A 56,959-nucleotide genomic window follows, 5' to 3' on the forward strand; every position below is an offset into this window, starting at 1 on the left:
CCTCCCCCTGTCGCATGCCCTCATCCTGAAGGCCGCGCTGCTGACGATCGGCTATATTGAGGAGAACGGCCCGATCGGCCTTACGTCCAACAAGGCGCTCAAGCGCTATTTTGTCGCGTGGGCCGCCGAGGCATTTGACTGGCCAGCCTATACGGTCGAAGACCTCTACGCCGTCAACAAAGTCCTGAATGAGTATGATTTCCCGCCGCTGGTGATCCTGCATGAGGTTCTGCTCAGCGCGAAGCTCGCACGGCATTTCAAGGGCACCCTGCGGCTGACCGACCTGGCGAGACAACTCAAATCAGAGCCTGCCCGGCTCTGGATGCTGTTGACGACCCACCTCCTGTTTGTCGTCGACCACAGTCCTTACACCCGAAGCGATGAGCCACTGTTCGGCAACTGGGATATCTTTCTCAACGTCATCAATATCGAGGCCCAGGTTGCCGTCACCGAAGAGCGGTTATGTTCGGTTCTCTACGGGGGCGAGGAAGAGGATATCCGTCGCCGGGATTTCAAGCTGACCGCCAGTCTTTACGTCCATGTCCTGCGTCCGCTGTGCTGGGCAGGACTGCTCAACGAGCGCCGAACAGGCACCGGCTTCAGTAGACGGGATTTCTATACCAAAACACCCTTATGGACAGCCGCCCTCAGGCTCGAAACGGATCGACACCTGCAGCCAGTGACCCGTCATTGACCACCGTCGACAGCCTTTCGGGCGCGATATCGTTCCCATATAAAAGGCGACTTCCGGAGACCGGAAGCCGCCAATACCATTCAATGGACAGATGTTACTCAGCCGCAACCGCGTCGGGGCTGTCGGACATGTCGGTCAGCCCTTCATCCCCCTCGCTCTGCCCCGACACATCCCTCGTGCGCAGTGCCTCGGGCAACCAGCCCGAACCGTCCAGAAGCCGCTCGGCAGCCTGTGCCATGTCGGCCTTCTTCAGATGTGCGATGCGGTCGGCGGCCTCGTCGCCCCGCGCCTCACGCACGGCTTCGAGGATACGCGCCTTGGTGACGCGACCGAGATAGTTCTCCACCGTCGGCTGCCAGCCCGCTTCGGCTAGATCGAGCCTCAGCGCGGTGGCAAGCCGGTCGGCGCGGGCCAGCCGCTCCCTGACGCTACGCGCCAGAGACGGACCATGGGACGACTCATATAGCGCGTTGACCCCGAAGGACAGGCAATGCGCCAGCAGGGCCAGGCGACTGGTATCATCTAACCCGTCGAGCCACTGCCAGAGTGCGTCCTCGTCTTCCGGCAGATCGTGCTTCCAGCCCTCGTTGCGCTGGCGCAGCGCGTGGGCGGGAAGGCTGCCGGGCATGTCGGGGGAATGGACCTGCAGCGGGATTTCCCGGACATAGGCTTCCAGGCAGTCCGCGCCCGAGACCTGCCAGTAAAGATCGCGCACCAGCGTGTGGAGCAGTTCGGTCAGGCCGACATGCGGATTGCCAGCAAACGCATCTCGCAAGGCCAGCGTGCGCCAGGCCGTCAGTTCCGTCAGCAGGCGTTCGGACAACGGCTTCAGCCCGTCTTCCTCCTCGGGCTCGGTGTCGGGTGCGCCTTCCCTCCTGTCCCCTTCGCCGTCGTCGCCCGCGCTGTGACAGACGACCGCGTCATCATCACCCTTGGGTGCATCGTGGCGGTTCTCGGACTCCGCCAGCACATCTTCCGGGCGGACGAAGCCCCGTTCGACCAGCAGCGTGCCGTCCGTATCCAGGCTCACGAAGACACCGGCCCGGACCACGTCCGCCGGATCGAAAGATACTGGGCGTTCTTCCAGCGCCTCAATGGCCTGCTCAATCTCGCCCAAACGGCTATCGATTTCCTCCGGGAACTCATCGGCCTGCGCGTATTCCGCCTCGATGGTTTCCTGCTCGCTGTGCAGAGCGGTCAGACGCACGACTTCTTCCTCCGAAAGCGCAACAGGCGTGCCCTCGATCTCCACGAAGTCCCGCGTGTGTCCCCACGGGAAAGACAGCGCCGTTTCGACCCATTTCCAGCCCTCGGCACGGATATCCTCTGCGGCTGACGACAGCTTTTCCATGACCAACCGGTCGAGCAGGGTCGGATCCTGCAGCCAGCCGCCATCGTCTGCTTCGAACAGGTCACGCATGACGGGACCGCCGGCAGCAAGATAGGCGTCCAGCCCGACGAAGCGCACGCGACGATCCGATGCGCGCACGGTTTTTTCCGTCAACATGCGGCGGATCAGATAGGGCTCGCGGTTATGGCTCTGGGCAATAATCTCCCAGACCTGTTCCTGACGGGCATGATCGTCGCTGATCGAAAAGGCCATGAGCTGTTCCAGCTTCATGCCATCCTGCTCGTAGATCTCAAGCAGCTTGTCGGAGACTGTCATCAGCCGCAGACGCTGCTTCACCACGGCCGGCACAACGAAAAACGCGGCGGCGATCTCTTCTTCGGACATGCCCTTCTCCAGCATGTCGCGAAAAGCACGAAACTGGTCCAGTGGATGCAGCGCTACGCGCTGGACGTTTTCGGCCAGGGAATCATCCTCGGCGAGAATGGCCGATCCGGCCTCGCGCACGACGCAGGGCACCGGGGCGGTCTTCGCCAGTTTCTTCTGCTTCACCAGCAGTTCAAGGGCGCGGAAGCGGCGGCCACCGGCCGGCACTTCATAAGCGCCGGTTTCTGCCCCCTCCCCGTTCAGGACAGGGCGCACGTTCAGGCTCTGGAGCAACCCGCGACGTTCGATGTCGCGGGCCAGTTCCTCGATCGACAGGCCGGCCTTCACACGCCGCACGTTGGACTGCGACAGCACCAGCCTGTTGAAAGGGATATCACGGGACGCATTGAGGACGATTTTCTGGATGGCGCTCGCCATGGCGGGACACTCCGTGACGGACGGGCGGAAGCCTCTCTCCCACCCCTGAATCCGTCACGAAAACCCCACGTCCCTCTTCCTCTCTTCCGGCCCCACCAGACACCGGATCGCATCCACGGAACCGCGTAGAGACGGCTTTAAGGAATGCAGGTCCGTGCCAGCCAACCCGCGAGTCGATGCACACCGCGACAAATTACGACTATTATAGTCGCGCGTTCACCATCTTGTGATAGTGCCGACAGCGATAGCCGCGCGTGTTCGCGACTATCCGAAAGCCCTCTCCGCACGGAACATCTCCTTGTTCCCATGTATTTTTCTGTTCACGCCCATCCCGTCCGACACCCAGAGTGCCGTCAGAACTCACCAAAGGTCCATGCAGAAAGGACGGGAAGATGGCACGCCAACGCGATACGATAGCGGACAGGGTGCGGCTCGTTCTCGACGCCCCGGACGCCAACGTGACACCCTTACGCAGTGGAGCCGATCCGCGGCTGGTCAGTCTGGTCCGGCTTCTGGCCCGTCAGGCCGCACGTGATTTCGTCAACGCTGAAGTGGAGGCCGCGAGGCGACGCGATCTCCAGGATTAGGGAGATGGGATTGTGAAGGTCGCGCTTTATGCCCGCTATTCGTCCGAAAACCAGCGTGATGCCTCGATCGAGGATCAGTTGCGCCTCTGCCGGCTTCACGCGGAAAAGCAGGGCTGGACGATCGTCGACAGTTACACGGACCGGGCGATCTCGGGTGCCTCCCTGCTCCGCCCCGGCATTCAGGAACTGATCCAGGACGCCACGCGCGGCCGCTTCACGATCGTGCTGGCCGAAGCCATGGACCGACTGTCACGCGACCAGGAGGATATCGCCGGTCTGTTCAAACGGATGACCTTCTCCGGCGTGCGGATCATCACCTTGTCCGAGGGCGACGTTACACACCTGCATATCGGCCTCAAGGGTACGATGAACGCCCTGTTCCTCAAGGATCTGGCCGAGAAGGTCCGGCGTGGCCTGCGCGGACGCGTCGAGGACGGCAAGTCCGGCGGTGGTAATTCCTATGGCTATGACGTGGTACGACAGTTTGACGCGAAGGGTGAGCGCATTCGCGGCGACCGGACCATCAACGAGGACGAGGCCCGCACAGTCAGGCGGATCTTCACCGATTACACGCGGGGCAAGTCGTCGCGCACGATCGCCATGGAACTGAACCGTGACGGCGTTCCGGGGCCACAGGGCCGTGAGTGGGGGCCGTCCACCATTCATGGCAATCGGGAACGCGGCACCGGTATCCTCAACAACGAAATGTATGTCGGGCGTCTGGTCTGGAACCGGCTGCGCTATCTGAAGGATCCCGATACCGGCAAGCGCGTCTCACGCCTGAATTCTGAATCCGAGTGGGTGATCCAGAAGGTGCCTGAGTTGCGGATTGTCGCGCAGGACCTGTGGGATGCCGTGAAGACGCGCCAAGCCGAAACAACCTTCAGCCAGCCGGAACGGGGCAACGAAGCGCTCAGTGAGCGGCGCCGTCCGCGCCATCTCTTTGCCGGGCTCATCCGCTGCGGCTGCTGTGGCGGTGGCTACAGCATGATCTCGAAAGACCTGCTCGGCTGCTCGACGGCGCGCAACAAGGGCACGTGTGACAACCGCCTGAACATCCGTCGCGACGCGCTGGAAGCATCGGTCCTAAGCGGACTGCGGACGCATCTGATGGAACCGGAGTTGTTCAAGGAGTTCTGCAACGAGTTCACCCGCGAGGTGAACCGACTGCGCATGGAGCACGGCGCCGATTTGGTGGCCATGAGAGCAGAATTACCTCGTATTGATCGGGAACTGGCAAAACTTCTAACGGCGCTCAAGGCTGGCGGACCAATCCAGGCAATCGTCGACGACATGAAGCGGTTGGAAGCACGCAAGGCCGAATTCACAGAGCGTCTGGCCAACAGGGAGGAGCCGCCTCCCCTTCTCCATCCGAACATGGCGGAGATCTACCAGCAGCGGATCGCGTCTCTCTATGAGAGCCTTCAGGCCGAAGACACGAAGACCGAGGCGGCCGAACGCCTGCGCACCTTGGTCTCGCAGATCACGCTCCAGCCGGCCGACGGCGAACTGGCGATCGTCCTGCGCGGTGACCTGGCGGCGATCCTGCAGTTTGCGGCACACAAGAAAAACGCCACGGTCCATCCGGACAGTGGCGTTCTCGATGCGTTCGTATCGCAAGTATCGTTGGTTGCGGGGAACCGCACACTACGATCCCGGCGAAATGTGGCGAATGGTCATTCGCAAGCGTCGTTGGTTGCGGGGGCAGGATTGCTTCTCAAGTTGCGACAATCGCAAGGTGAGAATAAAGCGGGATTAACTGTATGTCAGGCTGGACTTTTTTCTACCACCGCCTAATTGGACTTGGAGTGGTTGATTTCTGGAGCACGGGTTATCTGTTAAGCGGCGCTCACGATACCAGAGGATTTTTCCACTGGAATGCGGAATGAAACCTCTGATTTTAGAAGCGTTCGCGTTATCGTAGACGGGGCTGATCTCATTTTATAAGCCTGATCTTTCGATCTGGTAGCGCAACCACAGAACGCCGTTTTGACGTTTTTCGACATGTTCCAGACGCAACGCCTGCCCTTGGGCGGGCTCTTCATCTTTTGCGCCGACCCTGTCGAAGCTACCGGCGACACCGGACACCCCGTCGATGCCGGGATAGATCATCAGGCTGATTTCATCAATGATGCCCGCCTTCAGAGACGCGCCATTAATCCGACCACCGCCCACCAGAAGAACTTTGCGTCGACCGAAAGTGCTTCCCAGAATATCAAAGACTTTCAGGATATCATGTCCATCGGCACCAGCAACGCAGTAGGATACCCCTTGGCCCTGCAGCATCTGCAGATAATCATCGGAAACGCCTTCCCCCAGCACGGCAACAACAGCATCCCCCTCAATATCGGAGCGCTCGTATTGCAGCTTGCCATGCGGGTCCATGATGATGGCCAGCCGCCCAACCGGAGGGTGCGCCACGTAAGCCTCACGCGGGAACCGATTTATTGAGCCCTTGTGTGGCTCGGCTGCCTTAAGGAAATGCTCCGATGCCGTTGCGCGCCCAATAATTCAGCCATCGGCATCATAGTGTTTTTCGATATCGAAATACTGATTGACGAGCGCGTCCCGCTCCCGGCCATCAACAGGATTCGTTCAGCGGTCGGTCACAATACGACCGTCGATCGAACTGATTATGTGACAGATAATAACGGGACGCGTCATGATTAAAGTACCTGTGCTGTCGGACGGAACAGGATTTCGTTGATATCAACGTCTTCCGGCTGACTCATGGCGAAGACAACTGCCCGGGCAAAGGAATCTGCCGGGATGGCATATTGCTCGTAAAATTCCTTAATGGCTTTCGCCGTGTCGGTATCCTTCACACTCTCCGGAAGCTCCGTGGCGACAGCGCCGGGGGAGATAACCGTCGTGCGGATATTGTAGGGCTTGACTTCCTGACGCAGCCCTTCGGAAATTACGCGCACTGCTGTCTTCGTTGCGGAATAGACGGCGCTTCCCGGTCCCACCTTGTGCCCGGCCACAGAGGATACGTTAATAATCTGCCCACTCTTCTGCGCTTTCATATGCGGCAGTGCCGCGGCGATACCGTAGAGTGTACCCTTGAGATTAACGTCGATCATCCGGTTCCAGTCATCAACCCGGAGCTTCTCCAGCAGAGACTGAGGCATCAGGCCGGCATTGTTGATGATGACGTCAATGCGGCCATGCAACTTCACTGCCTGATCGACAAGTGCCTGTACCTGCTCCGGTTGCGTGACGTCCGTCCTGACAGCGGCACCATCGCCAAGCGAAAGCGCGCTGGCCAGAGCTTCCAGTTTCTCCAGACGACGTGCCCCAATAACGATTTTCGCACCGTCCGCTGCAAGACGGCGGACCGTAGCCTCACCAAGGCCACTGCTGGCACCCGTAACGACGACAACCTTGCCGGCGATATTCTGTGACATGGAACTCAGTCCTTCTTCTCGTCAAAAACATCCGCGCGCCGCGCTCACGGTGTTCGAGCTATGGGGCGTCCGCAGGAACATATCGAAATCAACATCGGCCAGCCCCATTCAGGCTCCCTTACCCGATCAACGCCCGACCATTGCCTGAAGCTGGGCTGGATACCGATCACCTTCGATGTGGATCGCCGCGGCTGTCGCCTCAATACTGGTAACGTCGCTTTCCGTGAGAACGACATCGGCAGCCCCGAGATTCTCCTTGAGGCGATCCAGCCTCGTCGTGCCTGGGATTGGTACGATCCATGGCTTCTTTGCCAACAACCAGGCCAACGCGATCTGGGCAGGTGTCGCGCCTTTCTCAATGCCGATCTGCTTCAGCAGATCGACCAGCGCCTGATTGTGCGCCATTGCCTCCGGCGTGAAGCGTGGCAGCATCGCTCGAAAATCGCCCTCGCCAAGCTTTGTATCCTTGCTCATCGCGCCAGTGAGAAAGCCCTTGCCGAGCGGGCTGTAGGGCACGAGACCGATGCCGAGTTCCTCGCACAGCGCAAGAATACCGTTCGTCTCGACACCGCGTGTCCACAGTGAATATTCGTTCTGAAGAGCCGCAATCGGCTGGATGGCATGCGCGCGCCGTGCCGTGGCGGCACTTGGCTCAGACATGCCGAAATGCCTGACCTTACCTGCGGCGATCAATTCCCTGACCGCACCCGCCACCTCTTCAATCGGCACATCAGGATCCACGCGATGCTGATAGAACAGATCGATCTGCTCGATACCCAGCCGTTTCAACGACGCGTCGGCGACCTGCTTGATATGCTCAGGGCGACTATTCAGACCGGCCATCTTGCCGTCAGCGATATTAAAGCCGAATTTGGTCGCAATCACGACATGCTCGCGGACCGGCCGCAAAGCTTCACCGACCATTTCCTCATTGGTGAAGGGGCCATAGACCTCGGCTGTGTCGAAGAAGGTAACGCCGAGATCCACTGCCTGTCGGATCAGCGTGATGCCGTCCGTCTTACTCAGTTTGTGGCCGTAGCTGAAATCCAGGCCCATGCAACCATAACCGAGGGCGGACACTTCAAGCCCGTTCTTTCCCAAAATGCGCGTTTTCATCTTAAAACTCCCTGCCATTAGCGCCGATAGCACCAAAGGGTTACGTGAAGTAGGTCGGCAGCCTCGGCATATAGGGCTCTTCCAGAGCAGCGGCCTCCCTATCGGTCAGCTTGAGATCAAGGGCAGCGACGGCATCGGCCAGATGCGTCTCCTTCGTGGCGCCGATAATTGGCGATGTAACGCGGGGATTACGCAGCACCCAGGCCATTGCAACCGTCGCCATCGAAACACCACGCTCCCCGGCGATCTTCTGGACCGCATCGACGATCGCCTTGTCGCTTTCAAGAAAAAGTGGCCGGCCGGAAAAATCCTTCTCCGGGTTATCCTTGGCCCTTGTCGTGCTCTTGTCGCCCCAGGGCCGGGTGACGAGACCGGCGGCGAGCGGACTCCACGGCATCGATCCCACACCCTGATCAGCGATCAGACCGAACATCTCGCGCTCTTCTTCGCGTTGAACCAGACTATACTGATGCTGCATCGAGGTGAAGCGCGTCCAGCCATTAAGACTGGCAGCATACTGCATCTTCGAGAATTGCCAGGCCCACATCGACGAAGCGCCAATATAGCGTACCTTACCAGCCTTCACGATATCATGCAGCGCCTCCATCGTCTCCTCAACCGGGGTATTCGGGTCGAAACGATGGATCTGATAGAGATCGATGTAGTCGGTACCAAGCCGCCTGAGGGAAGCGTCAATCTGTTCCATCACCGCCTTGCGTGACAGACCAGCGCCGCCAGGACCGTCACTCATCGGGCCGAAGAGTTTGGTCGCGAGAACGATATCATCGCGCCGGGCAAGCTTTGCAATCGCCCGCCCCGTGATCTCCTCGGATGTGCCTTTGCCATAGACGTTGGCTGTGTCCCAGAAATTGATGCCGAGCTCCAGAGCCTGCCGAAAGATCGGTTCCGCGTCTGCCTCACTGAGTGACCAGCCGCCAGAAAAGCCGCCAGTTCCGAAGCTCATGCAGCCAAGGGTGAGCCGACTGACTTTGAGACCGGAGTCACCGAGCCGTATGCTGTCCATCTTGCATCTCCCGTTTTTCAACGTTCAGGTGGCATGGGCATCACGTCTGACTTGTCCACGCTATCTGTCGTTACCTCTTCACCGCGCAATTTTCGGCGAAAAATCTATGTTACGTGATGTTGGCGTAGCTGATTATCAGCTTAATCCCGTATGACGTTATACTCTCCATTCATGAATTCATGTGACTGAACACAACCGTGGTCCGGATTGTAGGAGAGAATTTTGCGGGCTGGGGCAAACACCCGGATCCGACACGCCAATCAGGCGGCCACAACCATTGATGAATTTAAGATATAGCTACAATCTGATTACTTAGCATTGTGCGGATGCCGCCAGAAGATTAGCAACCGTTATGTCATGCCAGTGGCGCAGATATAGAAAACCGCTGCCTGATCACGCCATCCGTTGTTGTCACCGTCCGCACGTATCAGGAATAATCAGGTATCCCGAATTCGATGCAGAGTATTTCGATGACTAATTCCGTCATACCCTCAGTTCCAGTCCATCGTCCTGCAAACCTGCCGGACGGGTCTCCTGCGCTGTTTATAGCGGCGCTCTCTTCGCAAGCCACGATATCCTGGGTGGCTGCCAACAAACCTGGCCCCGTCTCACCTTGAACAAGACCGCTCCCACAAAGAATATTCCTGTTGCCATGCCGGAGAGCACAGGCGGCCGCTGGTGGACCTTAGGTGTTCTAAGCCTCCTGATGGGCTTCGCTTCCATCTCCACGGACATCTATCTTCCGGCCATGCCGGCAATGAGCAATGCACTGGCCGCAGATCCCGGAATGGTCGAGTGGACTGTATCTGGCTATCTGGTCGGATTCAGCCTTGGGCAACTTTTTTGGGGCCCTGTGAGTGACCGGCATGGACGACGCCTGCCAGTAGCGGCGGGGATGATGATTTTCATTGTCGGTTCTGTCTTATGCGCCTGTTCACAGACGATTGGCAGCCTGATTATCGGGCGGATTGTGCAGGCTCTTGGCGCTTCGGCTGGTGTCGTGCTGTCCCGCGCGATGGTGCGCGATCTTTACGAGGGCCATCACGCAGTCCGGATGCTCTCGACGCTGATCACCGTCATGGCAATTGCCCCCCTGCTGGGACCAATCGTGGGTGCTCAGATCCTGGTGGTAAGCGGATGGCGAGCCATTTTCGTTGTCCTGAGTATCGTCGGGATCGCCACACTGGCGGCGGTTATCTCCCTTCCCGAGACGCTACCTTCCGACAGACGCCATCGCGAACCGCTATCGCGCGCCTTCCTGCGTTACGGTGAGCTTTTCGCGACGCCGCGCCTCATGGCATATACGGGGGCTGGAGCATTCTTCTATGGCGGCATGTTTGCCTATGTCGCGGGAACGCCCTTCGCCTACATCTCATATTACCATGTGCCACCGCGCTATTACGGTCTGCTGTTCGGAGCGGGCATCATCGGCATCATGGCTACGAACATGCTGAATGCCCGTTTGGCGCATAGGATTGGTAGCACTCGTATGCTGCAGTTCGGCACGCTCCTGGCGGCCAGCGCTGGCACGCTGACCGCATTCGCTGCATGGACTGGCTATGGAGGTCTGTGGGGACTGGTTGTGCCGCTTTTTGTCTTCGCCTCGGCGACCGGCTTTATCGTCGCCAATTCAATCGTTGGCGCACTCAACACCTCTCCGGAACGGTCGGGCTCTGTGTCAGCGTTCGTAGGAGCCGCCCAGTATGGCAGCGGAATCGTCGGTTCAGGCCTCATAGGTATGTTTGCTGATGGTACGCCATGGCCCATGGGGTGGGTCGTCGCATTGTCGGGTATTGGCAGCTTAGTGTCCGCCTTGGTGCTATCGCTTCACCTTTTCGGAAGCCGGAACGTGGAAATATAAAACAAGGATTTCGTGTAAAGCAGGAAGAACTTACCTGAAATTCTTCCTGCTTTACCAAAACTCTTGAACAGATCCGGATTAGAGTGCAACGCCTTTTAGAATGACCGGTTCGATCGCGGTAAAATTCTTGACATCGTCCATTACTACAGGAGTGTCAGGAGAGTCTAATGCCGCCTTAAGCGCACTCTCTCCCGTGAAAACACATTCACAAATCGCAAGGTTCCCATTATCCGTCGGGCTGGGGAAAAACGCGGTTGCAGATATAAGCCCCAGCGGTCCCCAAATTCTGTTCACCAGTGGAATATGATGCGCCGTGTAATAATCACGATCGAATTTCGCATCAGAGCTTGCTGGATAGGTCACAAACATCTTTGTCATTTCCATTTTACCTTTCTGGAATCTAAGGAAAATCATTCTACGCGCAACAATGTCTTAATGGCCCGACGTTTGTCCATCGGAACAGCATGATCTTATATTCAGACATCAGACGGAATCGCCGGAAAAACTCAATTGATCATGACTGCGCTAAAGAATGTGTTCCGCCAGTGGTGAAGACCGTGTCGGTGGCTTCTCCCCCCATCCACCGCCCAGAGCCTTGTAAAGCGTGATACAGTTGGACATCGCCTGTAGCTGTGTCGTGATTGCCCCGAGTTGTGCAGAATAAAGAGTTCTCTGAGCCACCAATGTTTCCAGGTAAGGATCGTAGCCGCCCTGATATCGCGCCAGAGCCAGTTTGTACTGACGATCGCTGGCGGAGACGAGCGCGTTCTGCGCAGTCAGCTGGTTCAGATAGGTCTCTCGCCCAGCCAGAGCGTCTGCCACCTCCCGGAACGCCCGTTGCACGGTTTGCTCGTATCGGGCGACCTCTTCGCGCTTGCGCGCATGCGCCTGCTTCAGCTGTGCCGTCAGACGTCCGGCGTCGAACAAGGGCAATGTGATCTGTGGCGCGACGTTCCAGGCGCCCATACCGCTCTGGAACAAACGGGTAATATTGTTGCTGGCGGTACCGTTGGCGGCCGTGATCTGAATCTTGGGGAAAAATTCCGCCCGTGCCGCGCCAATATCGTCATTGGCTGCGCGCAACACATCTTCAGACGACAGAATATCCGGGCGGCGGGCGATCATGTCCGATGGCAACCCCTCAGGCACAGCCGGAAAGCCTGCAACATCGGCCAGGCTCGTCTTCCTCTCAAGCGCCTGCATCGTTGGCACAGCAATGGGCTCGCCGACCAGAAGCGTCAGCTCATCCAATGCCTGCGCGCGCTGCCGGGTGTAGATTTGCAGATTAGTCTCTGCGTCATGCAACGCTGCCTCGGCTTCGGCCACATCAAGCTGCGTGCCAGTGCCGACGTCTGCCGTCTGCTTGACGAGGGCATAGGCGCGATGACGGTTTTCCATCACATTCTGCGTAACGAGAACGGCCTGATTGTTCGCAACCCAGTTCAGCATCGCGGTCGCGACACTCGAGACGACACTCAGCCGCATGCTCTCCTGGCTGAGTGCACTGGCGAGATAGCGGTCGAATGATGCCCGGGACGCGCTGCGGATGCGTCCCCACAGATCGACTTCATACGCCGAAACCCCGAAGCCAACCGCATACTGGCGCGTATAGAAGGCGCCATCCCGCTGCGCCAGGCTGTAGACGCGCGAGTTCACCTTCTGCACGTTGGCCCCGGCGGTCCCGTCGAGCGTGGGGAACAACGCCGCATTCTCGATATCGAACTGCGCGCTGGCCGCCAGCATTTGCTGGCGGGCGATCCGCAGGTCGCGATTGTTCTCCAGAGCGCGTCCGATCAGATCCTGCATGAGGGGATCGCGATAGAAGGATTTCCAATCGGCCAGCATCGCCGCGGCGACCTCGCCCTGTCGTCCGGCGCCGGACGGCCACGCCGCGCTGACCGGCGGCGTGGGGCGATGGTATTCCGGGATCATGGTGCAGCCAGCGAGCAAGCCCAGCGCGGCGACAAGGGCGCTCCGTGCGAAGGGAATGGAACGCACCGTCACGCTCCCTTGCTCTCGACGTCGGAGACGGCGACGACGCGATCGCCGTTACGCAGGGCCGACAGGGGATGAACGATCAGGCGGCTACCGTCCGGCAGGCCCTCCAGGATCTCGACGACGTCCCCATCATCGCGACCGACCTTGACCTTGTGGATCGTCACCGTGCTGTCGGTGCCAACGGTCTCGACGGATAACCCGTCGGCTTCGTAGCAAAGAGCTTCCGCAGGGATGATCACGGTCGACGAAGCCGGCCGGGGAAGTGAGAAATGCACGGTTGCATAGAGACCCGACGCGAGTTCGCCCTTCTGGTTGTCCAGTTCGATCTCCACCGGCAGCATGCGGCTGGTCTGCTCCAAGGCGTCGCCTGTACGCGTGACAGTGCCGGCAAAACGCTGTGCCGGCCGCTCCGGAACGGAGACCGTGGCCGGGTCGCCGACGCGGACCGACATCGCCTCGTCCTGCGGGACATGGACCCTGACCCGCAGGCGGTCGCTGCGTGTCACGACGAACAGGGGCAAGCCCTGTGCGCTATCAGCGCTGACCAGATCCCCGACCTCGACATTACGTGCGGTCACGACGCCGTCGAACGGGGCGGTGATCGTCGTATAGGCCTGGCGCTGCGTCGTTTCGGCCAGAACGGCATCCGCCGCCTTCTGCTCGGCCTGACGCGCCTGCTGCGTCAGGCGGTCGACGTCATAGTTCTGCTTACTGACCGCGCCGCCGCCGACCAAGCCGCCGGTCCGACGGGCTGTGATGCCGGCAAGATCCATATTGGCGCGCGCCTGAACCAGAGCGGCCTGAGCTTGAGCAACCCGATGATCCAGCTCCGGCGCACGGATCACGGCCAGAACCTGACCCGCCTTGACCGGCGTGCCGATATCGACCAGCCGTTTCTCGATGTAGCCGGATGCGCGCGCGCCGATGGCCGATGTCTCGAGCCCGACTGTCTCGCCCGGCAGGTCCAGCGCCACCGGACTCGTGGCGTCATGCACCGTGATAGTGCGGACATCCGGCACCTGAGCCTCGCGCTCTGCCGCCAGTGCCCGAATGCCGGCGCCGCGCTCGATATGCGCGTAAATTCCATAGCCAAGGACGACGACCACACCCAGACCGACCGTCAGTCCAAGGCGCCCCTTGCTGCCTTCCGTGTGGGGCATTGCAGGTTCAGACATTCTCATATTCCTCAAGCATGCGGCTTTCGTGGCGGCGCAGGCGGCTGTACAGCCAAGGCACCACGAACAGCGTGGCGCAAGTTCCGATCATCAATCCGCCAATCACGGCGCGGCCCAGCGGGGCGTTCTGTTCCCCGCCGTCGCCCAGGCCGAGCGACATCGGCAGCATGCCGATCACCATAGCCAGCGACGTCATCAGGATCGGCCGCAGCCGCGCCCGCCCGGCGGCCATCGCCGCCTCGACCGCATTCAGCCCGTCCGCGCGGCTTTCCTTGGCGAAAGTCACCAGCAAGATGGAGTTCGCGCTGGCGACGCCGACGCTCATGATCGCCCCCATCAGCGATGGCACGGAGAAAGTGGTGCCGGTCACGAACAGCATGAAGACGATGCCGCACATCGCCCCCGGCAGCCCCATCACCACCACGAACGGGTCCATCCAGGACTGGAAGTTGACCACCATCAGCAGATAGACGGCGATGGCGGCCACCAGCAGGCCGATTTCCAGCCGCGAGAACGCCGCGTTCATACTGTCGATCTGGCCGAGGATCTCGATCGTATTGCCCGCCGTCAGTTCGCCACGATGCCTGTCGATGACCCGATTGACCGCGCGGGCAATGGTTCCCAGATCCTGGCCCTCCACGCTGGCATCGATGTCCAGGGTTGGTGCGATATTGCTGTGTGAGATCACGTTCTGACGCACACCACGGGTAATGGTGGCCACATTGTCGAGCAGCGTGGGCGCACCATTCGTCAGCGCCGAGCGCGACGAGACGACCGTATTCCGGAGATCGTTCAGGTTACCGATGTCATATTGCGGCGTCTGCACTGCCACCGGATATTGCACTCCATTAGGGCCGACCCAGAAATTAGGGGTGACCGTGTTTGATGAGGCGAGCGAAATCATCACGTTACGCGCCACGTCATTCAGCGTCAGGCCGAGATCCTGCGCCCGCGTCCGATCGATCGTCAGCGCCAGTTCCGGCGCCATGATCTGCTGGTGCAGATGCACGTCCACCAGGCCGGGGATGTGACGCACTTCATCACGGATTTCCTGCATTACCTTGCGGTTGGTGGCCTGGTCGAACCCGGTGATGCGGATATCGACCTGCGCCGGGATGCCGAAATTGAGGATCTGCGTCACGATGTCGGCCGGCTGGAAATAGAACACGCATTCAGGGAACTTCTTCGCCAGGATCGTACGCAGCTTGCTGACGTAAGCTGGCGTCGGATGATGGTGCTCCTTGAGCGCGACCATGATCTGGCCGTCGTTCGGCGCGACGGTCGTGCCGTCGTCGAAGGGCATCGAATAGCGGAATGGCAGACCGATATTGTCCAGGACCAGTTCGCGTTCGCTGGCCGGCACAACCTGACGGATCGTGTCCTCGACGGCGTCGAACAGTTTTTCCGTGGTCTCGATGCGCGTCCCCTCTGGCGCGCGGACATGCAGCTTGAACTCGCCGGCGTCGATGCTCGGGAAGAAATCCTGCCCGACCTGCGTCGCCAGGATGACGGCGGCCAGCAGCGCGACGCCGCCCATCGCCGGGACCTTCCAGGAACTGGCAAGAAGGCTGCCCAGGATGGTCGAATACCGATCGCGGAACCGCTCGAAATGTCCGTCGAACCAGCGGCCGAAGCGTTCCAGCGGCGTCGGCGGAAGATTGGCCGAACGACGCTTCCCGATCGCACGCTCCTCTGCCCGGAGGAGGAGTGCCGCGAAGATCGGCACCAATGTCCGGCTGATCGCGTACGAAGCGAGCATGGCGTAGACGACCGCCAGCGCCATCGGGGTGAAGAGGTAACGCGACGGACCGGTCAGGAACTCGACAGAGACGAACACACAGGAGATGGCCAGCGTCGAGACCAGGGTCGGCAGCGCAATGCCGGCGGCACCGTCAAGGACCGCGACACGCAACTCCGCTCCGTCATGCCGGATGCGATGGATGTTCTCGATGGTCACCGTCGCGTCATCGACCAGAATACCGACGGCCAGCGCAAGGCCGCCCAGGGTCATCAGGTTGAGCGTCTGGCCTGTCGCCGACAAGATGGCGATGGAAGAAAGGATGGCGAGCGGGATGGATACCGCGACGATCAATGTCGAGCGCCAGCTTGCGAGGAAGGCGAGGATCATCGCCGCGGTCAGCAGGCCGGCAATCACCGCCTCCGACGCCACCCCGTTGATCGCCCCCTTCACGAAAAGCGACTGGTCGAACAGTTCGTCGATCTTCATGCCCGGCGGCGCTGCCGCGCGCGTCAGCGGCAGCACACGATTGCGGATGGTATTCACCACATCGAGCGTCGAAGCGTTTCCGGCCTTCATAATCGACAGAAGCACCGAGCGCCGCCCCTCACGGCGCACCACGTTGTGTTGCACTTCCGTACCCATACGGACCTGAGCCACATCGCGGATACGGGTGATGGCGCCCGTCAGGTTGTCCTTGCGCAGCGGGATATTATTCAGCTCGGCAGCAAGGTCCGGAATCCCGTTCATCCGGACATCATACTGGGTCGGCCCGAATTTCACGGTACCACCTGGGAGGGTCAGATTCTGCACATTGATCGCGTTCGAGATATCAAGCGGCGTCAGGCCCAGACCGTTCAGTTTGGTCGTGTTGATATCGATCATGACCTGGCGGGTCGCGCCACCATAGGGCGGCGGCAACAACGTGCCCGGAATCGGCGCAAGCTGCTGGCGGACCCGGTAGAGCCCATAATCGTACAGATCGCTTTCCGTGAGCTTGTCCGACGACAACGAAAGCTGAAGAACAGGAACCGAAGACGCGCTGTACTGCATGATGATCGGCGGCTGCATGCCCGGCGGCAGGAAGGCGCGCACGGAATTCGTCGCCGAAACGGTCTGCGCCACGGCAAGGTCCACATTCACGCCCGGCTGGAAATACAGCTTCTGCAAAACAAGACCTGGCGTCGTCTGGCTTTCGATCGTCCGAAGATTGTTGATGAAAAAGCTTTCGGAAAACTCTGTATACGTACTGATGCGCTTCTCCGCTTCTGCCGCATCAAGCCCTTCATAATACCAGACGACCGTGACTACCGGGATGTCGATCTCGGGGAAGACGTCTGTTGGTGTACGAAAGATCGCCGCAATGCCGAGAAGGAGAATGAGTACACCGCCGACTAGAAACGTATACGGACGCCGAAGCGCAAATCCAACTATACCCATCAAACCGCCACTTCTGATACCTGACACCAAAGATTGGTCAGGAGCGGAGCGAGCTCACGCTTCCCTCATCCGATGACGAGGAAGCGTGAGCGCGTCTGCGAATATTGAAAAACACCTCATCGGGAAAAAGGGACCGATGAGGCGTCCTTTATTCTCATAGAACCAGCTAGCGGATGACTAGATATTCATTTCGGAATAAGGTTATATCTCTGGTTCATAAATCGATGGCCGTTTTATATTGACTTCCCATCGGCCGACCAAGATCGATGCTCATAAATATGGCCACACCTGATGTGCGTGCTTATATTCTGGCCGAGTTGCACAGCATGCGACCTGGCAGGCAAGGAACAGGACTCCCGGTTTACGACCCTACAGACAAACATCGACTTTCACCGGAAAATAAAAACTTCTTTATAGAGCGTGCCACCAAAATATGACCGATCTTTTTGATACCGGAACACCGATGGGCCAATTGCCACTCGCCGCCCGGCTTCGGCCCACAACATTGGATGATGTCATCGGTCAGTCTGCCGTGGTGGCACCCGGTTCGATCCTGCGACGACGTATTGCCGCAGGCACTTTGGGAAGTGTCATTCTCTATGGGCCTCCGGGGATCGGCAAAACCTCAATCGCGCGCGCTGTCGGCACCATGCTTGGCAAGAATTTCCGACCTCTTAATGCGACACGCGCGGGCGTATCGGACATCCGCAAACTGGCTGATGAAGCACGCATGGTGCCTCTGTTGATCTTTGTTGATGAAGTTCAGCGTTTTTCAGCGACCCAGACCGATGACCTTCTCGCTATCTGTGAAGAAGGTACAGCCGACTTTATCGGTGCGACAACCGGCAACCCCTACCATGTTCTTACCCCTGCCCTCGTCTCGCGCTCTACAATTCTAAAGCTGGAACCTCTGAGCATTGAGGAGATGGAACAGGTTGTCCGCCGTGGCGTGACACATCTGCAAAACAACGGTGTCCATATTGCACTCACCGCCCCTCAGATCAGAGTGATCGCGGGTCGCTCCGGTGGCGATGCCCGACGCGCCCTTACAGCGCTTGAAAGTCTGGCTGTGGGACATGAGCGAGGGACAGTTACTGTCACGGATGCCATGCTGGAGGAACTCTATGCCGCAGCCCCCGTCAACCATGATCGCTCGGGAGATGCGCATTATGATGTGGTCTCGGCGTTCGTTAAATCCATGCGGGGTTCGGATCCGGATGCAACGCTTTACTGGCTGGCACGCCTGATCCACGGGGGCGAAGACCCACGCTATATTGCACGACGGATCATGATCCACGCCTCCGAAGATGTGGGACTTGCCGATAACACCGCTCTCCAGACCGCAGTTGCTGCGGCACAGGCCGTGGAGAAAATCGGTTACCCAGAGGCGCAGATCGTTCTGGCCCATGCGGCATTACATATCGCACGGGCCCCAAAATCGATGTCAGCATGTCGCGGAATTTCAGCCGCACTACACTATGTCGCAACCCAGCCCGCTGCATCCGTGCCCCAGCATTTACGCGACGCCCACTACAAGGGAGCCGAAGCCTTAGGTCACATCGGATACCGCCTGCCCCATGATGACCCCAGAGGCTGGGTAGAGCAGGTGTATTCTCCAATTCCTAAAGGAACATTCTACCAAAGCGACGCGCGCAATGCCGCGACGTTTGAAAAGCGGGCCGATGATTACTGGCAACACGTGACAGGTCATGCCCATCCCCCTGCAAAGAAATATTGAAAATATCGCAATTATAGAGGTGCGAATTCATAGAATAATGAAATGCCTCTTGCGGACAAAACGATTAATGAATTCAGCCTATAGCCTCATGCGAAATCAACGATCAATTGACGCTGAACTCCACCTTGCCGCAGGTGTTACTGTAAAGGTCAGGGGTCCCGTGCGAGCGTCCTTCCCGCCCATGCTGTGACCTGAACCCGCACTCATTTAGCAAGGACGTTCACCATGCCTCCCCGTATGACACCGATTTTTTCCCGTCGTGCGGTGCTGGCAGGTAGCGCCGCAGTCGTCGCTTTCCGTGAGCCCCCACTGGCTGCCGCCCGCACGGAGGACCGAACCTCACAGAACCTGGATGTCACATTCGAAGTCAACGGACACGCTCACAGCCTTCACCTGGATCCAAGAACCACGCTTCTGGATGCCCTGCGTGAGCACCTGCTTCTGACCGGCACCAAAAAGGGATGCGATCATGGGCAATGCGGGGCCTGCACGGTTATTGTGGACGGTCGGCGCATCAATTCCTGCCTGAGCCTTGCCGTCATGCACGAGGGAGACACAATTACAACCATCGAAGGGCTGGGAAATCCGGATCATCTTCACTCGATGCAGGCCGCTTTCATTCGGCATGATGGTTATCAGTGCGGATACTGCACGCCCGGCCAGATCTGCTCCGCCGTTGCGGTTCTCGATGAAATCAGAAGCGGCATTCCCAGCCATGTGACGAAGGATCTGCTCGCGCCGATCGATCATAGTGGCCTGGAAATGCGGGAGAGGATGAGTGGCAATCTCTGTCGTTGTGGTGCGTATTCGAACATCGCGGAAGCCATGGCCGAAGTCGCAGGAGCGCAACCATGAAAGCATTTACTTATGAGCGTGCCGGGACACCCCACGAAGCGGTCACCGCCCTCGCCCAGATACCAGGAGCGCGTTTCATTGCGGGAGGAACGAACCTCCTTGATCTGATGAAACTCCAGATCGAAACACCGGAACACCTGATCGATATCGGCCGGATTGGTCTGGACACTATTGATGACACCTCAGACGGAGGGCTCCGTATTGGTGCGCTTGTCCGGAATACGGATCTTGCAACGGATATGCGGGTTCGTCGCCATTACGGCGTCTTGAGCCGCGCCCTTGTTGCAGGTGCTTCAGGACAGCTTCGGAACAAGGCAACGACATCCGGCAACCTGCTACAGCGCACACGGTGCCCCTATTTTTATGATCCGAACCAGCCCTGCAACAAACGCCAGCCTGGAGCAGGATGCGCGGCCATCGGGGGCATCAGCCGGCAGTTGGGCATCATCGGGACAAGCGAGGCCTGTATTGCAACGCATCCCAGTGACATGGCCGTTGCCATGCGTCTTCTTGATGCCACTGTTGAGACCATAAATATCCGTGGGCAATCCCGTCGTATTCCCATTGCCGATTTTCACCGCCTGCCGGGAAAAAGTCCGCATATCGAAACATCTCTGAACCGGGATGAACTGATCACCTCCGTAACCCTCCCGCCCCCATTGGGAGGAAATCACTTCTATCGCAAAGTCCGTGACCGGGCTTCATATGCCTTTGCCCTCGTCTCGGTTGCAGCCATCATCCAGAAAGATGGTACAGGCCGGATCGCTGTTGGCGGCATCGCGCCAAAACCATGGCGTGTCGAGGCTGCGGATTCAGAAATACCGAAAGGGTCCGAGGCTGTCGCAGCAAGGCTTATGGCAGGTGCCTCCCCCACTCCGGCGAATGCGTTCAAGGTCACGCTGGTGGAACGCACTCTGGCAGCTGTCATACAGGAGGCCAAGGCATCATGAAGTTCGATAGGGCCGCGGGCCAAAACCCCATTGATCAGTTACATGTCGTTGGCCATCCCCTGGATCGCATCGACGGACGTTTCAAGACAACAGGTACCGCGCCTTATGCCTATGAGCGGCATGACGTCGTCCCGCATCAGGCTTATGGCTATATTATCGGGAGCGCTGTCGCCAAAGGCAGGATCACCCGCATGGATGTCGCCCGCGCGAAAGCCGCACCGGGCGTTCTGGCAATTGTCACAACGCTTGATATGCCAGCCCTGAAAAATGGCCCCATGAATACGGCAAAGCTCTTTGGTGGACCCGAAATAACCCATTACCATCAGGCCACTGCGATCGTGGTGGCCGAAACCTTCGAACAGGCCCGCGCCGCCGCAGCTCTGATCGAAACAGAATATGACCACGATGAGGGTCAGTTCGATCTGAAACAGGCGCAACATGCCGCTCGCCCGGTTCAGGGTGCCAATGGATCTCGTGCGGACCGTGTTGGAGACTTTGAAAGGGCGTTTTCGGCTTCTGCAATGCGCTTGGATGAGACGTACACCACGCCGGATCAGACGCATGCCATGATGGAGCCCCATGCAACACTTGCCGCATGGGAAGGCGAAAAACTGACGCTCTGGACGTCCAACCAGATGATCGCCTGGACCCGGCGCGATATTGCGACCGCGCTTGGCCTGTCGAAGGAAAATGTCCGGGTTGATTCCCCTTATATCGGGGGAGGTTTCGGCGGGAAGCTGTTTTTGCGCTCTGACGCCGTGCTGGCGGCTCTCGGCGCCAAAGCCGCAGGACGTCCCGTCAAGGTTGCGCTCACCCGCCCCTTTATCATGAACAATACAACGCATCGGTCTGCGACGATCCAGCATATCCGGATCGGTACGGATCGTGACGGCAGGATCACGGCCATTGCCCATGAAAGCACGTCGGGCAATCTTCCTCACGGGCGTCCAGAATCCGCTATAGATCAAACAAAGCTACTGTATGCTGGTGCCAATCGACTAACGGCGATGCGGCTGGCTGTTCTGGACCTCCCTGAAGGAAATGCAATGCGCGCGCCTGGCGAAGCATCAGGCCTGATGGCACTTGAAATTGCCATGGACGAGATGGCTGAACGACTGCGCATGGATCCCGTGCATTTCCGGATTCTGAATGACACGCAGGTCGATCCTGAAAAACCAGGACGACCGTTTTCGCAGCGGCATCTCGTCGAGTGCCTGGAACGTGGAGCCGAGAAGTTTGGCTGGAGCCATCGAAAAGCCCGTCCCGCATCCGTGCGGGAGGGAGAATGGCTGATCGGCATGGGCGTCGCGGCAGGCTTCCGCAACAATCTCCTGACAAAATCCGCGGCACGCGTACGCCTTGATTCACAGGGGATCGTGACAGTCGAAACCGACATGACCGATATCGGTACCGGTACCTATACCATTCTTGCCCAGACAGCAGCCGAAATGATGGGAGTTTCCATCGATCAGGTCCGGGTCGTTCTTGGTGATTCAGACTTCCCTGTATCGGCAGGATCCGGGGGCCAGTGGGGGGCCAACAATTCTGCTGCGGGCGTGTATGCCGCCTGCGTCAAATTGCGGGAAAGTGTTGCGAAGAAGCTGGGATTGCCACCAGCCGAAGCGCAGTTCTCAGGCGGGAATGTCCATGTTGGCAACCGCGTTTTCCCCCTTGGGCAGGCGGCGCATGAGGGTGAACTGGTTGCCGAAGACACCATTGAATATGCGGACGTAGACAAACGATATCAACAATCCACCTTTGCGAGCCATTTTGTCGAAGTCGGCGTCAATGGATTTACCGGGGAAGTCCGTATCCGCCGGATGCTGGCCGTCTGCTCCGCAGGCCGCATCCTGAACCCCAAAACCGCCCGAAACCAGGTCCTTGGTGCCATGACCATGGGATCTGGCGCAGCCCTCATGGAGGAACTGGCGGTCGATACCCGGCGTGGTTTCTTCGTCAATCATGATCTGGCGGGTTACGAGGTCCCTGTTCATGCCGACATTCCTCATCAGGACGTAATTTTCCTTGATGAAGTGGATCCCCTCTCGTCGCCCATGAAAGCAAAAGGCGTTGGGGAACTGGGGCTGTGTGGCGTAGCCGCAGCGATTGCAAATGCCGTTTATAACGCAACAGGTGTGCGCATCCGTGATTATCCTGTCACGCTCGACAAACATCTGGCTCATCTGCCCCGGATGTCCTGATTACGGTCAGGCATTCGGCCATCGATCTCGGGGTAAAAGCGGTTCCAATCGATGATTGATTTATGAACAGCCGATATAACTTCATGCGCTTTATACACCCTAATCAATAGCTATTTCATCACTTACCGTCCTCTGCTGATAGAGTGAGAAGCAGAAGGCCGTTCTGATGAGCAAAAAATTTGAAGGCAAGGTTGCGTTGGTAACGGGGGCCGGTGCCGGAATGGGCCTCGCCACCGCTCAGGCATTTGCCCGAGCTGGCGCCAGCGTTGTTCTTGCTGATATCAATGAAGAAAGCGTTGCCAAGGCAGCCAGGGCATTAACCGAGGAAGGAGCCAAAGCTCTTGCCGTCAGGTGTGACGTTGCCTCGGAAACGGATGTTGAAGCCATGATGGCTCGCACGGTAGACGCTTTTGGGCGTCTGGACTGCGCCTTCAACAATGCTGGAGTTATCAGTCAGCACCAGGATACCGCAGATCTGCCTGACGCAGAATGGGACCGCGTCATGTCGATCAACCTGCGTGGCACCTGGTACTGCATGAAGCATGAACTGAAGCAGATGCTCTCTCAGGGGAGCGGTGCTATCGTCAACGCTTCCTCCATTGGGGGCCTGAACGGCGTTGCGGGACTGCCTGCTTATATCGCGTCCAAGCACGGCATTATTGGCCTGACGAAATCTGCGGCTCTCGAATGCGCGACCAAGGGGATACGCATCAATGCGGTATGTCCCGGTGTGATTGAGACACCCATGCTGGACTGGCTCACAGGGGGCGATGCAACCGTCAAAGCTGAACTCGTTAAAGCCCAGCCCATCGGTCGCCTTGGTAAACCCGAAGAAATCGCTGCGGCTGTGCTCTGGCTCTGCAGTTCTGACGCCAGTCTGGTTCTTGGCCATGCTCTCTCGGTCGATGGCGGATATTCGGCCCAGTAACCTACTCTGTTTTGAACAGGAGATTTTCTATGTCTGATACCCCTTCAGCTGCACGCAAAGCATTTGGCGATATTGCTCCGGCCCTGGCCGAATATTCCGACAAGGTTCTTTTCGGGGATGTGTGGGAGCGCCCCGAACTCTCACCGCGCGACCGAAGCCTGGTAACGGTTTCCAGCCTGATCTCGCTCTACAGAACCAACGAGCTCGGCTTTCATATCCGTAAAGCTCTCGAAAACGGCGTAACCCGTGAAGAAATCATCGAAGTCATCACGCATCTGGCTTTTTATTCAGGCTGGCCAACAGCCTCGACAGCTTTGACGATCGCGCGCGGTGTGTTCGATGAAGCCAAACCCTGAGCACTCTTAAAAACTTATTCCAACCCGATGCAAAGCAAGGATATCCCCATGGACTACCGTTATCTCGGACAGAGCGCGCTTAAAGTTTCTCCTCTTTGCCTCGGGGCCATGATGTTCGGGGGTGAGACCGATGCCGAGACGGCAAAACGGATTATCGACAAAGCTGCCTCACAGGGCATCAATTTTCTGGATACCGCCGATGTCTATAATGGTGGAAAATCCGAAGAGGTAGTTGGCACCAGCGTACAGGGCAACCGGGATGCCTGGGTCATTGCCACCAAATTTGGCTACGGAAGTGGTGCTAACCAGCAAGGGCAATCCCGTAAATGGATCATGCAGACGCTTGAAGGAAGCCTAAAACGCCTTGGCACGGATTACATTGATATCCTGTATTTCCATCGCGCCCTCCCCGGCGTGACGCTGGAGGAAGGACTGCGGGCCATTGGTGACCTGATCTCTCAGGGCAAGATCCGTTATTATGGTGTCTCCAATTTCCATGGCTGGCGGATTGCCGAAGTTGTCAGACTGGCAGACCATCTCGGCATTCAGCGTCCTACAGTCAGCCAGCCCCTCTACAATCTGGTGGACCGCTCTGCTGAAGTCGAGCAATTGCCTGCTGCCGGTCAGTACGGACTTGGGGTTGTGCCCTACAGCCCACTGGCCCGCGGCGTCCTGACGGGCAAATACGCGTCACTCGACAATCTGCCAGAAGACTCACGGGCAGGACGCGGAGATGCCCGTATTCAGCAGACCGAACTGCGCGCTGAATCTCTGATTATCGCGCAGAAAGTGGCGGAACGTGCCAGGGGAAAGGGTATTTCTTCAATCACTTTTGCATTGGCCTGGGTCCTGAAAAACCGCCTCATCAGCGCAGCCATTGCTGGCCCTCGTACCGAAGCGCACTGGGACAGTTACATGGATGCCCTGAACGCTACGCTGACAGCGGAAGATGAGGCATTCATCAATGATCTGGTCCATCCCGGGCATGCGTCCACGCCGGGTTACACCGATCCGGCCTACCCGGTCGAAGGACGCGTGGTCGCCTGAAGCTGAAAAATCCTGAAGAGAACGGAGAACACTGATGAAAACCTATGGTTTTGCAGCGACCTCATGTGAGGCCCCTCTCGCACCGTTCAGTTTCGAACGGCGTGAACTGCGAGACAACGACATTGCCATGGATATCCTGTATTGCGGTGTCTGTCATTCGGACCTGCATCAGGCGCGGAATGACTGGGGATGGTCGCAGTATCCCATGGTTCCCGGTCACGAAATTGTCGGCCGTGTGACGGCGACAGGAAAGGCCGTCACACGCTATAAAGTGGGTGACGCTGTGGCCGTCGGCTGCATGGTCGACAGTTGCCAGACCTGCGATCAGTGCCGCAAAGGTGAGGAACAGCTTTGTCGTGAGGGCAATACGCAGACCTACAACGACAAGGATCGTATCACGGGCGAGTGCACTTATGGCGGCTATTCCAAGCATCTCGTTGTGCGGGAAGAATTCGCCCTGAAGGTTCCGGAGACACTGGATCTGTCCCGGGCAGCTCCCCTTCTCTGTGCTGGCATCACCACCTACTCGCCTTTACGCACCTGGAACGTCGGACCGGGCAGCCGCGTCGGTGTTATCGGGCTTGGTGGCCTTGGACATATGGCCGTCAAACTTGCCTCTGGCATGGGCGCAGATGTCACGGTCCTCAGCCGCTCAAACGCCAAGGAGAAAGATGCCCTGGCTCTTGGTGCGGACCGGCTTCTGGTCTCGACCGACGACACTGCCATGGCGAAGGCGGCTTCCAGCTTTGATCTCATCATCGATACCGTCCCGGTCAAACATGACCTCAATCCTTATATGCCTCTGCTGGACGTTGATGGCACACTGGTGCTCGTCGGGCAGGTTGGGCCGCTGAATGAACCCAGCACCGTTCCCCTGATCATGGGGCGTCGCCGTATTGCGGGGTCCCCCATCGGAGGCATTGCCCAGACGCAGGAAATGCTTGATTTCTGTGGCCGTAAAAACATCCTGCCTGATTGTGAGATGATCCGTATGGACCAGATCAACGAGGCTTTCGATCGACTGGAGCGTTCTGACGTTCATTACCGGTTCGTGATCGACATGGCGACACTCACACCGGACACAGCGGCCGCGTAAGACAAATGCCCTACGCCCCTCTTAGGGCGTAGGGGCATCTCCCAACAATCCATTACTGGCGATAGCGCAACGCATCGACCAGCAATCTGAAAGCCGCGGAGGACTGTCGGCGGCTGGGATAATAGAGATGGTAGCCGGAGAATGGCGGACACCAGTCTTCCAACACCCGGACCAGCCGCCCGTCAGCAAGATGACCCGTCACCTGATCTTCCAGAACACAGGCCAGACCGAACCCTGCTACAGCCGCCCGCAGGATCATCGGGACGTTGTTGAAAACCAGCTGGCCATCAACCCTGACATGCAGTTCCCGCTTCCCCTTCTCCAGTTCCCATGCATAGATACCGCCTGAAGTCTCCATACGTAGGTTGATGCACTGATGGTGCGCCAGATCCTGCGGTGTTTTGGGCTTCTTCTTTCCCGCCAAATAGGATGGTGCCCCAACAACAGCCATCCGCATGTCGGGACCGATCCTTACAGCGATCATGTCCTTCGCAATTGACTCTCCGAGCCGCACCCCCGCGTCAAAGCGCTCGGCGACGATATCTGTCAGGCCTGACTGAAGAGCCAGTTCGACATGCACATCAGGATACTCAGGAAGCAGTTTTTCCAGCACTGGCCACAGCAGCCGGTTGGCGGCATGCTCAGAGGTGGTGATACGGATTGTGCCTGCAGGCCGGTCTCGTAACTGACCAAGCTGTTCAATTTCACCCGCGATACTGTCAAGGGCAGGCGCAAGGGTCCGCAGGAGGCGTTCTCCGGCCTCCGTTGGGGACACACGCCGCGTGGTCCGGGTCAGAAGCCTGACGCCGAGCCGCGTTTCCAAGCGGCGGATCGTATAGCTCAGGGTGGATTGAGATGTTCCCAACCGCGCCGCAGCCCTGGTAAAGCTCTGCTCTTCCGCCACGATGAGAAAGGCGTTGAGATCGACCAGTTCTTCGCGCCGCATTCATGAACTCCCAATATATCCTTAATCGATCAATAGCCAATTATTCGGCACAAAGATACATGCTTGTATTTCGAAAGGAGCAGCGTCTCTCCTCTCAGCAGTTTAAGCCTCAGAAAAGGTGCCCTTCCATGACTGGAAAATCCACGATCGGACAGCGCTACTACGGTGACATTGCTCCCGGCCTTGCGGATTATACTGACAGGGTCCTGTTCGATGATGTCTGGGAACGGCCAGGCCTCTCGATGCGTGATAAAAGCCTCATCACCGTCTCAGCGCTTGTGTCGATGTACCGGCTGGACGCTCTGGAAGCCCATCTGAAAATCGCGCTGGACCACGGTGTGACCCGCGAGGAACTCAGCAGCACGATCACGCATCTGGCCTTCTATGCAGGCTGGCCATCCGCTTCGAGTTCCATAGCCCGCTGCGCAAGGTACTTGAAAACCTGCCCTCGTGAAACTCTTGCGCTCGCCAGACAAGTATTGCGTCACATATGCCCGTCCGGATTACGGTTGGTGGTTCCGCTCCACCTTGTAGCGTGCCCAAATGATCCCGTCTTCAAGCGTTTCTGATGCTGTCAGGCGCAAAGACTGGCCGATAGCGGGCTCTTCGTCTTGTTCGCCTTCATATTCGAAGACACATGTCCCACCCGACAATCCATCGATGCCGGGATAGATCATCAGGCTGATATCATCGATAAGGCCAGCCTTGAGAAAAGCTCCATTGATTCGTCCCCCTCCTTCTACCAGCAGGGTTTCTATGCCGAAGTCGCTTCTGAGGCTGTTCATTGCATGCCCCAGATCTTTTCCCTCTTCCCCCGCAAAGAGATAGGAAATGCCTGTCGCCTCAAGCTCGTGGAGATAGGTATCCGCCACCTGTTCGGAAAGGATCGTGATAATCGGATCACCGTCAGCGTTGTCGCTTTCGTAACGCAGCTTTCCTTTTGGGTCGACAACAACGGCCAGACGTCCGGTTCTGCGTTTTGCCGCTTCAGAGACATGGGCGCGACGGGGCAGTTCGCTGCGCCCTGAGGCATCCGGTTCTCCTGCATGGACAAAATGTTGTTGCATGGTCTGACGGCCGACAAGCCAGGCATCCGCTTTGAATGTCTTCTCGATGTCATAGTAGCGATTGACGAGATCATCGCGCGCTTTGCCATCAACAGGCTGTGTCCAACGATCGGTCAGGATCCGTCCGTCAATGGAACTGATCATATGACAAATAATATGCGGGCGCATGACTATTATCCTTGGTTCTGGGCTGACAGACCATCTTCCGGCCTGAAATATTGAAAACATCACCGGAATCAGGTCTTACAGGTTTATTTTAAATGAGATTGCAAACCATGATTAGGAGGGAAAATTGGCATACAATTATATCTATAACTCATTAATTGAACGGATTTATTGAACAAAAATACGAGAAAACACTTTTACACGCGCCCTGAAACGCGCCTGGAAAATGCGTAACGATGCTGCTGCTGTTCCCCGACAGAAGCAATCATGAATTCGGAGTATAACGTTATGCGACGAACAGACGGTAACACGTGACCACAAAACCGTATAAAATAATGATTTTGCCATGCCGAAAACAATTCTAAGGCACCTAAATGCGAAAATTGCCGATAGGGATTATTCATGGATAAAGTGATTGTTGTCATCGGCTCCGGTTCCATCGGCCAGGCGATTGCCAGACGTGTTGGTGTCGGAAAACATATTCTTCTGGCCGATCTGCGTATGGAAAATGCTGAAGCCGCTGCAGAGGTGATGTTCAATGCAGGCTTCACGGTCAGTACGACACAGGTCGATGTGTCCTCCCGGATTTCTGTCGAAGCTCTCGCTCAAAAAGCAAGTGAATTGGGTGACATTACAGGCGTTGTCCACGCGGCGGGTGTCTCACCCTCACAAGCCTCCCCGGCCACAATTCTGGCCGTTGATCTTTATGGGACCGCACTCGTACTCGAAACGTTTGGCAACGTCATCGCAGCGGGAGGCTCAGCCGTTGTCATTGCGTCCCAGTCCGGGCACCGCCTGAGAGCACTGACGAAGGAACAAAACGCTGCGCTTGCAACCACCCCTGTAGAGAACCTCCTGTCTCTTCCGATGCTCCAACCCGAAGAGATCAAGGATTCTCTACACGCTTATCAGATTTCCAAACGGGGGAATGCACTCAGGGTCGCAGCAGAAGCTGTACGCTGGGGAAAGCGCGGGGCTCGGCTTAATACGATCAGTCCGGGAATTATCATTACCCCGCTCGCACGAGACGAACTGTCAGGACCGCGCGGCGACGGTTACCGTCGCATGATCGACCTCTGCCCGACTGGCCGAGCTGGCACTCCAGACGAGGTTGGAGCTATTGCTGCACTTCTCATGGGTGAAGATGGTACTTTCATAACGGGTAGCGACTTCCTTATGGATGGTGGCGTCACCGCAGCCTATTGGTACGGGGACCTGAAGCCCCGTTGAAAATGGTGCTGCTCAGGAAGATATCGCCGGAAGCCTTGAGGGATTATTGCAACTTTATCATTTTACAGATTCGGTTGCGTTCTAAAGGTGAGGTTGTTGCGGACAGCCAGTTCTGGCCATATCTTCCATAACCTCTCCTCTCATCAACGACGATATCGTAATTCCTTTACAAGCATTCTGAACGCCGAAGGCAGCTGATGCCGATCCGGATAGTAAAGGTGGTATCCGGAAAAGAGCGGGCACCAGTCCTCCAGAACGCGGACCAGTTTCCCGGCTTTGATTAATGCCGCCACCTGATCCTCCATGACATAAGCAAGACCAATGCCATCTACCGCCGCAGCCAGCACCATGGAGATATCGTCAAGGATCAAAGGGCCCTCAACCCGAACATTGAGGTCCCGGCCCTCTTGGCTGAACTCCCACATGTAAAGCCCTCCCTTGGTAGGAAGGCGAATGTTGATACAGCGATGTTTCGTCAGGTCGTGAGGTGTCTGGGGAACCCCCTGTTGAGCAAGATACGCGGGTGCCGCAACGGCTGCCATTCGCAGGTCCGGACCGATACGCACAGCAATCATGTCCCGAGCCACCTGTTCGCCGAGACGCACTCCCGCGTCAAACTGATCCGCAACGATATCTGTAAGGTGTGAATCCACAGACAGTTCGACCCTGACATCCGGGTAATTCTGGAGTAGCCGCCTGATCGACGGCCACAGAATTGTCTCCGCAGCATGGCGGCTTGTCGTAATACGGACAGTTCCAGATGGTCGTTCCGTGAGGGCATTCAGCGCCATAAGGCGCGCATCAATATCATTAAAAGCCAGACGCAGCGTCGCCATCAATTGCTCACCTGCCTCCGTGGGCGCGACCTTGCGCGTGTTCCGGGTAAGAAGTTTCAGGCCAATCCGTGCCTCCAGACGACGCACGATCTGACTGATGGCCGACTGTGATGTGCCCAGGCGTGCCGCCGCTCGCGTAAAGCTGCACTCCTCCGCAACTGCGAGAAAAACGGCCAGATCACCCAGTTCTTCCCGCCGCATTCATAATCTCCTGATATAACCTTATGTCCAATTCAGCATATAATCACTAGGTCTAAAACACGCTAGAAATATAGAAATAGGAAATCCCGGGATGCAGGTTGACTGTTCCCAAGGATAAAGACCCAGCTTTCAAGCAGAGGTAAAATGACCAAAATCCTCATCCTCGGAGCTCATGGGAAAATTGCTCGTGTCGCCACGCGCCTTCTACTTGAAAAAAATGATGAAGAACTGACACTTTATCTCCGCAATGCCCCACGACTGGCATCACTGCACGGAAATGACCGGATTAAAATAATTGAAGGTGACGTCCTTGATGAGCCGGTGCTTGAGGCGGCCATGCAGGGCCAAGATGTGGTCTATGCCAATTTGTCCGGTGACATGGAGAAGCAGGCCAGGACAATAGTCCGCGCAATGGACAAAGCAGGAATGCGTCGACTGATTTTCATCAGTTCAATGGGAATTTACGACGAAGTGCCAGGAGAACAGTACGGTAAGGTTCTGGATCCCTATCGACGATCCGCCGCCGTGATCGAAGCATCAGACCTTGATTACACCATCATCCGGCCAGCATGGCTGAGCGATACGGATGAGATTTCTTATGGAACGACCATTAAGGGAGAAGAATTCGCCAATCCCCATGCTGATGTCTCGCGCAAAAGCGTGGCGGATCTGATCGTCAAACTGATCACGACAAAAGGACAGCATGTCCGTGAAAGTCTTGGCGTCAATGCGAGATGATGGACGATCAAGCGTAATGGGTTGTGTACACCCAAGAAATTTTCTGGAATTCCCGTGTGTAACCGTCTGATACCGCATCTTTTATATGGGTGAATATCAGAGCAATGGAGAATAAATCATCATGAAATATGTAAAGCTTGGAAATACTGGCGTTGACGTCTCGAAGATATGTCTCGGGATGATGAGCTTCGGCAAACCGGGAAAAGAACATGGCCTCTTCCCGTGGGCAAAAGATTTCGACGAGGCGAGGCCCATTTTTCAGACAGCGATCGAGGCAGGGATCAACTACTTCGATACGGCAAACATCTACCAGATGGGTACCAGCGAGGAAGTGACGGGTAAACTCATCCGCGAATTTGCCTTGGACCGGGACGATATCGTCGTGGCAACCAAGGTACGGATGGAAATGCGCCCCGGAAAGCCTAATGGAAGCGGCCTTTCTCGTAAGGAAATCCTCAGCGAAATCGACAAGAGCCTGAAGCGTCTTGGTCTGGACTATGTCGACCTCTATACGATCCACCGGACCGACCCTTTGACGCCCGTGGAAGAAACCATGGAAGCGCTGCATGATGTCGTGAAAAGTGGCAAGGTCCGCTATATTGGTGCGTCGAGCATGTTCGCATGGCAATTCGAACGCATGCAGAATATTGCCGAAAACCATGGCTGGACCAAGTTCGTCGCCATGCAGAATCAGTATAACCTGCTTTATCGCGAAGAAGAGCGGGAAATGATTCCTCTTTGTGAGGACAGAAAGATTGCCATCACTCCCTGGAGCCCACTCGCGGGCGGGCGCCTATCGCATCCGTGGGGTACCGTGACAGGCCGGGTGAAGATCGACGAAGTGTCAAAATGGGTCTGGGACAGCACGAATGACCTCGACAAGGTTGTCGTCGACAATCTGGAGAAAATGGCACAGGTCCGTGGCATTTCGATGGGGCAAATGGCTCTGGCCTGGTTACTGAGCAAGCCCTTTGTCACAGCCCCGATTGTCGGAACCACAGCTGTAAAGCATGTAGAGGAAGCAGTTTCCGCGCTTGATATTGTGCTATCTGCCGAGGAAATTGAGGCCCTTGAAGCGCCTTATGTCACCCATCCCGTGCTGGGGATGATGTAAAGAGCCCACCAGTTACGGCAGCCACGCAAAAATGCGAGCCATGAAAACTTGCCGCCTGGATAATCTGGAATTCTTGATATGGGCGCGCACACCATAATCCAAAAAGCTCTGAGTGAACGGCTCCCTACGGTCGAGGCACAAAATAAGTTTGCATCCTTCCCTGTGTTCACTTGATGACGTGTCATCGCGACCACCTCTCACTATCTGAAGTGAAACTAAGATGAAACGGCCGCCGTTTGATCTGTGGCAACTGCTGTGCGTGCGGGCAATCGCCGAGCACGGCAGTATCCACGGCGCGGCGCGTTTCCTGAACATTCGGCAGTCGGCCGTCAGCCGGTCCCTTCACAACCTTGAGGAGCGGCTGAATGTCAGACTGTTCACCCGCTCCCCGGCCGGTGCCGCCCCGACCGCTTTCGGTCGGGAATTCGTCCGCTGGAGCCAGACAATCCTGGACAATGTGGCCAGCATGAATGCCCGCGCGCGGCGAACGGGCAAAGGCGAAAACGGCCAGATCTCCATCGGCATCCAGACTTGCGTCCTGCCCGGAAAACTCTCGGCTTTCACGGCGGAATTCCGCGCTACATATCGTGATATCGTGTTTCGCTATTCCGAGGGCACAGGCAAAAGACTGCTGCGACGCCTCCAGCGCGGACAGATCGATTTCGCTGTCATCACACGTAGCAATCTGGCGCGCGCTCTGCGGATCATGCCTCTGTGGAGCGACCGCATCGTCGCAGCCCTTCCCGCCGGTCATCCTCTCACGACACAACCGGAAGTATCCTGGACAGACGTGCGTCATGAAATATTCCTGATCGGACGCGACAACGCGGGTCAGGACTTCGAGAGGCTTATCCAGCGCAAGCTCGGGGAGACAGGTATCGGCCCGAAGATCCGGCGTCATGATATCGGCAGCAACAGGATCGTCGCGCTCGTCCAGAACCACGAAGGCATCGCCCTGCTTCCCGCCTCATGGCTGCCACTAATCCACGACCAGCATGGGCATGACGTCACGATCATGGAAATCCGCGACGCTGGCGGCTCCTCCCATCTGGAATTCGGGATCGTCTGGCGGCCAGACAATGAAAATCCCTGTGCCCGGAGCTTCGCTCAGTATCTCGAATCCCACCGACCATGAGCCTATTTTTCCGATGCTGCTGCTCTTGCCCGCCGCCGCGCCTTGGCGAATCCCTTGTCCGACATCATGAACTGCCGGAGCATGGGTGCGACCAGCCGGGCCGGATCCATTGCCCCATTGCTACCGGACAGAAGTGCTGCGTAGGCAAGCAGGTCACGATGGATATCAGGAGGTAACGCCACGGTCATTCTGACCGGCTTCTTGTCCGGGATTTCTCTGATCTTTAGCTCTGTCATCTTATATTTTCTCCATTTTGATAGGGTTTGAGCAACAGGTCGCGGCTGAGAATGACGGTGAAGGGCAACCCCGGCCGGTCGGTCAGGGTGGGCTGGACGTTCAGGCTGCGGTCGATCAGCCGATTGCCGACCATGGAAAACCCATTGCTGGCCCCGGAACGGATGGCCTGCATCAGATTGTTTTCGTTCCATGACGTCCCGGCCTCCGACCCGACGCTGAGCACGGTCGTGACCAGGGCGGCCTTGAAAAGCTGACCCCAGTGATTGTTGACCTCATCTGACAGACCGGACTGGCCGATGGCATCGCCGCCAGGCAGCTTTTCCAGCACGAGGCTTTCGCCATCAGGGAAAATCAGCCGGGTCCAGATGATCTGGGTGCGCTGCTGCCCAAAGGACACGCCACTGTTATAAGCCCCGAACAGGGTGCTGCCCTGCGGGATCAGCAGGTAGCGGCCGGTCGGGCTGTCATAGACGTTCTGTGTCACATGGCCGGTAATCTGGCCGGGCAGATCGGAACTGATTTTCGTGTTCAGTGCGCCGGCGATCACCGTGCCCGCCTGCAGGACATAAGGTGAGGCCGGGGGCATGACGCGGTCGGGGCTGACGGTCATCCGGTCCGGCTGGCCCGCCAGAAAGGCACGGTTGCCAGATTGTGCGTCGGTCGCAGGGGCCGGTGATGCCTGCGAGGCGGGAACGCCCGGCGCGGGTGCCGCTGCCTGTTCGCCGGCGCGGTCACGCTCCCCCATCTGCACGAACAGCCGGCTGGCGATCGCGGCCTCGACCTCCTGTTGCGCGCGCCGGTCGTCGCCACCCGAGGTAGCCTTGCCCTGCTCCTGTGCCTTCAGGATGGTATGCCCCAGATCGCCGGGCAGAGCGGGACCGAGCTTCGGGACGCCACTGCCGACATAGTCTGAGGGCAACCCTGCCAGCCCATCGGCGGACGGACGCACATCCGTGTCCTGGCTGGCGGCCGGTGGCGCTTTGTGGCTGCTGTTCTCCAGCGCGTAGCCGAGTGCCAGACCAATGGCGAGCATCCCTGCCCCACCCAGCGCCCAGACCATGGTGCGGTTAAGACGCACCACGCGCGGCCGATCGGCCCGCAGACGCAGATCGGGCGGCGGCGTTACAGCAGCTGGGGGATTTTCGCCCACTGTGGGTGCCTGCCCGGTCATGTCCGCCGTCCATCGGTGCGGACGATGCGCACCCGTTGCTCGGAATGCTTATCGCCCAGCCGCAATTCGGCGGCGGCAAACAGCCGATCCACGATCATCCAGTTCTGCCGGACCCGGTAATTGACCAGTTCCGGGCCACCATCCGCCCCCAGCACGAACAGCGGCGGCAATTCCCCCTGCCCGATCCCGGACGGGAACGCGATATAGACCTTGTGGCCGTCATCGAAGGCCCGGCCGGGCAACCAGGGGGGCACTCCGCCTTTCACACTCTCGATCGCGTAGCGGAAATTCAGCGCGTCGAGATTCAAACCCACGTCCACGGGGGCAATGTCATCGGCCGCACTGTCCTGCCGATGCAGGGCGATCAGGTCATCCTCGGGGTAATCCCACGACACCGATGCCATATAGGTCGCGAGCGTGGAGCGCAGTTCCACCAGATAGGTCCGCCGGTCGGTATTGACGATCAGATTGGTGGTGAGATCGGGCCTGGTCGGCTTGACCAGAATATGGATGCGCTTTGTTGCCGCTGCCCCGCTTTCGGTATCACCGATGATCCAGCGCACCGTATCGCCAGCAGCGACCGGCCCGGTACCGACCAGCTTTTCGCCCTGCTGGAGCATGATATCGGTGATCTCGCCGGGCGAGGTATAAACCTGGTAGAGCGCTCCGGAAGAATAGGGATAGACCTGCACCGCGTTGATGAACCCGGCTCGCGTGGGCTGGATGCGTGCCGCCAGATTGGCCTGCGTGATCCGCACGGTCGGATCAGGAACCTCCGCTGGTGGACGGATCACACGCTGGGACAGCAGCGGCTTGAGTTGCCCCGGCAGGGGAAGTGGCTGTGGCACCTCCACCATCTGCACCGGTTTCGGTGGATCGGGAATTCTCGTTGCGCGCGCGGCGTCATCGTAGCGGATGACCGGCGGATGGTAATTCTGCGCGCAACCGGCAAGCGAGAGCAGCGCCACAGGAAGGGCCGCGAAAATGAAGCGCGTCATTGTCCGAGTTCCTTCGACCAGTTGATGGCGGAAACGTAAATGCCCAGAGGGTTTTTCCTGAGATGATCGGCATCGCGTGGCGTGTGCAGAACGACCGAGACGATGGCGGTCCAGCGTTCGGTGCCGGTAAAAGCGCCATCGCGGTAATGGCGCTCGGTCCAGGCCACACGGAAGCTGCCGGGCGAAGCCCGGATCACCGAGGCGATGTCCAGTTCGATCTGCTCATGCCCGATGCGCGAGAACGGATCGTTGAGGCGGGCATAATCGTTAAGCGCCTGCGCGCCCGACGTGGTGGTGAAATCATAGGCCCGCAGCCAGTTGTGCCGGACCACCACGGGGTCCGACGACAGGGCGCGCACGTCGTGGACGAACTGTGCCAGATACCAGGCGATCTGCGGATCGGCGGGCATATAGCCCGCTGTCGCGGGGGCCACGACCTGCGCCTGGCCCAGACGGTCCACCTGCACCACCCACGGCGTGATGGTGCCGCGCGCGGACTGCCAGACCAGCCCGGCCCCGAGCCCGGCCGAGAGGAACAGGCTGCCAAAAGCCATGAGCCGCCAGTTGCGGGCCTGGATGCGGGCGGAGCCGATGCGCTCGTCCCACGCCTGCGCTGCCTTTTGATACGGTGTCACGGGTTCGGGCGTGGTCCCGTAGCGGGTGGTGGAGCGACGAAACATCATCCTCATTCCTTTTCCGACAGATCGATGGAGGAAGATCCGCCCCCGCCATCGGCAGAGCGGATGACATGCGCCGCCTCGGCGGCATGGGCTGCGGCATTGCGGCGCTTCATCTTTTGCGCCCAGCGGGGTGGTTCGCCGGAATCGCCACCATCGCCACCAGACGGACCCTCACCGGTAGGGCCGCCACCCGTGGGGCGCCCCCCTTCTCCGGCAGGACCACCGCCACCAGAAGGTGCCGGTCCGCTATCTCCGCCTTCGTCGCCCTCTCCACCGCCCATCCCGCGTGCCGCCCAGCGTCCACCGGCGGCATAGCTTTCTTTGAGGGATGAACCGGCACGTGAGGCCGCTCCTTTGACGGCATTCGCGACGTTCCCGCCGACGGCCCGGCCCATGCCTCCGATCCCGGCGGTCATGCTGCCCGCGCCGCCAGATGCACCTGCGGCTCCGGCCGAATAGGCGGATGTGGCGGCCCCGGCAATCGCGGCCCCTCCCCGCGCGGCGGCAGCCGTGGCGCCCAGGGCTGCGGCACCACCGGAAGCAACAGCCCCGACACCGGCCGCAGCAATAGCGCCCATGGCGCCAACCGCCATGCCGGTCCCGACAGCAGCACCCGCCCCAAGCTGTGGCGCGCCGGAGATCAGGCCGTTGGCGATGCTGCCGCCAAAAATGGACAGACCGACAATTGCAAGCGAGGCCAGCACCACCGAGACGGACTGCCCGATCGTGGGAACGTCGCTGCCGTAGGAGGTTGAAAACTGGGCGAACAGAACCGACGCGATGGCGGAAATGACCGCCAGCACCATGATCTTCACACCCGAGGAGACGACATTGCCCAGCACCTTCTCGGCGAGGAAGGCCGTGCGATTGAACAGGGCAAACGGGATAAGCACGAAGCCTGCAAGCGTCGTCAGCTTGAACTCGATCAGCGCCACGAAAAGCTGCACGGCAAGAATGAAGAACGCCGCCAGCACGATCAGCCACGACAGACAGAGCACGAAGATCTGGATGAAATTCGTAAAGAAGGCGACCGGGCCAAGGAGATTGTGAACAGAGTCCAGAAGCGGCTGCGCCGCATCGAAGCCCGTGGACGCAAGACGGCCGGGCCGCAGGAAGTCTCCGAGTGCCAGATTGCCGCCACCGGCTTTCAGGCCAAGGGCCGTAAAACTGTCAAAGACGGTCTTCGACAGACTGGAAAAATTGCTGATCAGGAAGGAAAAGAAGCCGATATACAGCGTCTTTTTCACCAGACGCTGGATGATGTCCTCATCCGCCGCCCACGCCCAGAACAGGCCGGCCAGCGCGATATCCAGCACCGACAGAGTGCCCGCCAGTGAAATCACATTCCCCTTCACCAGACCGAAGCCGCTGTCGATGGTGGTGGTGAAGGTATTCAGGAAGGTGTCGATAACGCCCACATTGCCCATCGCCATGGCGGTCAGTTCCCGCTGCTGCCGAACATCGACACCGTGCCTGGAGTGTAGGCGTCATGCTGGGAAAAATGCTGATACTGGACTTCACTTTCTGCTTCCGTGGCCGCATCGCGCGCCTGTTGCAGGGCTGTGGCCCGACCATTGGCAGCCAGTTCGGCCTGGATGTCGGAAAGCTGGCGGGATTGCAGGGCCAGAAGCTGGTTTCCGGCCTGGACAGCCTGCAACGCCCCGGTCGATGTCTGGCTGGCCGAAACCAGTTGCGTCATGGCCGAACTGTCGCTGGGGATGTTTCCTACCACCCGAGCCTGAAGTTTCAGCGCGTCCTCAAACCCGCCCACGGAATTCTGCCATCGTGTCTGCGCCTGGCTGAACAGGGCACTGTCTGACATGCCAGACGAGATTGAGGTGTACGCCTGCTGGTATTGCTGCTCGACGGACTGGACGCTGTAAGCGATATTCTGCGCCTGCGCGAGGAGTGCCGTGGTCTGGGAAATCGTTGATTGCAGCGATGACAATGTCGATAGCGGCAGGCTCGCCAGATTACGTCCCTGATTGACCAGCATCTGTGCCTGGTTGGCCAGCGAGGTGATCTGATTATCGATCTGCTGGAGGGTCCGCGCCGCGATGAGAACATTCTGGACATGGTTGGCTCCATCATACACCGCCCACTGTGCCCGGGCCTGTGGAACGCCAAGCGACAGCAGGGCCGCCGTACCACAGAGAAAGACCACCGGCCTCATGACACAGATCCTTCCCGCAGAAGGTCCGCAGCCCATGACACGCCGCGCACGTCGAACCAGGCAGGCAGAAAGCCACCACGTCCGTGTTCCGTCAGCACTGCATCGATGAGCCGGTGGTCGTCCTTTCCCGAAGCCGCACAGAGAGCGAGTGCTACCGGCCCGAGCCCCAGTTCAAACAGCCGGTTGCCGCGCTGGGTCTGGCAGTAATACTCCTGCTTCGAGGCCGCGCGGGCGATGATCGCGATCTGCCGGTCGTTGAGGCCGAAGTCCCGATAGAGCGCCATGATCTGCGGCTCGATGGCGCGCTCGTTGGGCAGGAAGATCCGCGTCGGGCAGCTTTCGACCACAGCCGGGGCAATGCGGGAATTGGCGATGTCGGACAGCGACTGAGTGGCGAAAATGACGCTGGCGTTTTTCTTGCGCAGCGTTTTCAGCCATTCCCGGAGCTGACCGGCAAAATCACCGTCATCCAGGACCAGCCAGCCCTCGTCGATGACCAGCAGTATCGGGCGGCCGTCCAGACGGCCTTCGATCCGATGGAACAGATAGGACAGCACGGATGATGCAGCGCCCGAGCCGATCAGACCTTCGGTTTCGAACACCACGACGTCGGCGTTACCTAGGCGCTCGCTATCAGCGTCGAGCAGGCGGCCATAGGGACCACCCAGGCAGTATGGCGCCATTGCCTGCTTCAGGGCGTTGGACTGGAGGAGTGCTACCAGGCCGGACAACGTCCGTTCACCAATGGGCGACGATGCAAGTGAATTCAGGGCCGACCAAAGGTGAGCCTTCACCTCCGGGGTCAGCGTTACCCCCTCTCCGACAAGGATCTGGCCGAGCCATTCGCTGGCCCATTTTCGCTCATCCGGATCATCAATCCGCGCCAGCGGCTGGAGCGATACACTGCCACCCTGTTCTCCCGACGGATCAGCGTCTGTCAGCCCACCGTCGAGATCGTGCCAGTCACCACCCATCGCCAGCGTCGCGGCCCGCATGGAACCGCCAAAATCGAAGGCGAAAATCTGCGATCCCGCATAGCGGCGGAACTGCAACGCCATCAACGCCAGCAGGACAGATTTGCCGGCTCCTGTTGGTCCTGCGATCAGCGTGTGACCCACATCGCCGACATGCAGGGAAAACCGGAACGGCGTCGCACCCGCCGTCCTGCCGTAGAAAAGTGGCGCTGCTCTGAAATGCCCGTCCTGCTCCGGCCCGGCCCACACGGCCGACAGCGGAATCATGTGCGCCAGATTCAGTGTCGAGACCGGGGGCTGACGCACATTGGCGTAGACATGCCCCGGCAGAGATCCCAGCCACGCTTCCACCGCGTTCAGGCTTTCCGCCATGCAGGTGAAGTCACGGCCCTGAATGATTTTTTCCACGAGGCGCAACTTCTCAGTCGCGATGGAGGCTGACCCATCCCAGACCGTGACGGTCGCGGTGATATAGGCCTGCCCGACATCGTCGGCACCGAGGGACTGCAACGCCAGATCGGCATCGGCCGCCTTGTTGGCAGCATCGTTGTCCACCAGAACAGACGCCTCGTTGGTCATCACCTCCCGGACAATGGCCGCAATACTCTTGCGCTTTGCGAACCACTGCCGCCGGATCTTCGTCAGAACCTTGGTGGCATCGGTCTTGTCGAGCAGTATAGCCCGCGTCGACCAGCGATAGGGCATGGCCAGCCGGTTCAGGTCATCCAGGATTCCGGGAAACGTGCGGCTCGGGAAACCCGTGATGGTCAGGGTTTTCAAAAACGCATCGCCGAGTTTCGGCTCCAGACCACCCGACAGAGGCTGATCCACCAGCAGGGCATCCAGATGCATGGGAATTTCCGGCACCCTCACCCGCTGGTGCCGAGTGGAAATCGTCGAATGCAGGTAGGTCAGCGTCTCGCCATCATCCAGCCAGACGGCCTCGGGCATGAACCCGTCGAGCAGGGCCAGAAGCCTATCACTGCGATCCACGAAGGCATGGAGCATGCCATGGGGATCAGGGCCATCCCGTTCCCTGCCCTCATACAGAAAAGGCTCGGCACGCCCTGAAGATTCCGCCGGTGGCAACCAGACCAGGGTCAGGAAATACCGGCTCTCGAAATGAGCGCCCTCATCCTCGAACTGTTCACGACGTTCCAGATCGACCATGTGCGAAGCGGCATCCGGGAAATCGCTTTCGGGATATACGGTCGCCGGCACGCGCTGCGCTTCCACGAACACCGCCCAGCCTGAGCCAAGGCGACGGAGCGCATTGTTCAGCCGCCCCGTCACACCGACCAGTTCGGCAGGGGTCGCACTGTCCAGATCGGGGCCGCGTATCTTTGCCGTGCGCTGGAAACTGCCGTCCTTGTTCAGGACGACGCCTTTCTCCACGAGCGCTGCCCATGGCAGGAAATCAGACAGGAGGGCGGCACGGTTGCGATATTCGCCAAGGGACATCATGGCCCTGCCCTCCCTACGCCTGAAGCCAGGCGGGGTAGCGCAGATGCCGCCGCCCCACTTCGATGAAGAACGGATCGCGTTTCGCCCCCCAGACCGCGAGCCCGTGGCCGACGATCCAGAAGACGGCCCCGATCAGCCACAGCCGCAGGCCCAGCGCGATCGCTGCCGCCAGCGTGCCGTTGGCGATGGCGACGGCACGAGGCGCGCCACCCAGCAGGATCGGGTCGGTCAGCGAGCGATGCACCGGGACATGAAAGCCCGGCACCGCGTCATCGTCATATCCCGCCATCAGATCAGTGCTCCGCCCGAGAAGGAGAAGAACGACAGGAAGAAGCTGGATGCTGCAAAAGCGATGGATAGGCCAAAGACGATCTGGATCAGGCGGCGGAACCCGCCCGATGTTTCGCCAAAGGCCAGCGTCAGACCGGTCACGGTGATGATGATCACCGAGATGATCTTCGCTACCGGTCCCTGCACGGATTCCAGGATCTCGTTCAGGGGTGTTTCCCACGGCATGCTGGATCCTGACGCCCATGCCGATGACGCGAAAACAAGCGACAGCAGCATGGAGGTTCCGAATACACGGAGATCCGGCACATGCCGGTCAGGACGTGCGACAGCGCACACAACGGCGCGCAGACGTGAAGACGACATCATGATGGCTCTCCATTGGCAGAGCTGGATGTTTCGGGAGAAGAGAGGCTGACCGGACGGATGCGATAGGCGCCCGTCACGGGATCAAGCCCGTCGATTTGCGCCAGTTCGGACAGACGGCGTGCCGTGCCGCGTCCGGACAGGACCGCGATGACGTCGATGGTTTCGGCGATCATGGCGCGTGGCACCGTGACCACGGCTTCCTGGATCAGCTGTTCCAGACGATACAGGGCCGCCAGCACCGATCCGGCGTGGAGTGTACCGATGCCGCCGGGATGGCCGGTGCCCCATGCCTTGACCAGATCGAGCGCTTCGGCCCCGCGCACCTCACCGATGGGAATACGGTCGGGACGCAGGCGGAGGCCGGAGCGGACAAGATCCGACAGTGTGATCACACCTTCGCGGGTCCGCAGGGCAATAAGATTGGGCGCCGTGCATTGCAGCTCGCGCGTATCCTCGATCAGTACGACGCGATCACCGGTTTTGGCCACCTCGGCCAGCAGCGCGTTGACCAGCGTGGTCTTGCCCGTGGATGTCCCGCCCGCGACGAGGATGTTTTTCCGCTCCGCAACAGCGCGGCGCAGAAATGCCGCCTGCCCCTCCGTCATGATTCCGGCAGCGACATAGTCATCGAGGGTGAACACAGCGACAGCGGGCTTGCGGATCGCGAAACTTGGGGCAGTCACAACGGGCGGCAGCAATCCTTCGAACCGCTCGCCAGTTGGTAGTTCCGCCGATACGCGCGGTGCTGCCTCATGCACCTCCGCCCCGACATGGTGGGCCACCAGACGCACGATGCGTTCGGCATCGGCGGGCGTGATGGTGTCACCCGTGTCGGACAGCCCCTCGGACAGACGGTCGATCCACAGCCGCCCGTCAGGATTGAGCATCACTTCGACCACAGCGGGATCAGCGAGATGCCGGGCAATCGCCGGCCCCATCGCCGTGCGCAGCATGGACATGCCGCGCTGTCGGGCACCATTTTCAATCGGTGTAACCGCCATGGGAATCCCCGTCCGTTTGGGTCATCCGGCTTTTCCGGACGACGACGGGGATCATTAGAGAGTGCTGTTTTCTCCCGTTTTCAACAGCATTTTCCTGCGATCGTACAGGATCGTAACGGATGCGGTTTTTACTTGCGGATCGCGGGATCAGGATTCCGATGTGGGAGGCACATCTTCCGGGATTTCATGCCGGAAAAATGGCCCCCGACTGAGTCGCCGCCCAAGGGCGGCCACGAACGCCTCGTAACGTTCCGCCCCCTGCGCCCGCGCTGCGGCTGCCGCTGGTTCCGGCAAGGGTGGGCTGACCGTCATCCAGTAGCGGATAAACAGAGCCAGCGTCTCAAGGCTGATCCCGAGATCGCGCTCCATGCGGGCGACCTGCCGGTCAAGGCGGTCCAGCCTGCGGCTCATTGCCGCTTCCCGCCGCTCATCGGCATCGGGCGACAGGAAGGATGCGATGGCGGCCTCCGCCACAAGAGACAGAGACAGATCGCGTCGCGCGGCGTGCGCGGTCAGGGCGTCCAGCAGCTTCGGTTCCAGATAGACCGACAGGCGCGCCCTCTTTGGGGATGTCCTCATTGCGCCCTCACAGCCCGAGATCGTTGCCACGGTCAAGGCCAGCCTGCCGGGCAATCCGCGTCAGATCGGCACGGTCCCGTGCTTCTGGATCCGGTGGTGGTTCCTCGCCAAACAGATCGGGTGCGGTGCGCTTCCTGTGCTTGCCGGCATCCGCCGGATCATGCTCGCGCAACCATTTCCGCCCCGTGCCGAGGGGTTCATCACTATCGGCATCGTCGGGTTTATCCGGTGCTGCCGGCGACCCCGCCTGCTCCGGTGGCGGGGTGACAGGAGACGGACGATCACTCCAGTCATCGGGCCGGACGAGCCGTGGCAGCTGCGCCGGATCAGGCGGCGGCAGAACGCGCTCGACGAAGCGGCGATCCCGGAAATACCGCGCCTTCCGCGCACGGATCGGCGGACACCCCGCCACCATGACCACTTCCTCCCGTGCCGGGATCTGCATGACTTCGCCCACCGTCATCAGGGGCCGCGCACTCTCCTGCCGTGACACCATGAGATGCCCGAGCCAGGGCGACAGCCGGTGCCCGGCATAGTTCTTCTGCGACCGGATCTCGGTGGCCACACCCAGACCATCGGACACGCGCTTCGCGGTGCGCTCGTCATTGGTCGCAAAACTGACCCGGACATGGCAATTATCCAGAATGCTGTTGTTCTGGCCGTATGCCTTGTCGATCTGATTGAGGGATTGCGCGATCAGAAACGCCTTGATTCCGTAGCCCGCCATGAAGGCCAGCGCGCTTTCGAAGAAGTCCAGACGGCCGAGGGCGGGAAACTCGTCGAGCATCAGCAGAAGGCGACGCCGCCCCTCCCGGCCAGACAGATCCTCCGTCAACCGCCGCCCAATCTGGTTGAGGATCAGGCGGATCAGCGGCTTGGTGCGGCTGATATCCGAGGGCGGGATGACGAAATACAGGGAGACAGGCTGATCGCCCTCCAGCAGGTCGCCGATCCGCCATTCGCAACGACTGGTCACGGTGGCCACCACCGGATCGCGGTAGAGGCCGAGAAACGACATGGCGGTCGAGAGCACGCCGGAGCGCTCATTGTCCGACTTGTTCAGCAATTCTCGCGCCGCCGACGCCACGACGGGATGCGGCCCTGCCTTCCCGAGATGCGATGTCCGCATCATGGCCGACAGGGTCGCCTCGATCGACCGCTTCGGGTCAGAGAGGAATTTCGCCACCCCGGCGAGGGTCTTGTCGTCCTCGCCATAGAGCACATGCAGGATCGCGCCCACCAACAGCGCATGGGAGGTTTTCTCCCAGTGGTTGCGCCGCTCCAGCGAACCCTCGGGATCGACCAGGATATCGGCGATGTTCTGCACGTCGCGAACTTCCGACGTCCCGCGCCGGACCTCCAGCAGCGGGTTGTAGGCCGAGGACGCCGGATTGGTCGGGTCGAACAGCAACACCCGCCCGAAACGGGCACGGAAACCGGCGGTGATCTGCCAGTTCTCGCCCTTGATATCATGGATGATGGCCGAGCCCGGCCAGGTCAGGAGCGTGGGGATCACCATGCCCACCCCCTTGCCGGTGCGCGTCGGCGCGAAGGTCAGGACGTGCTCGGGACCATCGTGCCGGAGATAGGCCCGGCGGTATTTTCCCAGCACCACGCCGTCCTCGCCCAGCAGCCCCGCCGCGCGGATTTCCGCGTCCTCGGCCCAGCGGGCCGACCCATAGGTCGCGGCCCGCTTCGCCTCACGGGCGCGGTGGACGGACAGCGCCACGGCCGCTGCAAAAGCCAGCACCCCGCCGGAACCCGCGATCCAGGCGCCGCGCGCGAAGACCGCCGGGGCGTAGGCGTCGAACTCATACCACCACCAGAAGAACAGTGGTGGGGCGTAGACCGGCCAGCGGTGCAGGACCATAAACCACGGTCGGCCGAGTTCCGGCTGGAACGCCAGTTCCCAGGCCGTCCATTGTGTGGCGGTCCACCAGGACAGCACGATCATGGACAGGGCCAGCAGTGCCTGTCCCCACTGGATACGTGTTCCCGGCTGGTCCATCGAGTCCTCCCCTCGTTATGAGAGACAGCGAAGAACCAGGATTTTCCGGCATGCAAGCATGATCCGGCACCCATCGTACCAGAGCGGGCTGGAGCGAAGAGATACTTGCGCGTTGCGGAATCCGGTCTTGCACGCCCAACCAGGAATCCGTATCTTACGGAAGATAGATAAAAAGGAAGGGTGATTCCATGTCCACGACCGTGACCTCATCCGACGTGCAGAAGAATTTCGGTGCCTATCATGACCGTGCGCTCACCGAACCGGTGAAGGTCACGAAGTATGGTCGGGAGACGGTTTATATCGTCTCGGCCCAGACCTTTCACGCACTGAAACAGGCCCAGCGCGAAGCCATCGCCGCGACTGATCTCAACGATCATGAGATTGCCCTGATCGAAGCTGCAGAGATCCCCGAGGAACACCGCTACACTGTCGGTCAGTAAGCGCGCATCGTGCCCATTCCCGAGCCGACGCCTGGCCTGGTCATCTCGTATTCCTATCTCTGGCATGACCAGCACCGCGCTGGCGCCGAGGAAGGCCGGAAAGCCCGACCCTGCGCCATCGTGGTTGCTGCCGCCGATGCTGACGGCGACTGCCAGGTTTATGTCGTGCCGATCACCCATTCCCAACCGGACGACCCACATGCAGTGGCACTCCCGGCAAACGTCAAACGACGCCTTGGGCTGGATGACGAGCCATCCTGGATCATAACCGCCGAACTCAACCGGTTCGTGTGGCCGGGCTATGATCTGCGGCCCATCTCACGCAATCAACCCGACTGTTTTGCCTGGGGCTTCCTGCCGGTGGACATATTCGCGGCGGTCAAGCGAGGGATCGTCGCTCACCAGAAGGGTCGAAGCCTGCGGCAGACCCCACGGGAATAATCATCTGGGGATTACGATTTACGTGTCAGGACACTCGGCGGCAGTTTCGGGCGCATCATCGTGCGCCGATCCAGCACCGGCCCGTCGGTCACAAAGGTGCCATCGCCAATGGCATGCAGGGGCGACCGCCCCTTGCGATGCGGGTCGGCATGCGCAGCGACCCCTTCAAGAATGACGATGCCATACGGCTCGATGATGTCGACGACACGGCATTCGATGTTCGCGAGACACTTATCGAGAAGCGGGGCTTTCACCTTGTCAGCCTTACGACGGGCAAGACCGAATTTCTCGAACTTGTCCGTCTCCTTGCCGGAGCAGAGACCGATCCCCACGACGGTGTCGAGCATGTCTGCGGACGGGATGGCGATCACACATTCGCGCGTCTTCTCGATCGCCTTCCATGAGTAATTCCAGGGACCGGTGGTAATTGCGAAACGCGCGTCGAAATCCAGCACCATGGTCCAGGTGATCGTCATGACGTTGTCGCGTCCAGCGTCATGCGTGGTCACGAGCGTTACCGGTCCGGATTCCAGAAAGGTAAAAGCCCGATCAAGGGGAAACGGCTGCATGGCAGTCTCCGTCCGGTTGTCGCCGACCCAGAACTGGTAGCAGGGCTACCGAGCGCTCTGCATTGCTCTGCGTCAACGGTATCATGCAGAACAGGACGTGCATGCGAAGAAAAATCAGAGCATCAGACTTTACAGCCCAAGCCCCCGCTTACGCGCGAACGACCAGTCGATCCCGCCATCGCCGCGCATGATTCCCGACACCTCCCGCCCTCGCTGTTTTTCCAGAGACGGCGACCACGGCACTAGCTCGAAGCCCAGCCCGTCGTCGATCATGGCGAACCGGCCCGACGCCAGATTGAAACGCTGGCGATAAGTGCCTGTAACGGGATCGCCCTCCCCGCTCTGCCGGAACGGCATCCCTGACGTCCCGGCGAGGCGCCGGCCCAACGTATCCAACTCCCGCTGACGCAGCGTGATGATCAGGTTCCTAGCATACCGGATGCTCCCGCCGTCGCGGTTGGCCAGCCCCTGCTCCACCAGATGATCCGTCCGCTTTTCCATCGCCTCTTTGACATCGGTGCCGAACCCGGTGGACGCCAGGGCAAGAGGCTCCCGAGCGATGGCCTGCCGGTCGAGCCAGGTCGCGCCCTCCGCCGTCACCTGCCGTTCCAGCGTGACGTCCGAGCGCACGGCCAGCGCGACACGGTCACGTCCCTGTTTGTCGCTGAAACGCCGCAATTCCACGATCGAACCGACCGATCCATCGCCAGCGGCTTCGAGGTGCGGCAGGCGGACATGGTGCGTGCGTCCGTCAATCCCGTCGATGACCGCATAAGCCGTGCCGCGCAGTTCATCATCCAGACCACGATCGACCAGCCGACCGATAACGGGATCGGTGGTATCCTCGGCGGCCATTACCCAGGATGACGCGGCACGGTCGATCTTCTGCTCCGCCAGCCCCCGGTGGATCCGTTTGATGATGTCGTTGCGCTCGCTGATCTCCCGCAGGGTCGCCTCCGCGCTCTCGTCCATCCGCCAGCGATCCGGCCCGACCTGGTGCGCCAGCCCCATGGTTTCCAGACGGCGCAGACGACCCAGCTTCACTGTCGTGAAGGCGTCCGGTGTTTCGCCCGGCGCGCGTCCGAGATCAGTAACACCATCCTGCCCCGCGTCCCTCTGAAGCTGGCGGTCCAATTGAGTCCACCGGTCGGCGTTCACCTGCCGCTCGACCGCCTGGTGGATATCGTGATCGGTGCGCGGCCCGAGTTCCAGCGTCACCAGATCCTGCGCACGGGCGCGCATGCCCTCGCGGATGTAATCGCGGGCGATCACCAGGTCGGAACCGTCCTCCGCCACGCCCCGGACGATAACGTGTAGATGGGGATGCGCGGTGTTCCAGTGATCAACGGCGACCCAGTCAAGTTTCGTACCAAGGTCGGATTCCATCTGCCCCATCAGATCGCGGCCGAAGGCCCGCAGGTCCGACATCTCCGGCGCGTCCTCGGGGGAGACGATGAAGCGGAAATGGTGGCGGTCTCCATCGCAGCGATCCGCGAAGTCCGAGGCGCGGATATCGTCGCTGTCCCTGCCGAACAGGAGGGCATCCTCACCGTCCCGCGTCACGCCCTCCCGACGGAGATAGCGGAGATGAGCCGCCAGTGGTGTGGCGCGCGGGGCATGGCGCACGACGCGGGCCTTGATGACAACGCCCCGCGAACGGCTGGTCAGCAGGCGATTGGCGGCATGAGCGGCGGCCCTCCCGCGCCCGAAGGCGGAGCGACGCCCGGAACTGATTTTGCCAGCGCGAGAGACCTGGCCACCGGCCCGCTGCACCGACGCCAGCACCTGCGTCACGAAGGGTCGCGCTTGGCGGGCGTTGGTGGAGCGAATGCGCCCTGGCCGGACCCGGAATTCCTCGTCTCCACTCATGAAAACTGCCCTGCACCGCGCGAAAGATCGCGTCGGATCAAAGAGATGACACCTCGACGCGAGGTGTGGAATTTCCACGCACCTCGCGACAAGACTTCAAAAACCCCGGAAAACAGCCACCCCGACCGAGCCGCGATGTGCGGCCTTTTATCCAGCCCTCACTTTTTCTGTCCTTTTCCGGGGTTTTCGTGATTCACTTCCCCGGCTCCGCCCCCTGCGTCGAACCCACTCCCGGCGCGTTACGGACATGACCTGCGAAGAGCACAGACGGAGTGAAAATCCCCTGCCCGGATCGCGGAGCAAAAACACCGTGAGAGGACGATGGAAACGCATTTTTGCTGCCGGAAATGAAGAGCGATGCGGAAGTCCAGCCACCCGCCGGAGCGATCGAAAACGGGATGGGAAAATACACGCTGAACGACGGGTCATCGATCAGCCGGGCGACAGACGCGACATAGGAAACCGTCTCGCCAGGCAATGGTCGGCCGGTCGCCAGATGGTCGTCATAACGGCCGGGACCGGCATTGTAGGCGGCAAGGAAACCCGCATCGCCATAGCGGTCGTGCAGCCATCGCAGATAGGCTGCCCCGGCCGCGATATTGTCACGCGGATCGAAGGGATCGGCCCCCAGATTGAGCGTGCGCCGGATTTCCTGCCAGGTGCCCGGCATGAGTTGCATCAGGCCCATCGCGCCAGCGCCGGAGACCGCGTGGGGATCGCCAGCGCTTTCGGCTTGCAGGACCGCCCGCACCCACGTCGCCGGGATCGCGTTTTGCCCCGCCGCCTGCCGCACGAGATCGTCAAAATCCTGCGCCCGGACGATGGTCGGCGAGAGTGGCAGCGCGAGCACGGCCAGCATGCCGACGGACATGAAGAACCGGGCGCTCATTCCCTCCCTCCTGGGCGTTTCGCAGGTCGGTTCCACACCAGTTGCCATTCACGCCCGCCGCGCCCGGCCTGGAACAACGTGGCGCGGATCGGTTGCATGAAACTGGGATCATCCAGCACGATGGAAATATACTCGCCGGCACGCTCCCCGGTGCGTTTCCATCCGGCGCCGATCTCCAATGCAGAATCGCCTTCACCGAGATGGATGCGATAATCCGGCGCATGCTCCGCGCCGTTGTTTTCCGCTGGCACGAAGGTCAGTTCGGCGTCCAGCGACAGGGTGTGCACACGCCCGGAGAAACCATCCGACGTGCGCGTGAAAAATCCGATCTGGCTCATGGGAAAAATCCTTTCAGACAGAGTGGGAATGACGGAAAATCCGACGACCATGTCACCGTCATTGGATGGGCGGTTCGCTCTCTTTCGCGGGCAGCATTGGTGGAGCCAGGAGCAGTCCCTTCCACACGGGATCATCCGGTTCCGGAAGGGGATCGAAATGCGGCGGCGGTGGCTCCGCTTCGCCCGTTAGGACATGAACCGGCACCGCACGACCGATCACGGTGTCCATCGGCAGGACGCCGAAATACCGTCCGTCCAGACTGGTCGGCACAGCGGCGTTCATGACGAAAACCTGCCCCGGTTCGAGGCGTTGGCAGCCCTGCCAGACCGGCAGCTTTCGGCCCCGATGATCGACGGGTTTCGCGTCACCGACAGGTTTGCCGTCGATGGTGACATGCATGCCGTTACGGCAGACGTTCTGTCCCGTGAGGGCCGCGACCGGCTTGAGCAGCGGCACGCCGAAAGGCAGATAGCCGCGTGACGCCAGCAGCGTCGCTTCGCGCTCGGGAAGGCGGAGCGCGACGATGTCACCGACATGGATCGGGACGGTGGACTGGATGCGATACAGCCCGACCGGAACGCTGGCCGTTTCGTTCCAGACCCAGCGCGGCGCGGGATGAATCGTCAGCGAGGCGCCCACGCCGAGCACGACGAAATACGTGGTGAAGAACCAGGCGCGCCGGGTCATGATACGGCTCCCCTGCGCAGCCACGCCTCGTGGCGTTCGCGCGTATAGGGACGCGGCTCCTGCGCCGCCGTGAGACGGTGATGCAGATGCCGCCAGTGATCGGGACAGGCTGCAACAGGATCAATTCCCAGCGCCTCCACGCCGTCGATCGCCTCCAGCACCCGGCGCACCTTGGGCCAGCCGCTCTGGCGCAGCAGGCTCTCGCCACCGGGCCGTACGAAGGGCACGGTCTGGCAGGCTTCCTGAGCCCCCACGGCCCGCACGATGTCGATGCAGGACACCACGGTGCCGAAATCATTCGCGGCCCAGCGGATGAACGCGAACACGCTGTCCGGCGTGAAGCTCATCAGCCTGCGCCGACGGTCGAGAATGCGATCCTCGACAGGACGGCCAAAACGGACCCAATGCTCGATGCGCTTTTCGATCCAGGTCAGTTCGACCGTGGTGAGGACAGCGTCGTCCGGCTTGAAAGAGCGGGCGGTCATGGGACACCGACCATGCGATCCGCGACCGCTTCCCGAGCCTTTTCTCCACGCCCCGACCGGGCTGTTGGAAGGGGAGCAAAAAGACCGAAATCCCCTACATAATAAGTTATTATATTAGTTATATAAGTTATGGGGCTGATTCCGCTTTTGAAAACAATGTGTTGCGCCAGTTTTCGCCAATGATCCCACGATAAATCCGCCGCTGCTCCCACGATATGATGCGCCGTTGATCCAACGACATGTTTCACATCGTTATCCACAGATCCTGTGGATTGACTCGTTGGAACAGCGCATAAAATCCCCAGTTTTCCGCCAGAAATGACGCGAAACGCATAACCGGGGATGATCTGGCTGACGACAATGGCACGGATTTTCGCGATGAAATCGCGACGCCGGGTCAGGCTACCTGAGCGTGCGTGCAACTCCGCCAGATCGAAGCGCCATCCATCCTTCTGCCGTCCGACATGCCGACGCGCCAGGCGATAAAGCCATCGCTCCAGACCGCCACGAAGGCAGAAATAGGCGGGATCAACGCTCAGCACACGCGAGTGATCGCAGGCGGCTTCCATCAGCCAGTCCGGCAGCGTCAGGGCCACGCCATCTTCACGGGATATCCGGACATCACTGATCCAAGTGAATGGCCTCTGCCGCCAGTCAGTGCCCTGACGGATGTTCGTCATGACTGTTGTCGCCGACAGACGCGCGAGCGCGCCGTGGAGGCGATCATACTCATGCGCGCCCTTCGCCCAGCCCAGATCCTGAAACAGACGCCATGGTGTGAAGCGCACATGGCGTGACACCCACAATCCATGGTTCAGCGCATCGACGATCTGCCCGGTTAGCCAGATCAGAACATCGACGTCCCAGACGGTCGCCATACCGCCGGCATTTTCAGCCCGCACCATGATCGCGATATGTCGCGCCTGATAATCGATCGGGGTAAGGCGCGGCGTTTTCCCCAATGCGAAAAACGGACGCCCCATGAGATCACGAATGTCACGGGGCCGTGCCGACCCCGTGACCACAAAGCGCCGGTCGGGCTGACGCCAGCTGTCAGCGGGCGGCATCATCGTCCGGCGCTCCGCTGCGCCTTGCGAGCCCTAGCCTGCAAGCGGATGATATAGGCGCGAGGATCGGATGGCATCGGGATGCCGCCACCGTCTCCGGTGGAGAGCCTGACGTTCAGATCGGCCCAGGCGCACAGGTCTTCGACAGCGTAGACGATCCGGCCGCCAAGCTGGCGGTAGAGCGGACCGGTACCGCAACTGCGGTGTTTTTCGAGGGTCCGGATGGACAGGCCAACGAAATTGGCCGCGTCCGGGGTGCGCAGATAGCGCGGTGGCAGTGTCGGCTGGACACGCATGGGGTCTTCCTCCCGGTGAATCGGGCCGCGTGCGGAATGTCGCGGCTCATGGGAGGACGCTGCCGGAGAATGGGGCTTGGGGAGGGATGACAAAGTTCAGGCCGCCAGACTGTCACCCCCCTGCTTCAGCCCCTGAAGGAGGGCGATGTGGCCGCCGTTCAGATAGAAGTCGGCACCGTCGAGATCGCGGTAGAAGGCGCGGTGCCATGAGCTGGCACGCCATTCATTGCGGGACAGGCGCAGGATATGCTCACCGTACATGCCGGCCGCGATCCGTCGGACCGCCACCCCCATGCGCCGACCTTCGGCAATGCAGAGCATGCGTATCTGCCGCAGTTTCTGCTGGGGACTTAGGCGCAGCGTAGAGGGAAGAGGACCGGGCGTCTGACCGGCAAGCAGGCGGCCGAAGCGCGCAACGCAAGCCAGACGGGTCGTGAGGTGCCTGTCATCGATGATGAACCAGGTTCCTGGTGCGTCGGGCTGTCGATCGACGACAATGACGATGCGCAGTGGGCCTGCCGCGCTGTCCAGCACGAGATGGATGCCGTCGGGACCGTCATGTCGTGCCCGCGCGTATGGCGCGAGACGGGACAGGATGTCACCCCCATCGCCACGCACGGCGACCTCCGGCGCGATGTCCGGATCCCAGAAAGCAGGGGCAAGCCAGGCAGGGAGATCAGGGTCGACAGGGAAAACGCAACCCCCAACGACGGGCGAAGGCGCGCCATGCTTCGGCGTCAACCTTGCCCATCCGAATTATTGCTGCATGATCGTGTCGATAGGCCGGATTATGCCGCAGCCATTCCTGGGCGAGACCGGCAGTGTCGAGCCCGGCGAAGGCGCGACGAAGGGGTGCGGCATCCCATGGCCGGATTGTCGGCACGCCCCCTCCCCCGATATGTCATGGATTCGACCCAGTATCCGGTGCAGAACCGGAACGGGTAGTCCACAAGACTCAGGGAGGTGATCCCGAACATATCCTATAAGTTCGGGATTCTTTCTATATCGGGGGGATATTGACGCCAGACGGGCCGAAAAGGTCGGTTTGCGCGACATCACGTGATGCCCGTGGCGCATCACACGAAAAGGCGCTTGGTGTTCCGTGTATTATAATACGTAGCGCGATAATACACAAATCGTTCCTATCCTGCGGATGGACATCCGAGGACTTTTCGGCGCGAACGTGAGGCGCCTGCGACGCGCCGCCGGTCTCAGCCAAGAGGCTCTGGCAGAGCGGATGGGCGTGGACCGCGCCTATATCAGCTGGATCGAGACCGGACGCCAGAACGCGACGCTGCTTTCGCTCTGGCATGCATCGCAGGCGCTGGACGTGCGGCCGGCCGCGCTGCTGGACGAAACTCATGTCGCCGCGACCGTGGCGCCAGGCAGTGAGGAGCGATAGGCCACCTGACGACGGAAAAGCCCTTCCCGGCTGCGCCGGGAAGGGCCAGTGTGAGGCAGTCAGTCCCCGTTGCGCGGACGCTGGCGGCTCCAGACCAGGTTGTAGGCGCCACCTTCTTCTTCGAAGAGGCTGGCGAAGATCGGACCGGGAAGGGTCGGATCGTCCAGCTTCACGCTGAGATATTCGCGCCAGTCTGTGGTGTGCTTGATCCAGGCTGCTCCGGCTTCGAGTTTGCCGATCTGGACCCGGAAGTTGGGAACATTGTCGCTGGCCCGGTTGGCTTCGGGCACGAAGCGGATACCCCGGATTTTCTGTGTCAGGGTGACGATTTCACCTTCGTACCCCTCGCCGACCTTCTTGAATGAACCGATGATCATTGTCCTGTCTCCTGGCTTGTATCGGGCCGCGACCACCGTGGCCTCGATGGCCATCGTCAGCCCGGAGGCGACCGGCGGCGCACCCCGCAGGGGCCAGAGCAACGCGGAGGACGGCGGCACGGAATTTTTTTGTGTCGCGAGGAATGGGCGAAGCCCAGGGGAAAAAAGTTGCGGGCCGCCGTTGCGCCAGAGCCGGGCGAGGCGAAGCCGGTCTTCGGGCAGATCGGCCATATCGAGAGGCCATGGTGTGCGGCACCGTCAGCCTTATGTGGGGACAGGGCAGTCCGTCATGTTTCATGACTGGGGCGTGGGTCTGATGGGGACGTCTCCCTGCGTCTCGGGACAATCCGTGGCCGTTACCAGTCGTATCGAACAACGGGCCTGTGGCTATTGATCATCCCCACATCCGGACAGGAAAACCGCAAGGGGCCGCACCGATCCTGCGTTGCACCGTATGAACAGGTGTATCTCAGCGTGAAGCTGGACGGTCCGGCCCCCGATCCATCCGTCCATGTCCTTTCGATGAAGACGCCACACGCACTCATCCCATGGAGCCGCCCTTGCTCGCGCAACGGGGACTGACCGCTCCCCTACACTTGCCTGCCGGAAGATCAGGCTTCAGGCGGCCTGGATGGCGCATAACCGCGTCCATGCGGCCCCACCGACGCACAGCGCCCCAAATGTCGCGAAGAGGTGTGCCGGTATGGTCCCCATATCGCCCAGCCCGCTGAACCCCAGTGTCATACCAAATCCCGCCAGCGCGGCCGGCATGACGAGCAGAAGCGAGACCGCGCCCCGGATTGCAGGATCGTGCGAAGAGACGAGTATCGCCTGACCGAGCACCAGAACCATGATTCCGGCGGCGATACCAGCAAGGATGGCATGAGAGCCGGACATCATGGTGTGGTCATAAAATGTGGTGCAGACCATTGCCGCCACAAACAGGGGAGCGGCATAGACCGCACAGAGAAACAGCAGCCAGCACAGGAAACCGATACCGGCGACGCCAAGGGCAATTCCGAGACCGAGCAGCATGGATCGCATCCTTTCCGTGGAATGGAATATCTCACACATGCCGGGACGGTTCCGATATATCCAGGGAATAGAAGCCAGTTTCTCGACATCGTTTTCACGATCGGGACAGCGCGCGGAGCGCGCCGGACAATCCTGACCGAGGCGCCCCTGTCGGCGCCTTCCGCTCGCGCCGGGAATGCGGCGCGTTGACTTGGCAGCGTTGGGATTGGATCAAAGGGCACCGGTCGAGCACCCTGTTTCACTGAACCTTGCGAGCCGGCCATGCCGGCGAGCGCCGCACGCGCGGGCAGCGCGTTTCCACCGCCGGTCCCGAAGGACCGGCGCGATTTTCTGGTCGCCCGATAAGCGTGAAGAAAGAAAGGGGCGGCTTACGCCGCTGCCCTCCCTGCCCCGTGCCAGGCCAGACGGCGGGTTGCCGTGGCCGCGTGGTCCGGGTCCAGTTCCATCCCCAGCCAGTCACGGCCGAGATGCTGCGCCGCCACCAGCGATGAACCTGAACCAGCGAACGGGTCCAGAACCAGCCCGCCCACCGGGCAAAAGGCTTCCACCAAGGGAAGCAGGGCCGCCACGGGCTTTTGCGTCGGGTGCAGCTTGTTTCCCGAATAGGGCATGTCGATCACGTCCGGGATGGGCTTTGCGGGCGCCGTCACGTTGCCCTTGGCCAGCAGATAGGCGCTCTCGTGTTCATACCGGAGAAAGCGGGAAGATGATGAATAGGACTTGCGAAAGACAATATGCCCGACCATGCGGAACCCGGCTGCTTTCCAGGCATCGGCAAACAGGTCGATACGGTTCCAGCCATAGAACGAAACGGCAAAGCCGCCCCATTTCAGAACACGGTGCATCTGGTTGAAGGCAGGCCGAAGCCAGCGCGCATTGTCGTCGTTGCGAACTTTCCGCCCGTCCCTGCCCTGGTAGTTCACCAGGTAAGGCGGGTCTGTCAGAATGAAGTCCACCGAGTTACGAGGAAGTGCGCGCATCAGTTGAACGCTGTCCCCGTTGAGGATGGTGTTGCGGAAATCGGTCGCCGTGGTGGTGTTGCCGGTCATGGTCTTTGCCCTTTGTTCCGCGAGGAACAGCCCCCGCTGTTCCTCTGCCTCGCGGCGAGCAGCGGGGTAGCAACGACAAGGGCGACCGATGGGGAGGGGTATCTCCCGGTCTGCACGGAGCGCAGCGCAGGAAGATCGGGGACACCCCGTCGGGCGGCGTCAGCGCGCTGACGCGCACCCTTGTCGGCGCGAGGGCGGAGCCATTAGCCTTATTTTTTCATAAGATCGACAGTCAGTAACCAATGTTATCCCTTCACCCATTAAGACGCCGCACCTG

At 59.9% G+C, this 56,959-nt stretch carries 57 protein-coding genes; 20 read left to right on the forward strand and 37 right to left on the reverse strand.

Features of this window, described 5'->3' with window-relative positions; genetic code table 11:
- On the forward strand, nt 1-694 hold a 694-nt coding region (locus HNO79_RS13475; protein WP_214165559.1), incomplete at its 5' end, for a hypothetical protein.
- A 94-nt stretch (nt 695-788) separates the two neighbouring features.
- Here the strand turns inward: HNO79_RS13475 and HNO79_RS13480 are convergent.
- Complete coding sequence (locus tag HNO79_RS13480; RefSeq protein WP_214165560.1) at nt 789-2,846, reverse strand: ParB/RepB/Spo0J family partition protein; 2,058 nt, start codon at nt 2,844-2,846, stop codon at nt 789-791.
- Between the two features lie 458 nt (nt 2,847-3,304).
- Here HNO79_RS13480 and HNO79_RS17420 point away from each other — a divergent pair, with 458 nt between their 5' ends.
- Nucleotides 3,305-3,433 carry a hypothetical protein gene (locus HNO79_RS17420; protein WP_255673794.1) on the forward strand — a complete coding sequence of 43 codons (129 nt, stop codon included), beginning with the start codon at nt 3,305-3,307 and terminating at the stop codon, nt 3,431-3,433.
- A gap of 12 nt (nt 3,434-3,445) precedes the next feature.
- Nucleotides 3,446-5,230 carry a recombinase family protein gene (locus HNO79_RS13490; protein WP_214165561.1) on the forward strand — a complete coding sequence of 595 codons (1,785 nt, stop codon included), beginning with the start codon at nt 3,446-3,448 and terminating at the stop codon, nt 5,228-5,230.
- Between the two features lie 144 nt (nt 5,231-5,374).
- Here the strand turns inward: HNO79_RS13490 and HNO79_RS13495 are convergent, their stop codons facing one another.
- The 4 genes from HNO79_RS13495 to HNO79_RS13510 form a co-directional block, all read right to left on the reverse strand.
- Entirely contained in the window at nt 5,375-5,854 is a 480-nt protein-coding gene (locus tag HNO79_RS13495) for a dihydrofolate reductase family protein (RefSeq protein WP_214165562.1), read from the reverse strand.
- Between the two features lie 245 nt (nt 5,855-6,099).
- Nucleotides 6,100-6,840, reverse strand: a complete 741-nt coding sequence (locus HNO79_RS13500) for an SDR family oxidoreductase (protein ID WP_214165563.1) — start codon at nt 6,838-6,840, stop codon at nt 6,100-6,102.
- 126 nt (nt 6,841-6,966) lie between these two features.
- Nucleotides 6,967-7,956: an aldo/keto reductase gene (locus HNO79_RS13505; protein WP_214165564.1), complete on the reverse strand. Its 990-nt coding sequence runs from the start codon at nt 7,954-7,956 to the stop codon at nt 6,967-6,969.
- A gap of 40 nt (nt 7,957-7,996) precedes the next feature.
- Nucleotides 7,997-8,980: an aldo/keto reductase gene (locus HNO79_RS13510; RefSeq protein WP_214165565.1), complete on the reverse strand. Its 984-nt coding sequence runs from the start codon at nt 8,978-8,980 to the stop codon at nt 7,997-7,999.
- A 613-nt stretch (nt 8,981-9,593) separates the two neighbouring features.
- Here HNO79_RS13510 and HNO79_RS13515 point away from each other — a divergent pair.
- Complete coding sequence (locus tag HNO79_RS13515) at nt 9,594-10,841, forward strand: multidrug effflux MFS transporter (RefSeq protein ID WP_244987548.1); 1,248 nt, start codon at nt 9,594-9,596, stop codon at nt 10,839-10,841.
- A 78-nt stretch (nt 10,842-10,919) separates the two neighbouring features.
- On the opposite strand, the gene HNO79_RS13520 is transcribed toward HNO79_RS13515, so the two are convergent.
- From HNO79_RS13520 to HNO79_RS13535, 4 genes are all read right to left on the reverse strand, one after another.
- Nucleotides 10,920-11,219, reverse strand: coding sequence for an EthD family reductase (locus HNO79_RS13520; protein WP_244987549.1), 300 nt, complete (start codon nt 11,217-11,219; stop codon nt 10,920-10,922).
- 147 nt (nt 11,220-11,366) lie between these two features.
- Nucleotides 11,367-12,845, reverse strand: a complete 1,479-nt coding sequence (locus tag HNO79_RS13525; RefSeq protein WP_244987550.1) for an efflux transporter outer membrane subunit — start codon at nt 12,843-12,845, stop codon at nt 11,367-11,369.
- The gene (locus HNO79_RS13530) at nt 12,842-14,014 is read right to left on the reverse strand and encodes an efflux RND transporter periplasmic adaptor subunit (protein ID WP_214165566.1); all 1,173 of its coding nucleotides are present in this window, start codon (nt 14,012-14,014) and stop codon (nt 12,842-12,844) included. The genes HNO79_RS13525 and HNO79_RS13530 overlap by 4 nt, the downstream gene beginning before the upstream one ends.
- Nucleotides 14,007-17,192 carry an efflux RND transporter permease subunit gene (locus HNO79_RS13535; RefSeq protein ID WP_214165567.1) on the reverse strand — a complete coding sequence of 1,062 codons (3,186 nt, stop codon included), beginning with the start codon at nt 17,190-17,192 and terminating at the stop codon, nt 14,007-14,009. The genes HNO79_RS13530 and HNO79_RS13535 overlap by 8 nt, the downstream gene beginning before the upstream one ends.
- A 433-nt stretch (nt 17,193-17,625) precedes the next feature.
- Here HNO79_RS13535 and HNO79_RS13540 point away from each other — a divergent pair, with 433 nt between their 5' ends.
- From HNO79_RS13540 to HNO79_RS13575, 8 genes are all read left to right on the forward strand, one after another.
- The gene (locus HNO79_RS13540) at nt 17,626-18,930 is read left to right on the forward strand and encodes a replication-associated recombination protein A (protein WP_214165568.1); all 1,305 of its coding nucleotides are present in this window, start codon (nt 17,626-17,628) and stop codon (nt 18,928-18,930) included.
- A gap of 225 nt (nt 18,931-19,155) precedes the next feature.
- The gene (gene paoA / locus HNO79_RS13545; RefSeq protein WP_244987551.1) at nt 19,156-19,785 is read left to right on the forward strand and encodes an aldehyde dehydrogenase iron-sulfur subunit PaoA; all 630 of its coding nucleotides are present in this window, start codon (nt 19,156-19,158) and stop codon (nt 19,783-19,785) included.
- A complete protein-coding gene (locus HNO79_RS13550) occupies nt 19,782-20,735 on the forward strand; it encodes an FAD binding domain-containing protein (protein ID WP_214165569.1) in 954 nt (317 codons plus the stop codon). The genes paoA and HNO79_RS13550 overlap by 4 nt, the downstream gene beginning before the upstream one ends.
- Nucleotides 20,732-22,936 carry an aldehyde oxidoreductase molybdenum-binding subunit PaoC gene (paoC, locus tag HNO79_RS13555; protein ID WP_214165570.1) on the forward strand — a complete coding sequence of 735 codons (2,205 nt, stop codon included), beginning with the start codon at nt 20,732-20,734 and terminating at the stop codon, nt 22,934-22,936. Before HNO79_RS13550 ends, paoC begins: the two co-directional genes overlap by 4 nt.
- 166 nt (nt 22,937-23,102) lie before the next feature.
- Complete coding sequence (locus HNO79_RS13560; protein WP_214165571.1) at nt 23,103-23,864, forward strand: SDR family oxidoreductase; 762 nt, start codon at nt 23,103-23,105, stop codon at nt 23,862-23,864.
- A gap of 29 nt (nt 23,865-23,893) precedes the next feature.
- Nucleotides 23,894-24,220, forward strand: coding sequence for a carboxymuconolactone decarboxylase family protein (locus HNO79_RS13565; protein ID WP_214165572.1), 327 nt, complete (start codon nt 23,894-23,896; stop codon nt 24,218-24,220).
- A 48-nt stretch (nt 24,221-24,268) separates the two neighbouring features.
- Nucleotides 24,269-25,267 carry an aldo/keto reductase gene (locus HNO79_RS13570; protein ID WP_214165573.1) on the forward strand — a complete coding sequence of 333 codons (999 nt, stop codon included), beginning with the start codon at nt 24,269-24,271 and terminating at the stop codon, nt 25,265-25,267.
- 31 nt (nt 25,268-25,298) lie between these two features.
- Complete coding sequence (locus HNO79_RS13575) at nt 25,299-26,363, forward strand: NAD(P)-dependent alcohol dehydrogenase (protein ID WP_456306127.1); 1,065 nt, start codon at nt 25,299-25,301, stop codon at nt 26,361-26,363.
- 52 nt (nt 26,364-26,415) lie between these two features.
- On the opposite strand, the gene HNO79_RS13580 is transcribed toward HNO79_RS13575, so the two are convergent.
- A complete protein-coding gene (locus HNO79_RS13580; protein ID WP_214165575.1) occupies nt 26,416-27,309 on the reverse strand; it encodes a LysR family transcriptional regulator in 894 nt (297 codons plus the stop codon).
- A 128-nt stretch (nt 27,310-27,437) separates the two neighbouring features.
- On the opposite strand from HNO79_RS13580, the gene HNO79_RS17520 reads away from it, so the two are divergent.
- Nucleotides 27,438-27,878 carry a carboxymuconolactone decarboxylase family protein gene (locus HNO79_RS17520; protein ID WP_214165576.1) on the forward strand — a complete coding sequence of 147 codons (441 nt, stop codon included), beginning with the start codon at nt 27,438-27,440 and terminating at the stop codon, nt 27,876-27,878.
- Here the strand turns inward: HNO79_RS17520 and HNO79_RS13590 are convergent.
- Nucleotides 27,813-28,544: a dihydrofolate reductase family protein gene (locus HNO79_RS13590; protein ID WP_214165577.1), complete on the reverse strand. Its 732-nt coding sequence runs from the start codon at nt 28,542-28,544 to the stop codon at nt 27,813-27,815. The two genes, HNO79_RS17520 and HNO79_RS13590, sit on opposite strands and share 66 nt — an antisense overlap.
- Before the next feature lie 399 nt (nt 28,545-28,943).
- Between HNO79_RS13590 and HNO79_RS13595 the strand changes: the two genes are divergently transcribed.
- Nucleotides 28,944-29,771: an SDR family oxidoreductase gene (locus HNO79_RS13595; protein ID WP_214165578.1), complete on the forward strand. Its 828-nt coding sequence runs from the start codon at nt 28,944-28,946 to the stop codon at nt 29,769-29,771.
- A 143-nt stretch (nt 29,772-29,914) separates the two neighbouring features.
- On the opposite strand, the gene HNO79_RS13600 is transcribed toward HNO79_RS13595, so the two are convergent.
- Nucleotides 29,915-30,808, reverse strand: coding sequence for a LysR family transcriptional regulator (locus HNO79_RS13600; protein ID WP_214165579.1), 894 nt, complete (start codon nt 30,806-30,808; stop codon nt 29,915-29,917).
- Nucleotides 30,809-30,952: 144 nt separating this feature from the next.
- Between HNO79_RS13600 and HNO79_RS13605 the strand changes: the two genes are divergently transcribed.
- The 3 genes from HNO79_RS13605 (at nt 30,953) to HNO79_RS13615 (ending at nt 33,795) form a co-directional block, all read left to right on the forward strand.
- The gene (locus HNO79_RS13605; RefSeq protein ID WP_214165580.1) at nt 30,953-31,546 is read left to right on the forward strand and encodes an NAD(P)H-binding protein; all 594 of its coding nucleotides are present in this window, start codon (nt 30,953-30,955) and stop codon (nt 31,544-31,546) included.
- Between the two features lie 121 nt (nt 31,547-31,667).
- Nucleotides 31,668-32,660 (forward strand): aldo/keto reductase, encoded by a 993-nt coding sequence (locus HNO79_RS13610; protein ID WP_214165581.1) that lies wholly within the window; start codon nt 31,668-31,670, stop codon nt 32,658-32,660.
- A 220-nt stretch (nt 32,661-32,880) separates the two neighbouring features.
- Nucleotides 32,881-33,795: a LysR family transcriptional regulator gene (locus tag HNO79_RS13615; RefSeq protein WP_214165582.1), complete on the forward strand. Its 915-nt coding sequence runs from the start codon at nt 32,881-32,883 to the stop codon at nt 33,793-33,795.
- A gap of 2 nt (nt 33,796-33,797) precedes the next feature.
- Here the strand turns inward: HNO79_RS13615 and HNO79_RS13620 are convergent, their stop codons facing one another.
- From HNO79_RS13620 to HNO79_RS13675, 12 genes are all read right to left on the reverse strand, one after another.
- Nucleotides 33,798-34,031: a DUF2274 domain-containing protein gene (locus HNO79_RS13620; protein WP_214165583.1), complete on the reverse strand. Its 234-nt coding sequence runs from the start codon at nt 34,029-34,031 to the stop codon at nt 33,798-33,800.
- Nucleotides 34,028-35,203 (reverse strand): TrbI/VirB10 family protein, encoded by a 1,176-nt coding sequence (locus HNO79_RS13625; protein WP_214165584.1) that lies wholly within the window; start codon nt 35,201-35,203, stop codon nt 34,028-34,030. Before HNO79_RS13625 ends, HNO79_RS13620 begins: the two co-directional genes overlap by 4 nt.
- On the reverse strand, nt 35,200-36,201 hold the full coding sequence (gene trbG / locus HNO79_RS13630; protein WP_214165585.1) for a P-type conjugative transfer protein TrbG: 1,002 nt from the start codon (nt 36,199-36,201) through the stop codon (nt 35,200-35,202). The genes HNO79_RS13625 and trbG overlap by 4 nt, the downstream gene beginning before the upstream one ends.
- Nucleotides 36,198-36,881, reverse strand: a complete 684-nt coding sequence (gene trbF, locus HNO79_RS13635; RefSeq protein WP_214165622.1) for a conjugal transfer protein TrbF — start codon at nt 36,879-36,881, stop codon at nt 36,198-36,200. The genes trbG and trbF overlap by 4 nt, the downstream gene beginning before the upstream one ends.
- 5 nt (nt 36,882-36,886) lie before the next feature.
- A complete protein-coding gene (gene trbL / locus HNO79_RS13640) occupies nt 36,887-38,314 on the reverse strand; it encodes a P-type conjugative transfer protein TrbL (RefSeq protein WP_214165586.1) in 1,428 nt (475 codons plus the stop codon).
- 5 nt (nt 38,315-38,319) lie between these two features.
- On the reverse strand, nt 38,320-39,054 hold the full coding sequence (gene trbJ, locus HNO79_RS13645; RefSeq protein WP_214165587.1) for a P-type conjugative transfer protein TrbJ: 735 nt from the start codon (nt 39,052-39,054) through the stop codon (nt 38,320-38,322).
- Nucleotides 39,051-41,492, reverse strand: coding sequence for a conjugal transfer protein TrbE (gene trbE, locus HNO79_RS13650; protein ID WP_214165588.1), 2,442 nt, complete (start codon nt 41,490-41,492; stop codon nt 39,051-39,053). The genes trbJ and trbE overlap by 4 nt, the downstream gene beginning before the upstream one ends.
- A gap of 13 nt (nt 41,493-41,505) precedes the next feature.
- The gene (locus HNO79_RS13655) at nt 41,506-41,781 is read right to left on the reverse strand and encodes a VirB3 family type IV secretion system protein (RefSeq protein ID WP_214165589.1); all 276 of its coding nucleotides are present in this window, start codon (nt 41,779-41,781) and stop codon (nt 41,506-41,508) included.
- Nucleotides 41,781-42,149 carry a TrbC/VirB2 family protein gene (locus HNO79_RS13660; RefSeq protein WP_214165590.1) on the reverse strand — a complete coding sequence of 123 codons (369 nt, stop codon included), beginning with the start codon at nt 42,147-42,149 and terminating at the stop codon, nt 41,781-41,783. The genes HNO79_RS13655 and HNO79_RS13660 overlap by 1 nt, the downstream gene beginning before the upstream one ends.
- Nucleotides 42,146-43,150, reverse strand: a complete 1,005-nt coding sequence (gene trbB / locus HNO79_RS13665; RefSeq protein ID WP_214165591.1) for a P-type conjugative transfer ATPase TrbB — start codon at nt 43,148-43,150, stop codon at nt 42,146-42,148. Before trbB ends, HNO79_RS13660 begins: the two co-directional genes overlap by 4 nt.
- A gap of 147 nt (nt 43,151-43,297) precedes the next feature.
- The gene (locus tag HNO79_RS13670) at nt 43,298-43,729 is read right to left on the reverse strand and encodes a ribbon-helix-helix protein, CopG family (RefSeq protein WP_214165592.1); all 432 of its coding nucleotides are present in this window, start codon (nt 43,727-43,729) and stop codon (nt 43,298-43,300) included.
- A gap of 7 nt (nt 43,730-43,736) precedes the next feature.
- Nucleotides 43,737-45,737, reverse strand: a complete 2,001-nt coding sequence (locus tag HNO79_RS13675; protein ID WP_214165593.1) for a conjugal transfer protein TraG — start codon at nt 45,735-45,737, stop codon at nt 43,737-43,739.
- A gap of 188 nt (nt 45,738-45,925) precedes the next feature.
- Between HNO79_RS13675 and HNO79_RS13680 the strand changes: the two genes are divergently transcribed.
- Together HNO79_RS13680 and HNO79_RS13685 are read left to right on the forward strand one after the other, a co-directional pair.
- Complete coding sequence (locus HNO79_RS13680) at nt 45,926-46,177, forward strand: type II toxin-antitoxin system Phd/YefM family antitoxin (protein WP_012222748.1); 252 nt, start codon at nt 45,926-45,928, stop codon at nt 46,175-46,177.
- 9 nt (nt 46,178-46,186) lie between these two features.
- Nucleotides 46,187-46,618: a hypothetical protein gene (locus tag HNO79_RS13685; RefSeq protein WP_012222746.1), complete on the forward strand. Its 432-nt coding sequence runs from the start codon at nt 46,187-46,189 to the stop codon at nt 46,616-46,618.
- 11 nt (nt 46,619-46,629) lie between these two features.
- Here the strand turns inward: HNO79_RS13685 and HNO79_RS13690 are convergent, their stop codons facing one another.
- The 10 genes from HNO79_RS13690 to HNO79_RS17290 form a co-directional block, all read right to left on the reverse strand.
- The gene (locus HNO79_RS13690; RefSeq protein WP_214165594.1) at nt 46,630-47,187 is read right to left on the reverse strand and encodes a flavin reductase family protein; all 558 of its coding nucleotides are present in this window, start codon (nt 47,185-47,187) and stop codon (nt 46,630-46,632) included.
- 129 nt (nt 47,188-47,316) lie between these two features.
- A complete protein-coding gene (locus HNO79_RS13695; RefSeq protein ID WP_214165595.1) occupies nt 47,317-49,056 on the reverse strand; it encodes a relaxase/mobilization nuclease domain-containing protein in 1,740 nt (579 codons plus the stop codon).
- A 193-nt stretch (nt 49,057-49,249) separates the two neighbouring features.
- Nucleotides 49,250-49,945, reverse strand: a complete 696-nt coding sequence (locus HNO79_RS13700; RefSeq protein WP_214165596.1) for a lytic transglycosylase domain-containing protein — start codon at nt 49,943-49,945, stop codon at nt 49,250-49,252.
- Nucleotides 49,942-50,283 (reverse strand): DUF736 domain-containing protein, encoded by a 342-nt coding sequence (locus tag HNO79_RS13705; protein WP_214165597.1) that lies wholly within the window; start codon nt 50,281-50,283, stop codon nt 49,942-49,944. The genes HNO79_RS13700 and HNO79_RS13705 overlap by 4 nt, the downstream gene beginning before the upstream one ends.
- A gap of 58 nt (nt 50,284-50,341) precedes the next feature.
- A complete protein-coding gene (locus tag HNO79_RS13710) occupies nt 50,342-50,971 on the reverse strand; it encodes a S26 family signal peptidase (RefSeq protein WP_214165598.1) in 630 nt (209 codons plus the stop codon).
- Nucleotides 50,968-51,456 carry a DUF2840 domain-containing protein gene (locus HNO79_RS13715; protein WP_214165599.1) on the reverse strand — a complete coding sequence of 163 codons (489 nt, stop codon included), beginning with the start codon at nt 51,454-51,456 and terminating at the stop codon, nt 50,968-50,970. The genes HNO79_RS13710 and HNO79_RS13715 overlap by 4 nt, the downstream gene beginning before the upstream one ends.
- Nucleotides 51,453-52,526: a replication initiator protein A gene (locus HNO79_RS13720; RefSeq protein WP_214165600.1), complete on the reverse strand. Its 1,074-nt coding sequence runs from the start codon at nt 52,524-52,526 to the stop codon at nt 51,453-51,455. Before HNO79_RS13720 ends, HNO79_RS13715 begins: the two co-directional genes overlap by 4 nt.
- The gene (locus HNO79_RS13725; RefSeq protein ID WP_006560342.1) at nt 52,523-52,819 is read right to left on the reverse strand and encodes a helix-turn-helix transcriptional regulator; all 297 of its coding nucleotides are present in this window, start codon (nt 52,817-52,819) and stop codon (nt 52,523-52,525) included. The genes HNO79_RS13720 and HNO79_RS13725 overlap by 4 nt, the downstream gene beginning before the upstream one ends.
- A gap of 96 nt (nt 52,820-52,915) precedes the next feature.
- Complete coding sequence (locus HNO79_RS13730) at nt 52,916-53,437, reverse strand: DNA -binding domain-containing protein (protein WP_244987552.1); 522 nt, start codon at nt 53,435-53,437, stop codon at nt 52,916-52,918.
- A gap of 58 nt (nt 53,438-53,495) precedes the next feature.
- Entirely contained in the window at nt 53,496-53,702 is a 207-nt protein-coding gene (locus HNO79_RS17290) for a transcriptional regulator domain-containing protein (protein WP_081773602.1), read from the reverse strand.
- A 270-nt stretch (nt 53,703-53,972) separates the two neighbouring features.
- Here HNO79_RS17290 and HNO79_RS13735 point away from each other — a divergent pair, with 270 nt between their 5' ends.
- Complete coding sequence (locus HNO79_RS13735) at nt 53,973-54,221, forward strand: helix-turn-helix domain-containing protein (protein ID WP_214165602.1); 249 nt, start codon at nt 53,973-53,975, stop codon at nt 54,219-54,221.
- Between the two features lie 59 nt (nt 54,222-54,280).
- Here HNO79_RS13735 and HNO79_RS13740 read toward each other — a convergent pair whose 3' ends face one another.
- From HNO79_RS13740 to HNO79_RS13755, 3 genes are all read right to left on the reverse strand, one after another.
- Nucleotides 54,281-54,598: a DUF736 domain-containing protein gene (locus HNO79_RS13740; protein ID WP_025861645.1), complete on the reverse strand. Its 318-nt coding sequence runs from the start codon at nt 54,596-54,598 to the stop codon at nt 54,281-54,283.
- Nucleotides 54,599-55,216: 618 nt separating this feature from the next.
- Entirely contained in the window at nt 55,217-55,633 is a 417-nt protein-coding gene (locus HNO79_RS13750; protein ID WP_214165603.1) for a hypothetical protein, read from the reverse strand.
- 368 nt (nt 55,634-56,001) lie between these two features.
- Entirely contained in the window at nt 56,002-56,682 is a 681-nt protein-coding gene (locus tag HNO79_RS13755) for a DNA methyltransferase (protein WP_214165604.1), read from the reverse strand.
- Nucleotides 56,683-56,959: the final 277 nt, after the last annotated feature.

Source organism: Komagataeibacter oboediens, from assembly GCF_018491655.1.
Lineage (GTDB): Bacteria > Pseudomonadota > Alphaproteobacteria > Acetobacterales > Acetobacteraceae > Komagataeibacter > Komagataeibacter oboediens.

Coding starts and splice junctions, on each gene's coding strand:
- HNO79_RS13480 (WP_214165560.1), bottom strand. CDS start 2,846: ATGGCGAGCGCCATCCAGAAAATCGTCCTCAATGCGTCCCGTGATATC.
- HNO79_RS13500 (WP_214165563.1), bottom strand. CDS start 6,840: ATGTCACAGAATATCGCCGGCAAGGTTGTCGTCGTTACGGGTGCCAGC.
- HNO79_RS13505 (WP_214165564.1), bottom strand. CDS start 7,956: ATGAAAACGCGCATTTTGGGAAAGAACGGGCTTGAAGTGTCCGCCCTC.
- HNO79_RS13510 (WP_214165565.1), bottom strand. CDS start 8,980: ATGGACAGCATACGGCTCGGTGACTCCGGTCTCAAAGTCAGTCGGCTC.
- HNO79_RS13520 (WP_244987549.1), bottom strand. CDS start 11,219: ATGACAAAGATGTTTGTGACCTATCCAGCAAGCTCTGATGCGAAATTC.
- HNO79_RS13530 (WP_214165566.1), bottom strand. CDS start 14,014: ATGTCTGAACCTGCAATGCCCCACACGGAAGGCAGCAAGGGGCGCCTT.
- HNO79_RS13535 (WP_214165567.1), bottom strand. CDS start 17,192: ATGGGTATAGTTGGATTTGCGCTTCGGCGTCCGTATACGTTTCTAGTC.
- HNO79_RS13540 (WP_214165568.1), top strand. CDS start 17,626: ATGACCGATCTTTTTGATACCGGAACACCGATGGGCCAATTGCCACTC.
- paoA (WP_244987551.1), top strand. CDS start 19,156: ATGCCTCCCCGTATGACACCGATTTTTTCCCGTCGTGCGGTGCTGGCA.
- HNO79_RS13550 (WP_214165569.1), top strand. CDS start 19,782: ATGAAAGCATTTACTTATGAGCGTGCCGGGACACCCCACGAAGCGGTC.
- paoC (WP_214165570.1), top strand. CDS start 20,732: ATGAAGTTCGATAGGGCCGCGGGCCAAAACCCCATTGATCAGTTACAT.
- HNO79_RS13560 (WP_214165571.1), top strand. CDS start 23,103: ATGAGCAAAAAATTTGAAGGCAAGGTTGCGTTGGTAACGGGGGCCGGT.
- HNO79_RS13565 (WP_214165572.1), top strand. CDS start 23,894: ATGTCTGATACCCCTTCAGCTGCACGCAAAGCATTTGGCGATATTGCT.
- HNO79_RS13570 (WP_214165573.1), top strand. CDS start 24,269: ATGGACTACCGTTATCTCGGACAGAGCGCGCTTAAAGTTTCTCCTCTT.
- HNO79_RS13580 (WP_214165575.1), bottom strand. CDS start 27,309: ATGCGGCGCGAAGAACTGGTCGATCTCAACGCCTTTCTCATCGTGGCG.
- HNO79_RS17520 (WP_214165576.1), top strand. CDS start 27,438: ATGACTGGAAAATCCACGATCGGACAGCGCTACTACGGTGACATTGCT.
- HNO79_RS13590 (WP_214165577.1), bottom strand. CDS start 28,544: ATGCGCCCGCATATTATTTGTCATATGATCAGTTCCATTGACGGACGG.
- HNO79_RS13595 (WP_214165578.1), top strand. CDS start 28,944: ATGGATAAAGTGATTGTTGTCATCGGCTCCGGTTCCATCGGCCAGGCG.
- HNO79_RS13600 (WP_214165579.1), bottom strand. CDS start 30,808: ATGCGGCGGGAAGAACTGGGTGATCTGGCCGTTTTTCTCGCAGTTGCG.
- HNO79_RS13605 (WP_214165580.1), top strand. CDS start 30,953: ATGACCAAAATCCTCATCCTCGGAGCTCATGGGAAAATTGCTCGTGTC.
- HNO79_RS13610 (WP_214165581.1), top strand. CDS start 31,668: ATGAAATATGTAAAGCTTGGAAATACTGGCGTTGACGTCTCGAAGATA.
- HNO79_RS13615 (WP_214165582.1), top strand. CDS start 32,881: ATGAAACGGCCGCCGTTTGATCTGTGGCAACTGCTGTGCGTGCGGGCA.
- HNO79_RS13620 (WP_214165583.1), bottom strand. CDS start 34,031: ATGACAGAGCTAAAGATCAGAGAAATCCCGGACAAGAAGCCGGTCAGA.
- HNO79_RS13625 (WP_214165584.1), bottom strand. CDS start 35,203: ATGACCGGGCAGGCACCCACAGTGGGCGAAAATCCCCCAGCTGCTGTA.
- trbG (WP_214165585.1), bottom strand. CDS start 36,201: ATGACGCGCTTCATTTTCGCGGCCCTTCCTGTGGCGCTGCTCTCGCTT.
- trbF (WP_214165622.1), bottom strand. CDS start 36,881: ATGTTTCGTCGCTCCACCACCCGCTACGGGACCACGCCCGAACCCGTG.
- trbL (WP_214165586.1), bottom strand. CDS start 38,314: ATGGCGATGGGCAATGTGGGCGTTATCGACACCTTCCTGAATACCTTC.
- trbJ (WP_214165587.1), bottom strand. CDS start 39,054: ATGAGGCCGGTGGTCTTTCTCTGTGGTACGGCGGCCCTGCTGTCGCTT.
- trbE (WP_214165588.1), bottom strand. CDS start 41,492: ATGATGTCCCTTGGCGAATATCGCAACCGTGCCGCCCTCCTGTCTGAT.
- HNO79_RS13655 (WP_214165589.1), bottom strand. CDS start 41,781: ATGGCGGGATATGACGATGACGCGGTGCCGGGCTTTCATGTCCCGGTG.
- HNO79_RS13660 (WP_214165590.1), bottom strand. CDS start 42,149: ATGATGTCGTCTTCACGTCTGCGCGCCGTTGTGTGCGCTGTCGCACGT.
- trbB (WP_214165591.1), bottom strand. CDS start 43,150: ATGGCGGTTACACCGATTGAAAATGGTGCCCGACAGCGCGGCATGTCC.
- HNO79_RS13670 (WP_214165592.1), bottom strand. CDS start 43,729: ATGAGGACATCCCCAAAGAGGGCGCGCCTGTCGGTCTATCTGGAACCG.
- HNO79_RS13675 (WP_214165593.1), bottom strand. CDS start 45,737: ATGGACCAGCCGGGAACACGTATCCAGTGGGGACAGGCACTGCTGGCC.
- HNO79_RS13680 (WP_012222748.1), top strand. CDS start 45,926: ATGTCCACGACCGTGACCTCATCCGACGTGCAGAAGAATTTCGGTGCC.
- HNO79_RS13690 (WP_214165594.1), bottom strand. CDS start 47,187: ATGCAGCCGTTTCCCCTTGATCGGGCTTTTACCTTTCTGGAATCCGGA.
- HNO79_RS13695 (WP_214165595.1), bottom strand. CDS start 49,056: ATGAGTGGAGACGAGGAATTCCGGGTCCGGCCAGGGCGCATTCGCTCC.
- HNO79_RS13700 (WP_214165596.1), bottom strand. CDS start 49,945: ATGAGCGCCCGGTTCTTCATGTCCGTCGGCATGCTGGCCGTGCTCGCG.
- HNO79_RS13705 (WP_214165597.1), bottom strand. CDS start 50,283: ATGAGCCAGATCGGATTTTTCACGCGCACGTCGGATGGTTTCTCCGGG.
- HNO79_RS13710 (WP_214165598.1), bottom strand. CDS start 50,971: ATGACCCGGCGCGCCTGGTTCTTCACCACGTATTTCGTCGTGCTCGGC.
- HNO79_RS13715 (WP_214165599.1), bottom strand. CDS start 51,456: ATGACCGCCCGCTCTTTCAAGCCGGACGACGCTGTCCTCACCACGGTC.
- HNO79_RS13720 (WP_214165600.1), bottom strand. CDS start 52,526: ATGATGCCGCCCGCTGACAGCTGGCGTCAGCCCGACCGGCGCTTTGTG.
- HNO79_RS13725 (WP_006560342.1), bottom strand. CDS start 52,819: ATGCGTGTCCAGCCGACACTGCCACCGCGCTATCTGCGCACCCCGGAC.
- HNO79_RS13735 (WP_214165602.1), top strand. CDS start 53,973: ATGGACATCCGAGGACTTTTCGGCGCGAACGTGAGGCGCCTGCGACGC.
- HNO79_RS13740 (WP_025861645.1), bottom strand. CDS start 54,598: ATGATCATCGGTTCATTCAAGAAGGTCGGCGAGGGGTACGAAGGTGAA.
- HNO79_RS13750 (WP_214165603.1), bottom strand. CDS start 55,633: ATGCTGCTCGGTCTCGGAATTGCCCTTGGCGTCGCCGGTATCGGTTTC.
- HNO79_RS13755 (WP_214165604.1), bottom strand. CDS start 56,682: ATGACCGGCAACACCACCACGGCGACCGATTTCCGCAACACCATCCTC.